Here is a 56,294-nt window from a genome sequence, read left to right as displayed (position 1 = left end):
GCGGTCCCACCCCGAGCGGCAGCACCGACCCGTCCACCGACCCGGACGGACCGTCCGACAGCGCCTCGTCGGACGGTCCCTCCAGCACCGGGCCGTCCTCGCCCCGGCCGACCGGGACGCAGAGCGGCACGAAGTCCTCCCCGCCGCCGAAGCCGACGAAGTCGCCGAAGCCGACCCCCACGGAGACGGAGTCCGACTCCCCGACCCCCTCCGACACGGCCACCGACCCCGGCCCCACCGAGCCGGACACCTCCGACTCGGCGAGCGGCCCCTCCGCCACGTCCACCTCGGCGTCGGCGGGCGGGGACGACGGACCGGAGATCGTCTAAGGAGTCCCGTCGTACCGGCGGAGGACCGTCAGCGCGTCCTCCTCCGCCGCGACCATGGCGAAGGGGAACCGGTCGAGCTCCAGGCAGAGGGCGACGTCGTCGGGGTGGCTGCCCCGGCGCATGCCCTCCGTCAGCTCGGCGGCGGCGCGCGAGGCGGCGGCGCGGTGGAGGTACCCGGCCGGGTCCGGCGAAGCCCCGGCGGCCCTTCCGGCGATGTACTGGGCGCAGGCGAGGTCCTCGTCGGCCCGTCCGTCCTCGCCGGTGACCACGTACGTGACCTCGTCGGGGGCGCGTTCGCGCAGTACCCGGGCGGTCGCCTCCGCGACCACGAAACCGGCGCACAGCACCAGCGAAGCGTCCCGCACGGCGAGGGCGCCGACCGTCCCGGCCGTGGTCCTCTGCACGACGGTCCGACCGCCGAGGTCGGCGGAGCGCAGCTGTCCGGGGGAGTTGACCAGGTCGAATCCGGGTGCGGGCGGGCCGTCCTTGAGCGCCGCCCAGTCCGGGTGGCGGGCCTTGAGCGCCAGCGCCTCGTCCAGCGTGCCGGTGAGCACGATCCTCTCGGCCCCCAGGGCGAAGGCCCAGGCGGCCACGGTGAAGGCCCGCATCACGTCGACGACGACCGCCACGGAGGGGGCTTCGGTCAGTTCGGGTATACCGAGGAAACGGGAGTCCATCCGGGCATGATGATCCACGCCCGCTCCGGAAGGGAACGGGCGTGGAGGGTCCGGCGGGTCCGGGAGGTCAGAACAGGCGCAGCTTGTCGTCCTCGATGCCGCGCAGGGCGTCGTAGTCGAGCACGACGCAGCCGATGCCGCGGTCCGTCGCCAGCACCCGCGCCTGCGGCTTGATCTCCTGCGCCGCGAAGATGCCGCGCACCGGGGCGAGATGGGGATCGCGGTTGAGCAGCTCCAGATAACGGGTCAGCTGCTCCACGCCGTCGATGTCGCCGCGGCGCTTCAGCTCCACGGCCACGGTCCCGCCGTCGGCGTCCCGGCACAGGATGTCGACCGGGCCGATGGCGGTGAAGTACTCACGGCGGATCAGGGTGTAGCCCTCGCCGAGGGTCTCGATCCGGTCGGCGAGCAGTTCCTGGAGGTGCGCCTCCACGCCGTCCTTGATGAGGCCGGGGTCCACGCCCAGTTCGTGGGACGAGTCGTGGAGGACTTCCTCCATCGTGATGATCAGTTTCTCGCCCGCCTTGTTCACCACGGTCCAGACACCCGCGCTGTCGCCGGTGCCTTCCTTGAGGGTGCAGGGCGGGGACATCCAGTTGAGTGGTTTGTACGCCCTGTCGTCGGCGTGGATCGAGACGCTCCCGTCCGCCTTCACCAGGATCAGACGGGGAGCGGAGGGCAGGTGGGCCGTGAGACGGCCGGCGTAGTCCACGGAACAGCGGGCGATGACGAGACGCATGGTCGGCAACGCTACTCGACGAGAGGGGCTCCACGCGATTCTCCCCCGTCACACCCGCATCTCCGGTCACTGCTGTGCGGCGCCCCTCGGGGTTGCCCCCCTTTGGGTGCCTTCGTTGATGGCCGGTTGTGTTCCCAATCTCCTGGTGCGGGCCGGACTGCACCCTTACCGTGGAAGCAGGAGGTCGTCGCGCGTGTACGGTGCGTCGCCGCTCTCCGTCCCAGCCCGTAAGGCCCCGGCCCGGCGCCGGGGTCGCGAGAGGAGAACCCCATGTCGCTCGACGTCTCACCGGCGCTGTTGGAACAGGCCGAGCGAGGCGAGGTCGACGAAGCCGACTTCGTCGACTGCGTCCGGACCTCCCTGCCCTACGCATGGGAGATGATCAGTTCGTTGGTGGCCCAACTGAAGGTGGACGGCGGGGAGTTCGCCGACAACCAGACGCCGCCGCCCAACGAGCAGGCGCGCGGCCAGCTGCTGCGCGCCCTTGCGAGCGACGCGATCCGGGGTGCGCTCCAGCGGCACTTCGGGGTGCGTCTGGCATTCCAGAACTGCCACCGAGTAGCGGTGTTCCCGCTGGACGCCTCGTCCGACGAGCGGCTGGCCCGGTTCACCTCGGTGCGCGGCCAACTGCTCAACCAGTCGCCGGAGCTGCGGGACTGCTGACGGCGGCTGCCGTTCCGGGCCGCGGTGGCGCGACCGGTTCCGGGGCGGCAGCTCCGTACCCGCGGTGGAACCCGACCTCCGAGGGAGGCGTGTCCTGTCTCCGGTGTGTCAGGTGAGCAGCGGGAGTACTTCGGTGCCCAGCCGCGCCACGTTCTCCTCCGTGCCCGCCAGCTCTCCCGAGCCCTCCGCCAGCAGCGCGAACCGGGTGATGCCGGTGCGCTCGGCGGTGGCGGCGAGCCGGTCGGCGGCGAGGCGCGGCGGGCCCACCGGATGCAGCCCGCACAGCAGCTCCGTGTACGCGACCGGATCACGCATCACCCGGTGCCGGCCGTCGACCGTCACATGCGCGGCCAGCCCCTGGCGCAGCCAGCCCGGCATCGCCTTCACCAGCGTCTCCACCGCCTCCTCGGGGCGGTCGGCGATCTGGGCCACCCCGGCGGAGACGTGCCCCGCCGACCGGACGTGCTCGGGCGGATGGCCCGCGTCGAGCGCGGTGGAGCGCCAGAGCGCGACCATGTCCGCCTTCTCCTGGTCCCCGCAGTGCATCCCGAGCAGCATCGGCAGACCCCGCTCGGCGGCGAGCCGCACCGTCCCCGGCGAGGTGCACGCGACGACCACCTCGGGGCCGTCGCAGGCCGCCGCTCCGTCGTCGACGAGGAGCTCGTCGGCGCGGGGGACCACGGCCACCTCGCGGAAGGCGTACCGCTCGCCGCGCCCCGCCACCCGGGGCTCGCGCAGCCAGTCCAGCAGCAGCCCCAGCGACTCCGGGAAGCCCTTCTCGTACGCCTCCAGCCCGCCGCCGAACACCTCCAGGTCCACCCAGGGGCCGCCCCGGCCGACGCCGAGGCTGAACCGGCCGCCGCTGGTGAGGTGGAGCAGCGCGGCCTGCTCGCCCAGTGCCACCGGGTGCTGGGTCGGCAGCACGCTCACCGCCGTGCCCACCCGGATCCTGCGGGTCCGGCCGAGCAGCAGCCCGGCCAGCGTCACGGCGGACGGGCAGGCCCCGTACGGCACGAAGTGGTGCTCCGCCAGCCAGACCGAATCGAGCCCGGACTCCTCCGCGACCTCGGCGGACCGGACCGCGCGGTGCAGCGCCTCCGCCGCCCCCTGGCCCGGAAACTGGGCCGCCAGTACGAACGTTCCCACGCGCATCGCCTATTGCCTCCTTGCGGCCGACGCGGCTCTCCCCTGTAGAGCAACAACGTCCGACACGTGCCAAGGGCACGGGCCTGGGGCAAGTTGTTGCGATTTTCCGGTAACTCACCCTCTTCGGTGGGTCCGGCCGGGCGGCGCGGGGCCCGGGGTCCGCCGAATGGCCCTACGCTGGACGGGACCCGTCCGGACTGCCCCGAGAGGTGTACACGTGTCCCCGCGCCGCAACCGCCCCCGAGGCGGCGAGAGTCCCCACGAGAGCACGCCGGAGCCGGGTGCCCGGTACGGCGGCGGCGGGCGGGCCGAGGAGTGGCGGGGAGAGCAGTGGTCGGTCCGCCCGGTCAGCGGGGCGAGCGCGGCCGGCAAGCGCTACCGCTGCCCCGGCTGCGACCAGGAGATCCCGCCCGGCACCCCGCATCTGGTGGCCTGGTCCGAGTACGGGGGGATCGACGACCGCCGGCACTGGCACAAGGCCTGCTGGAACGCGAAGGACCGCCGCACCACACAGGTGCAGCGGTCCCGGAACGCGCCTCGTCACTGAGGCCGGTTCACACGTCCCGGCGGTCCAGTGAGAGGAACGCGAAGAACAGCGCCACGGCCGTGACGCCGAGCATGATCCAGACCGGCTCCCAGCCGGACGGCCCGGACGTGGTGGGCGCGGTCTCGTAGAGGACGCTGAGCTGGCTGGGGATCGAGTACTCGAAGAGCCACATCCGCAGATCCTCCAGCGACTGCGAGAGCATGAACATGGCCAGCACCAGCGGCAGCAGCACCACACCGATCATGATCGTGATCGCCCCTGCGGAGTGCCGGACGAGGGCGCCGACCGCGAGCGAGAGCAGCCCCAGCGTCGCGATGTAGAGGCCGACCCCGACGGTCGCGCCCAGCCACTGGGAGCCGTCGGCGTCCGCACCGCCGATGATCGCGGTCTGCAGCATCGCGACCACCGCGGTGGTCACGGTCGTGACCACGAAGGTCAGCAGGAAGAAGACGATCGACTTCGCGGCGAGGACCCGGGCGCGGCTGGGGCAGGCCGTCAGTGTCGTACGGATCATGCCCGTGCCGTACTCCGACGCGATGGTCAGCACCCCGAGCGTGATCACGCAGAGCGAGCCCAGCAGCACCCCGAAGAAGCCGAAGCTGAGCACCGGGGTCGAGCCGAGGTCGGTGCCGGTCGCGTTCACGGCGATGGCCGCCAGCACCCCGATCCCGACGAGCAGCACGATCATCACGCCGAGCGTCCACATCGTGGAGCGCACCGAGCGGATCTTGGTCCACTCGGAGGCGAGCGCGTCACCGAGGGTGGCCGCGCGCACCGGGATCGGCGAGACGAAGACGGGCTGCGTGCCGTGGTGCGGGGACGGTGCCTGCGGGATCGGCGGCGTGCTCATCGGGCGTCCTCGCTGGTGTCGTGCGTGGTCAGGTCTGCGGTGGGCCGGGCCGGGGGCGCCGCGTACGGGTTCTGGCCGGGCGGCGGCGGGGCGTACCAGTTCTGCTGCGGCGCCTCGGGGACGGGCTGCTGCCCGTGCCCGGCCAGGTACTCGGGCTGTCCGTAGCCCGGCTGTCCGGGCTCCGGCGGGGGCACGAGACCGGCCTTCTGGTCGGCCGTCGAGCGGTAGTCGACGACCGACTGGGTCATCCGCATGTACGCCTCCTCCAGCGACGCCTGGTGCGGCGAGAGCTCCCACAGGCGGACGCCCGCCCCGTGCGCCACGTCGCTGATCCGGGGGAGCGGCAGCCCGGTGACCCGCAGCCCGCCGTCCGGCTCCGACAGCACCTGCCCGCCCGCCCCGGTCAGTGCGGCGATCAGCTTCTCGCGCTCCTCGGCGGGGCCGTCGGCGACCCGGACCCGGGCGAAGTCGGCCGAGTTCGCCGAGATGAACTCCTTGACGTCCATGTCGGCGAGCAGCTGGCCCCGGCCGATCACGATCAGATGGTCGGCGGTGAGCGCCATCTCGCTCATGAGGTGGCTGGAGACGAAGACCGTGCGGCCCTCGGACGCCAGCGTCCTCATCAGATTGCGGACCCAGAGGATGCCCTCGGGGTCCAGACCGTTGACGGGTTCGTCGAAGAGCAGCACCTGCGGGTCGCCGAGGAGCGCCGCCGCGATCCCGAGCCGCTGCCCCATACCGAGCGAGAAGCCGCTGGACCGCCTGCGCGCCACGTCCTGGAGCCCGACGACACCGAGCACCTCGTCGACCCGGGCGGCCGGGATCCCGGCGAGCTGGGCGAGCGACAGCAGGTGGTTACGGGCGCTGCGCCCGCCGTGCACCGCCTTCGCGTCCAGCAGCGCACCCACCTGACGCGGAGCGTTCGGCAGACTGCGGTACGGGTGGCCACCGATCGTCACGCTGCCCGACGTCGGCCGGTCCAGGCCGAGGATCATGCGCATCGTGGTGGACTTGCCGGACCCGTTGGGACCGAGGAACCCGGTGACGGCCCCGGGCCGCACCTGGAAGGAAAGGTTGTGCACGGCCGTCTTGGCGCCGTAGCGCTTCGTCAGGCCGACTGCCTCGATCATGCTTCAGCCCCATCGACTCAAACCCTGTCGTCGGGGCCCCGGCCACATGGCCGTACGCCCCCGTAAGAGTTAGGAGGATAACGAGCCGCTGACGGTTCCGGCCAAGCCGTTACATACGTGCGTCGATTCCAGGACGATCTCACGCATCCCGCTTCCGCAGCACCAGGTAGCCGCCGACCAGCGCGGCCGCGACCCAGGCGAGCAGGATGCCGAAACCGCCCCACGGCCCGTACGGGGCCGGGGCGCTGCCCATGGCGTCGGGCACCACCTGCATGATCTTGGACCCCGCCTGGTCCGGGAAGTAGCGGGCGACCTTCTTCGCCCCCGGGACCACCGAGAGGATCTGGGACACCAGGAAGAAGAAGGGCATCAGGATGCCGAGGGAGAGCATGGAGCTGCGGAGCATCGTCGCCACCCCCATGGAGAAGATCCCGATCAGCCCCATGTAGAGCCCGCCGCCGACCACCGCCCGCAGCACGTGCTCCGCGCCGATGTCCGTGCGGTGGTCGCCGAGCAGCGCCTGCCCGAGGAAGAACGAGACGAAGCTGGTCGCGAGCCCCACCAGCAGGGCCAGCACCCCGGCCACCGCGACCTTGCTGAACAGGAACGCGCCGCGCCTGGGCACCGCCGCCAGCGAGGTGCGGATCATGCCCGAGCTGTACTCCGTACCGACCACCAGCACCCCGAAGACGACCATGGCCAGCTGGCCGAGGGTCATGCCGGAGAAGCTGATCAGCGTCGGGTCGAACGTGCCCCGCTCCAGCTCCGGGAGCTCGTTGAACTGGGCGTTCATCAGGGCGCAGAGGGCCGCGCCCATCGCGACGGTGACGACGAACGCCGAGATCAGCGTCCAGACGGTCGACGAGACCGTACGGATCTTGGTCCACTCGGAGGTCAGGACCGCGGGTACCGATGCCATCGTCGTCACGCTTCCTTGCCGTCGGCGGCCGGGCTGTCACCGGTCCGCTCGTTCCACTGGTCGCCCCACTGCGGGCCCGCGGGCGGTGGCGCCGTCATGTGGTCCGCGTGCGCGTGGTACTCCACGGAGCCCGCCGTCATCTGCATGAACGCGTCCTCCAGCGAGGCCCGCTGGCCGCTCAGCTCGTGCAGCGTGATCCGGTGCTGTGCGGCCAGCTCACCGAGCGCCTCGGTGGTGGCACCGTCGACCTCCAGCATCCCGCCGGTGGTCTCGACCACGACCAGCCCCTCCGCGTGCAGCACGTCCCGCAGCCGCTCCGGCTGCGGCGAGCGCAGTCGTACGTAACTGCGGGAGTTCTGCTGGATGAAGTCGGCCATCGAGGTGTCGGCGAGCAGCTTCCCCTGGCCGATCACGATCAGATGGTCGGCGGTGAGCGCCATCTCGCTCATGAGGTGGCTGGAGACGAAGATCGTCCGGCCCTCCGCGGCGAGCGCCTTCATCAGATTGCGGATCCAGTGGATGCCCTCGGGGTCCAGGCCGTTGACGGGTTCGTCGAAGAGCAGCACCTGCGGGTCGCCGAGGAGCGCCGCCGCGATCCCGAGCCGCTGCCCCATGCCGAGCGAGAAGCCCTTCGACTTCTTCTTCGCCACCGCGGTCAGACCCACGGTGTCCAGCACCTGCGCGACCCGGGCCTCCGGGATGCGGTTGCTCTGCGCGAGACAGAGCAGGTTGTTGTACGCGCTGCGCCCGCCGTGCATCGACTTGGCGTCCAGCAGCGCCCCGATGTGCTTCAGGGGCTCGTCGAGCTGGTGGTAGGGCCTGCCGTCGATCCGTACCGAACCGCTGGTCGGATTGTCGAGGTCGAGCATCATCCGCATCGTCGTGGACTTGCCCGCCCCGTTGGGTCCCAGAAAACCCGTCACCATTCCGGGCTTCACCCGGAAGGAGAGCCGGTCGACGGCAACCTTGTTGCCGAAGCGTTTGGTGAGGCCATCGAGCTCGATCATGCGTTCACGCTAGAACGGCCGCGCGCCCGGCGCCACCACAAAGGCGGAACCGGGCGCGTTGAAGGCGTTCTGCCGAAGGGTCAGCGGCCCTGCTGGGCCGGGACACCACGGGTGACCGGCTCGTCGTCGGCGGGAGCACCGGCGGCGGCGACCGCGGCACCGGTCAGCGTGGCCAGCATCTCGCGGACGTTGGTCAGCTGGGCGTTGATCGAGTCGCGGCGGTTGGTGAGCGCCGCGAGCTCGCGCTCCGATTCGCTGCGGATGCGGTCGGCCTTGGCGTTCGCGTCGGCCACGATGTCCTCGGACTGGCGCTGCGCGGTCTCCACCGTCTGACGGGCCCGGCGCTCGGCGTCCGTACGGAGCTTCTCGGCCTCCAGGCGGAGCTGCTCGGCGCGGTGCTCGATCTCGGCGAGGCGCTTCTCGGCCTTGGCCTGACGGGACGCGAGGTCGCGCTCCGACTGGTCACGGCGCTTGGCCAGGTTGGTCTCGAAGTCCGCGGCGGCCTGGGCGGCCTTGGCGCGGGTCTCCTCGAAGAGGGCATCCGCCTCCTCGCGCTTCTGCGCCGCGTCCTTCTGCGCCTCGGCGCGCAGCGAGCCGGCCTCACCCTTGGCCTTCTCGACGATCCGGACGCCCTCGTCCTCGGCCTTCGCCTTGCGCTCGGAGGCGAAGGTCTCGGCGTCGTTGCGCACCTGCTGGGCGGCGGACTCGGCGAGCTCGCGGTGCTGCTCGGCACCGCGACGGGCCTCCTCACGCAGGTCCTTCGCCTCCTCCTCGGCCAGGCGGAGGATCTTCTCGACACGGGCACCGAGACCGGCGTACGACGGCTCCGCGTCGCTCACCTGGGCCTGGGCGTTCTGCGTTTCGAGGTGGAGCTCCTCGATGCGCTTTTCCAGAGACGTGATGCGGGTCAGGGCACTATCACGGTCGGCGACGAGCTTGGTAATGCGGTCATCCACCTGACCGCGGTCGTATCCACGTCGCACGAGTTCGAAGCCGAAGGGGGAGGAAGGGTCGCTCATGGGGTTCCTGTCGGATGAGACCGGTGAGGTGTTATAGGGGGAATCCTAGGGGCCGAAACGGCGTGTCATCGAGTGGATGCCTTTTTGATCTGGAGAATGACACCTCTTTTGAGTGGCCGACCCCGGCATCCCTTGCCACCCGGAGGGCGGAACGGTCCTGCCGGGGGCAGCTGAACATCCCTCAGCTCTCCGACGACTTTCCACTCGATCGAGTGGAGGAACCGGCTCCGGCCTTGACGCCGCCGGAGGAACCGCCCGCGCCCTTGCCGCCGCTGGCCGGGGTCTCGAAGGACTCCAGCGCCTCCAGCACGTCCTGGACACGGGAGATCTCGGTGTTGATGTCCTCGCGGCGGCGCACCAGCAGATCCAGCTCGCGCCGGCCCTCGTCGACGATCCGCTTCGCCTCGACCTCGGCGTCGGCGTGCAGCTTCTCGGCCTCGCGGACCAGCGTGGCCTTCTTCTGCTCGGCCTCCTTCAGCAGCGACTCGGCCCGCTTCACCGCGGCGATCCGGACCTTGCTCGCCTCCGAATTGGCGTCCGCCAGCAGCTCCTTGGCCTTGGCCGCCGCCTCGTCGCGCTGCTCCGTCGCCGCCTTCATCAGGTTGTCGACGCGCTCGCCCGCCGTCTTCATCTGCTCGGCGGTCTCCCGCCGGGCCCGGTCGTGCAGCTCCTCGATCTCGCCCTCCAGGCGGGCCCGCAGCTCCTCGGCCCGCTCGCGGATCGCCGTGGCGTCCCGCCGCGCGCCGACCAGCAGCTCGTCCGCGTCCGTACGGGCCCGCTCCACCAGGGAGTTGCCCTCGACGGTCGCCTCCGACGCGATCCGCGCGGCCTCCTTGCGGGCCGCGCCGACCATCGTGTCGGACTGCTCCTCGGCCTCGGTGGCGACGCGCAGCGCCTCCTCGCGGGCCTTCTCGATGAGCTGGTCGGCCTGCTCGGCTGCGTCGGCCCGGCGCTTCGCCGCGGCCTCCCGCGCCTCGTCGAGCAGCCGGTCGGCCTCCTCGCGGGCCCCGGTGCGCAGCTGCTCGGCCGCCGCCTCCGCGTCGGTACGGACCCGCTCGGCCTCCTCGCGGGTGCGGGCCGCGTGCTCCTGGGCCGTGCCGACGGTGGCCGCCGCCTCCGCCCGCAGCCGCTCCGCCTCGTCCGCCGCTTCGCCGGACAGCCGGGCCGCCTGCTGGGTGGCCTCCTCGACCAGACCGGCCGCCTGCTGGGTGGCCTCCTCGACGAGCCGGGTGGCCTCGCCGGTCGCCTCGCCGACCAGCCGGTCGGCCTGGGTCGCGGCGTCGGAACGCATCCGGTTGGCGTCCTCGCGGGCCTCGGCACGGCTCCGCGAGGCGTCCTGCTCGGCCGAGGCCAGCGCGTCGGACGCCTCCGTACGCATCCGCTGGCTGTACTCGGCGGTGTCCGCCCGCAGCCGCTCCGACTCGGTGACCGCGTCGGCGACGGTCCGCTCGGCCGTGGCCCTCGCGGCGTCGGACTGCTCCCGCGCCTCCTCGCGGACCCGGGCCGCGTCCTCACCGGCGCGGTCCCGCTCGGCGTGCGCGTCGGCGCGGACCCGGTCCGCCTCCTCCTGCGCCTCGGACTTCGTCCGCTCCGCGGCGTGCTCGGCGGCCGAGCGCAGCCCGGCGATCTCCGCCTCGGCCTGCTCCTGGAGCCCGCTGACCGAATCCCGTACCTGCTGGGCGGTCTGCTCCGCCGTCGAGACCAGCTCGGTCGCGCGGGCGTCCGCCTCCTCGACCAGGCGCTGCGCCTCGGCCTGCGCCTCCTCGACCCGCTTGCGGGCGGAGGCCAGCAGCTCCTCGCTCTGCTCGCGGGCGCGCTCGCGCTCCTGGTTCGCCTCGGCGCGCGCCGCGTCCAGGGTCTCCGTGGCCTCCCGGCGGCGCCGGTTCGCCTCCTCCTGCGCGGCGGCCAGCGCCTCGGCGGCCTCCGTGCCCACCCGCTCCGCCGCGGCCGCGGCCTCGGCGCGCAGCCGGTCCGCCGCCTCCTGGGCCTCGGACTTGAGCCGCTCGGCCTCCGTCGCGGCCTCCGAACGCAGCCGTACGGCGACGGCCTCGCCCTCCGCCCGCGCCTGCGAGGCGTCCGAAGCCGCCTCGTCGCGCAGCCGCTCGGCCTCCGCCTCGGCCTGCTCGCGCAGCGCGCGGGCACGCTCGGCGGCCTCCGTGCGCAGCCGCTCGGTCTCCTCGCCGGTCTCCCGCCGCAGCCCCTCGGCCTCGGTACGGGCGTCGGTGAGCGTCTGCTCGGCGGTGGCGACCTTGGTCTCCGCCTCGGTGTGCAGCCGGGTCAGCTCCTCGGCCGCCTCCGACTGCCGGGCCGCGACCGCGCGCTCGGTCTCCTCGCGCAGCCCGGCCGCCGCCGCCTCGGCCGCGGCGGTGGTCGAGGCGGCCAGCTCCTCGGCCTCCTTGCGCACCTCCTCGGCCTCGGTACGGGCCCGCTCCAGGGCCTCCTCGGCCTGCTTGCGCAGTGCCCCGGCACGCTCGGCCGCCTCGGCGCGGACCCGCTCGCCCTCGGTGCCCGCCGTCGAGCGCAGCTCCTCCGCGTCCGCCTTCGCCTTGGCCAGCAGCTCCTCGGCGGTCTTCGCGCCCTCCTCGATCTGCTGGAGGGCCTCGCGGCGCGCCTCGCCGCGGATCCGCTCGCCCTCGGCGACCGCCTCGGAGCGCAGCTGCTCGGCCTCACCGCGCAGCCGCCGCGCCTCCTCCTGGAGCTCGACCGTCTTGGCCCGGTACTCCTTGGTGTCGTCCTTGGCCGCGCCCTTGAGCTGGTCGGCCTGCTCGGCGGCCTCGCCGCGCAGCCGGTCCGCCTCGGCCTCGGCCTCGCGGCGGATCCGCTCGGCCTCCTCGCCGGCCGCGCGGGTGGTGGCCCGCGCGTCCTCGGACGCCTTGGTCAGCACCTCCTCGGCGCTCCGGGCTGCCTTGGCGAGCTGGGCCGCGGCATCCTCGGCGGCGGCGGTACGGGCCTTCTCGGCGGCCTCGGACTTCAGCCGGTCCGCCTCGCCCCGGGCGTCGGCGAGCGCCTGCTCGGCCTCCGCCTTCAGGGCCTCGGCCTCCTTGGTGGCCTCGCCGACCAGCCGGGCGATCTCCGACCGGGCGGTACGCGTGCGCTGGTCGTTCTCCGACTCGGCGGCGGCCAGCCGCTTGACGGCGGCCTCCTTCGCCTCGGCGGTGACCTTCTCGGCCGCCAGCCGGGCCTCGCGCAGCCGGGTCTCGGCCTCCTGCATGCGCTGCTCGGCCGCCCGGCCCAGCTCGGCGGTCCGCTGTCGGGTCTGCTCGGTCTCCGCCGTCGTCGACGTACGCAGCTGCTCCGCGTGGCTGGTGGCCTCGCGGGCCTGGGTGGAGGCGGTGTCGAGGAGCCGCTCGGCCTCCTTGCGGGCGCGCAGCAGGATCGTCTCGGCCTCGGCGCGGGCGGCCTGCGCCTCGGAGCCGACCCGCTGCCGGGTCTCCTCCGCGAGCCGGGCCGCCTCGGCGCGGGCCGACGCCACGGACTGCTCGGCCTCCGCCCGGGACTCCTCCATCAGCCGGCGGGCCTGGGACTCCGTACGGGCCCGCAGCTGCTCGGCCCAGGCGACGTTCTCGTTGACGTGCGACTCGACGGTCTGACGGCGCTCGGCCAGCTCCTGGTCGAGCTGCTGGCGCCGCTGCACGGCCTCGTTGTGCAGCTCGGCCTGGAGCCGTGCCTGGTGCTCGGCGTGCTCCTGGAGGATCCGCTGCGTCTGCGCCCGGGCCTCGCGCAGCTCCCGCTCCGCGTCGGTCCGCAGCTGGTCCGCCTGGACCTGCGCGTTGCGGAGCATCTGCTCGGCCTGGTAGCCGAGGTCCGCGCCGTCGTACGCGGGACGGCTCGCGAGATTGCGCCGAGCCTCGTGCAGCTTGGCGCGCAAGACCTCGACCTGGTAACCGAGGTCCTCGGCGTGCTGGACGGCCTTCTCCCGGTCGGTCTTCAGCCGGTCCATCTCGGCCTCGAACCGCGAGAGATGGTCGTCTTCAGCTCGGTGGCTCTCCTGGCGTTCGTAGCCCCGCACTGCGCGGTCCCATCCTTCCCCGAGCTCTCAACTTCTTCCCGAGCTCTCACCTTCGTTCGAGCAGGGGATGACCCATTGAGCAGGGAAGACCCCAACCCTGGTCGCAATGAGCACCGCTCGCCGGCGAGCGGTCCCCCGGGGAATGGTGACAGACAAACGACGAGGACGCGGCGCGGCCCCGATCCGGCCCCGGCCCGGAACCGCCCACTCTACCGGGCCAGGTATCCGGAGGTCAGTGCTCCGCTGCGGACGTGACCAGTTCGGTGAGGACCCCGTGGCAGTCCTTGGGGTGCAGGAAGGTGATCCTGGAGCCCATCGAGCCGGTCCGGGGCTCGTCGTACAGGACCCGGACGCCCTTGCCCCGGACCGCCTCGGCGTCCCCGTCGACGTCCGCGGTCCCGAAGGCGATGTGGTGGACGCCCTCGCCGTTCTTCGCCAGCCACTTGCCCACGGCCGAGTCCTCCCTGGTCGGCTCCAGGAGCTGGAGGTAGGAGGCGCCCCCGTCGGACGTATCGTTGATCTTGAGCATGGCTTCCCGTACGCCCTGCTCCTCGTTGACCTCGGAGTGGAAGACCTCGAAGCCGTACGTCGAGCGGTAGAACTCGACGGTCCGGTCCAGGTCGAAACAGGCGATTCCGATGTGATCGATGCGCGTCAGCATGGAACCAGTGCAGCGCCGCGGCGATGGTTACGCAACGTGCGCGCCGTCACACCCGCTGCCGGATGACGGGCGGGGGACCGCTCAGTACATTCGGGTAAACCCTCGTTCACTTCTCACCCAAGGGGCGCTCCTCATGTCTGGAACGACCGACACCACCTCTGTGATCGTCGCGGGCGCGCGTACGCCCATGGGCCGCCTCCTCGGCTCGCTGAAGAGCTTCTCCGGCGCCGACCTCGGCGGTATCGCCATCAAGGCGGCGCTGGACCGGGCCGGCATCGGCGGCGACCAGGTCGAGTACGTGATCATGGGCCAGGTGCTCCAGGCGGGCGCGGGCCAGATCCCGGCCCGCCAGGCCGCGGTCAAGGCCGGCATCCCGATGAGCGTCCCCGCCCTCACCGTGAACAAGGTCTGCCTCTCCGGGCTCGACGCCATCGCCCTGGCCGACCAGCTCATCCGCGCGGGTGAGTTCGACGTGGTCGTCGCGGGCGGGCAGGAGTCCATGACCAACGCCCCGCACCTGCTCCCGAAGTCCCGCGAGGGCCACAAGTACGGCGCGATCGAGATGCTCGACGCGATGGCGTACGACGGGCTGACCGACGCCTTCGAGAACATCGCGATGGGCGAGTCCACCGAGAAGCACAACACCCGCCTCGGGCTGACCCGCGCCGACCAGGACGAGATCGCCGCGCTCTCCCACCAGCGGGCCGCCGCCGCCCAGAAGAACGGTGTCTTCGAGGCCGAGATCACCCCGGTCGAGATCCCGCAGCGCAAGGGCGACCCGGTCCTCTTCGCCAAGGACGAGGGCATCCGGCCGGAGACCACCGTGGAGTCCCTGGGCCGGCTGCGCCCGGCCTTCGCCAAGGACGGCACGATCACCGCCGGCACCTCCTCGCAGATCTCCGACGGCGCCGCCGCGGTCGTCGTCATGAGCAGGGCCAAGGCCGAGGAGCTGGGCCTGGACTGGATCGCCGAGATCGGCGCCCACGGCAATGTGGCCGGTCCGGACAACTCGCTCCAGTCGCAGCCGTCCAACGCGATCCTGCACGCCCTGAAGAAGGAGGGCCTGGGCGTCGGGGACCTGGACCTGATCGAGATCAACGAGGCCTTCGCGGCGGTCGCCGTCCAGTCCATGAAGGACCTCGGCGTCACCCCGGAGAAGGTCAACGTCAACGGCGGCGCCATCGCGCTCGGCCACCCGATCGGCATGTCCGGTGCCCGGGTCGTCCTGCACCTGGCGCTGGAGCTGAAGCGGCGCGGCGGCGGGGTCGGCGCGGCGGCGCTGTGCGGCGGCGGCGGTCAGGGCGACGCGCTGATCGTCCGCGTCCCGGGCAAGTAGCACGTAGCACGCAACGAGCGAACGGAGCGGTGATGGTGGACGTCCCCACCCTGGTGGAGCAGGCGCGCGCGGGCCGGCCGCGGGCCGTGGCCCGGCTGATCTCCCTGGTGGAGGGGGCGTCCCCACAGCTGCGCGAGGTGATGGCGGCGCTGGCGCCGCTGACCGGCAACGCCTACGTGGTCGGGCTGACCGGCTCGCCGGGGGTCGGCAAGTCGACGTCGACGTCGGCGCTGGTCTCGGCGTACCGCCGGGCCGGGAAGCGGGTCGGCGTCCTCGCCGTCGACCCCTCCTCGCCGTTCTCCGGCGGGGCGCTGCTCGGCGACCGGGTCCGGATGTCGGAGCACGCCTCCGACCCGGGCGTCTACATCCGCTCCATGGCCACCCGCGGCCATCTCGGCGGGCTCGCCTGGTCGGCGCCGCAGGCGATCCGGGTGCTGGACGCGGCCGGGTGCGAGGTGATCCTGGTCGAGACGGTCGGGGTCGGCCAGTCCGAGGTGGAGATCGCCTCCCAGGCCGACACCTCCGTCGTCCTCCTGGCGCCCGGCATGGGCGACGGCATCCAGGCGGCGAAGGCCGGAATCCTGGAGATCGGCGACGTGTACGTGGTCAACAAGGCCGACCGGGACGGCGCGGACGCCACCGCCCGCGAGCTCAACCACATGCTGGGCCTCGGCGAGGCGCGCGGCCCCGGCGACTGGCGGCCGCCCATCGTCAAGACGGTCGCCGCCCGCGGCCAGGGCATCGACGAGGTCGTCGAGGCGCTGGAGAAGCACCGGGCCTGGATGGAGGAGCACGGCGTGCTCGCCGAGCGGCGCCGGGCCCGCGCCGCCCGCGAGGTCGAGACCATCGCCGTCACCCGGCTCCGCGAACGCATCGGCGACCTGCACGGCGACCGCCATCTCGGCGCGCTCGCCGAACGCATCGTGGCCGGCGGCCTCGACCCGTACGCGGCCGCCGACGAACTGGTGGCGGGGCTCACCGCAGGGTCCTGATCCCGGGGCGCTGTCCGGCGGTTCACGGCGGTACGCGGGTCTGACGTGTCCGTGGCAGGATGACCGCCGGACCGGACCGGCACCCGCGCGGTGCCCGCCGGTCCCCGCGCACGACGGGGGGAGAGGCGCATGCTGGGGCCGTTGCGGGAGGACTCGCCGAGACGGATCGGCCCGTACACGGTACGGGCCAGACTCGGCGCGGGCGGCATGGGCGAGGTCTTCCTCGGCACCCGGGACGGCGGCGGCGAACCGGCCGCGGTCAAGACCGTCCGCCGCGACGTGGCCAAGGACCCCGGTTTCCGCACCCGCTTCCGCCGCGAGATCGCCGTCGCCCGCTCCGTCACCGGCCCGCACCTCGCCCCGCTGCTCGACGGCGACGCCGACGCCGAGGTGCCCTGGCTCGCCGCCGGCTACGTCGCCGGGCCGACCCTCTCCGCCGCCGTCCGCCGGGCCGGGGCGATGGACGAGGCCGGGGTGCGGATGCTCGGCGCCGCCCTGGCCCGCGCCCTGGCCGCCGTCCACACGGCCGGGATCGTCCACCGCGACGTGAAGCCCGGCAACGTGATGCTCGCGGCGGACGGGCCGCGCCTCATCGACTTCGGGATCGCCCGCGACGCCGGGGCCGCCCCGCTCACCACCACCAGCCGCATGGTCGGCAGCCCGTCCTTCATGTCCCCGGAGCACGTGGCGGGCAGCGGGCGCGTGGTGCCCGCCTCGGACGTGTTCTGCCTCGCCTCGGTGCTCTGCTTCGCCGTCACCGGACGGGACCCCTTCGGGGACGGGCCGGTCGCCGCCGTGCTCTACCGGGTCAAGTACGTCGAGGCCGATCTCGACGGGGTGCCGGACGCGCTCCGCGCCGTGCTGGAGCGCTGCCTGACCGCCGACCCGGCCGCCCGCCCGGACGCCGCCGCGCTCGCCGGGCTGCTCGACCCCGGCGCGGCCGGGGCGTGGCCGGCCGGGGTGGCGGGCCACATCGCCGAGTACGGGCGCGAACTGGCCCGGGTCATCGCCCTGCCCGGCCCCCTGCTCCCCGGCTACACCCCGACCGAGGCGACCCCCGACAGCCGCCCCTCGTTCCACCGGCTCCCCACCGCCGGGGCCGCCGCCCCGGCCCCGTACCCGCCCGGCACCCCCGATGTGCACGGCGCCCCGACCCAGGGCCCCGGACCCGCCGCCGGCACCACCCGCCCCCCGGAGCCGCGCCGCGCCCGCCGCCTCGCCCTCGCGCTGGCCGCGCTGCTCGTGGCGGGCGCGGCCGGCGGGGGGTACCTGGTCTGGCGGGGCGGCCGGGGCGCCACCGAAGCGGCGGGCCCCGACAGGGCCCCGGCCGGGCACGGCCGGATCGTCGCGGGCATCGGCGTGACGGGCGGCCCGGACGCCTCGGGCACCGTCCCCTACGGCCGCGGCACCCGCCCCGACGGCTGGACGAAGCCGTGGCGGGGGAAGTTCACCGGCGCGCCGATCGGCTGCTCCGCCGGGCGCTCCGTACTGGTCTGCCGGAAGGCGGACGGCACGTACGAGGCCCTGTCGGCGGCGGACGGGCACCGGATGTGGACGCTGGACACGGGGGAGACCTCGAAGGTGGCGGGCTACGGGCCGACCGGGCAGTTCTTCATGCCCGCCCACTCCACCCTCCCCACCGTGTACGACGACACCGTGCTGCTCGCCGCGGGCGAACGGCTCCAGGCGCTGGACGCCCGGACCGGGAAGGTCCGCTGGGAGGTCCGCGGCGGCGGCGCGCACAACCTGGCCAGCGCCCCGATGGTCGTCGACGGCCTGGTCCTGGCCGCCACCACCTGGTCGGCCGAGGGTGCCGAGCTCGCCGCGTACGACCTGCGGACCGGCGAGCGGAAGTGGCACGAGCCGCTGGCCCCGCAGGTGGTCGCCAAGGGCGGGCAGGGCAACCTCTGGCCGGTCGCCACCGACGGCACGGTGGTCTACGCGATCAGCACGGCGGGGCCGAAGGCGTTCCGTGCCGAGGACGGCACGGAGCTGGGCACGGCGGGCGGCGACGGCACGTCCTGCGGGGAGCTGGGTCTGCGCGGCCGGTCCGCCTACTGCTCCGTCGCGCGCCCCGGCTCGGACGGCTCCGGCCTCGGCACCGACACCGTCGTGGTGCGGCTGGACGCGGCCACGCTGAAGGAGGAGGGCCGGATCCCGCTGGCCTCCGGGCTCGCCCTGGAGACCACCGTCACCGCGCTCGACGACCGGGTGGCGGTCCTGCGCCGGGGCAACCCGTATGTACCGGCCGCGCCCGACGAGATCGTCGTCGTCGGCCGCGACGACGGCCGGGTCCTGCACCGCTTCCCGCTCGCCCTGAAGGCGGACGGGGGCCGGAGCAACGCGGTCTCCGACCCGCTGATCGTCGCCGGCACGGTCGTCTGGGCGGACAGCACGACGCTGTACACCGTCCCGGTCAGCTCCGACGGGACCCTCGGCGACCTGGTCCGCACCCGCCTCGCGGGCGCCCCCGGACCGGTCCCGGCCCCCACGTACGACAAGGCCGACGGCGTCCAGCTCGACAAGGAACCGAACAACCCGCAGGTGCTGCCGGTCGGCGGCGTCGTCCAGATCGTGTACGGCGACGGCACCACGCTCTCCGTGCCGCTGCCCCGGTGAAGGCGTGAGGGGAACCACGAGTGATCGAGCCGCTTCCGCCCGGCAGGGCCCGGCTGATCGGCCCCTACCAGCTCCTCGGGCTGCTGGGCGCCGGAGGCATGGGCGAGGTGTACCTGGCCCGCCCGGCCGGTGCCCCGGACCCGTACGGGGGCCTGGTCGCGCTGAAGACCGTCCGGGCCGACCTCGATCTCGACGACGGCTTCCGGGCCCGGTTCCGGCGGGAGATCACGGCGGCGGGCGCGGTGCGCTCCCCGCACACCGCGGCGCTGGTCGGCGGTGACGCGAACGGGCGGCTGCCCTGGCTGGCGACCGAGTACGTCCCCGGCCCCTCCCTCGCGGAGGCGGTGGTCCGGGGCGGCCCGCTGCCCGAGTCGGTGGTCCGCGCGGTGGGCGCGGGGCTGGCCCGCGCCCTGGCCGACATGCACGCGGTCCGGGTACTCCACCGCGACCTGAAACCGGGCAACGTCCTGCTCGGTACCGCCGGGCCGAAGGTGATCGACTTCGGGATCGCCCAGGCCTTCGACGCCACCCGGCTGACCCGGACCGGCGTGGTCGTGGGCAGTCCCGGCTACATCTCGCCGGAGCACGTCAACGGCTCCCGGGCGCTCGTCCCCGCCTCGGACGTCTTCTGCCTGGGCGCGGTGCTGGCCTTCGCGGCGACCGGGCGCGGGCCGTTCGACGACCCCGACATGGCCGCCGTGATCTTCCGGATCGCCCAGGGCGAGGCCGAACTCTCCGGGGTGCCGCCCCGGCTGCGCGCGGTGGTCGAGGAGTGCCTGCGCGCCGACCCCGCGGCCCGGCCCGCCCCCGGGGAACTGGCCGAGCTGCTGCTGCCGGGGGGCGTGCCGGACGGGCGGTTCCCCTGGCCGGAGGCGGTACGGAACCAGCTCGACGCCCATGCGGCGGGGGCGCGCGACGCGGCCCGGACGGCGGCCCCGGCCGCCGCCGCACCTCCGGCCCCGGCCGCTGCTCCGGGCTTCGGCCCCGCCCTCGCGCCGACCCCGGTGCCGGACCCGGTGACGGTACGGGACGAGCCGGGGCGGCGGCGGGGAGCGCGGATCGCCTGGGCGGCCGCGGCCGCGGCCGTGGTGGTGTGCGGGGCACTGGGAGCGGTGCTGCTGCCGGGGCTCTTCGCCGACGACGGCGGGGACGCGGCGGCCGGGCCGAGCGCCTCCGCCTCCGCCCCGGGGGCGGTACGGACGGCGACCGGGCCCGTCGTCGTCCCCGGCGCCGACCCTGGGCACACCGGGGACTTCGGCGCGGCCGGTGCGGACATCGCCGGGAAACCGGCGGGGTGGCGGGCCTGGAGGACCCGGATCGGGGACGGCCCGGTGGCCTGCGTACAGGCGGGGGCCACGCTGGTCTGCGGCGGCCCGCAGCGGGTGACCGCGCTCGACGCGGCGACCGGCGGGCGGCGCTGGCGGACCGCCCCGGCCGGCGGCCCGGCCGCGGTGGGCGGCGTTCTCGGCACCACCGTCTACGCCTTCGAGGGCGGCGCCCTGGTGGCGCGCGGCCTCGCCGACGGCGCCGAGAAGTGGCGCGAGCCGCTGCCCTCCGGCACCCGGGCCACCGCCTCCGTCCTGTCGGACGGGGTGCTGTACTACGCGGTCCGGTCCACCGGCACGGGCGTCCCCCGCCTCCTCGCCCACCGCCTCACCGGCGGCCACCGGACCGTCTGGGACAAGCCGTGGAACGACCGGTCCAGCACGGCGGAACTCGCCCTCGCCGACGGCAGGCTCGTCGCTGCCGGCGCCGGGATCACCGTCCTGAAGAGCGCCGACGGCGCCCCGCTGGCCACGGTCGCCCCGGGTGCCGTCACCTGCCGGACCCCCGTCCTGACGGGCAAGGACCTCCTCTGCTCCGGCCCGGACGGGCTGACCGTCGTCGATGTCACCCACCCGGACAGCCGTCGGTCCTACGCCCCCGGCGTGGACATCGCCTACCGGCCCGCCGTGTCCCGGGACGGCACGGTCGTGATCGGCGACACGAAGCGGGTGCGCGCCCTCCGGCTCTCCGACGGCGGCCCGGTCTGGTCGACGGAGGACCTGGGCGAGGGGCTGGAGACCGCGGGCGCCCCGGCCCTGGCCGGCGACCGGGTCGTCGTCCTCGGCGGACAGGGGGCCGAGGCCCTCGACCTGGCGGCGCCCGCCACCGGGAACGCGGAGAGCCGGGGCTCCAAGCAGTACACGGGCTGGCCCGCGCCACCGGGCGACCGGGTCGACCCGGCCACGGTCTCGGTGATCGCCCAGGGCGACGTGCTGTTCCTGGGCTTCGCCGACGGCACGGTCCTCTCCGGCAACGCGCCCTGAGACGGCCCCGGGACGGACCACGGCCGGCCCACCGGCCGGCCGGGCCCGCCCCGGGCCGCACTCAGTCGTCGTCGTGGCCGTCGTGGTCGTCGTCCACCCGGTCGGCCGTCACCTTGCCGGTGGCTGCGTCGACCGTCAGCTCGTGCTCCTTGCCGTCCTTGGCCGTGACCTCGACCTCCCACTGCTGCGCCCGGCCGTCCCGGTCGTGGTCCAGGTCCACCGAGGTCACCGTCCCCGGGCGGGCCTCCAGCGCGGCGTCGACGGCCGCGTCCAGGGAGACCCGGGCCCGGCCGGACGCCTGCCCGCCGTGGTCGTCGTCCTCGTCCTTGTCGGTGTGCCGGTCGAGCACCTTGCCGTTGCCCGCGTCCACCGTCACGTCGTGCCGGACCTTGTCGGAGCCGTCCACGTCGACCTCCCAGACGAGCCCGCCGTCCTCGTCGTCCAGCTCCGCCTCGGTGGCCGTGCCCGGGACCGCCTTCAGGGCCGCCGCCACCGCCTCCTTCACGTCCACCCGGGCGGTGCCGTCGCCGGCCACGCTGCTGGTGACCTCGCGGTCGTGGCCGTCGTCGTCGGCGAAGGCGACCGCGGTGGCGGCTCCGCCGCCCGCCAGCACGGCGGCCGTGACGGCGGCGATGACGATCTTGCGCTTCATGGGTTTCCTCCCGATCGGGTGCGCCGGTTGCGACGGGAACCACCCTGCCGGGCCGATGCTGAACACAGCCTGAAGCCACCTGAAGCCGTCTTCAGCTCCGGTTTGCGAACCTGTGGGGCATGCGCCTGTTGATCGTGGAGGACGAGAAGCGGCTCGCGACGGCCCTGGCCGCGGGGCTCACCGCCGAGGGCTTCGCCGTGGACGTGGTCCACGACGGCCTCGAAGGACTGCACCGGGCCGCCGGGGGCGGCTACGACCTGCTGGTCCTCGACATCATGCTGCCCGGGATGAACGGCTACCGGGTATGCGCCGCCCTGCGTGCCGCCGGGGACGACACCCCGATCCTGATGCTGACCGCGAAGGACGGGGAGTACGACGAGGCCGAGGGGCTGGACACCGGCGCCGACGACTACCTGACCAAGCCCTTCTCGTACGTCGTGCTGCTGGCCAGGATCAGGGCGCTGCTGCGGCGCCGCGGGGGCGGCTCCGGCTCCCCGGTGCTCACCGTCGGCGCCCTGCGGATGGACACCGCCGCCCGCCGGGTCCACCTGGACGGTGCCGAGATCACCCTCACCGCCAAGGAGTTCGCCGTGCTGGAACAGCTCGCGCTGCGCCCCGGCGAGGTGGTGAGCAAGGCCGACATCCTGGAGCACGTCTGGGACTTCGCCTACGACGGGGACCCGAACATCGTCGAGGTCTACGTGAGCACCCTGCGCCGCAAGCTCGGCGCGGAGACCATCCGCACGGTGCGCGGCGCCGGGTACCGGCTGGAGGCGCGGTGAGGTCGGTACGGGCCAGGGCCGCGCTCGGCGCCACCGCCGTGGTGGCGCTGGCCCTGGTCGGCGCCGGGATCGCGGTGCTGCTCGTGCTGCGCGCCCACCTCACCGGCCAGGCCGGGCTCCAGGCCGAGGTGGTGGCCCGGGAGGTGGCCGGGCAGCTGGCCCTCGGCGTGCCGTACGACGGCCTGGAGACGCGCGACGAGGAGGACCACCCGGTCCAGGTCACCGACGACGAGGGCCGGGTGGTCGCCGTCTCCAAGGACCTCCAGGCGATCAGCGGCACCGGCACCGACCGGGTCGTCCCGGTCCGCCCGTCCGCCACCGCCGGCGGTTCCTCCGACTCCTCCGACGACTCCGACGACGGCGACGGAGACGACGACTCCGCCGCCCCCGGCCGGGGCGAGACCGACCCCGACGACGCGGACTTCTCCAACGGCACCGCCACCGTCGACGGCGAGCGCGCCGACTACCGCTTCGCCTCCGTCCGGGCCACCACCCCCGCCGGCGAGACCCTGACCGTCCACGCGGGCGCCCCGCTCGCCGCCGAGCAGCAGGCCGTGGGCACCGTGCGCGACTCGATGCTGACCGGGCTGCCGGTCCTGCTGCTGGTCGTCGCCGGGGTGACCTGGCTGGTGACCCGGCGGGCGCTGCGCCCGGTCGAGGGCATCCGGCGGGAGATGGCCGCGATCACCGCCTCCGAGGACCTGGGCAGGCGGGTGCCCGAGCCGGACTCGCGCGACGAGATCGCCCGGCTGGCCCGCACCACCAACGAGACCCTGGCGGCCCTGGAGTCCTCGGTGGAGCGGCAGCGGCGGTTCGTCGCCGACGCCTCGCACGAACTGCGCAGCCCGATCGCCTCGCTGCGCACCCAGCTGGAAGTGGCCGCCGCCCATCCGGAGCTGCTGGACCTGCCGGGCGCGGTCGCCGACACCGTACGGCTCCAGACGCTCGCCGCCGATCTGCTGCTGCTGGCCCGGCTGGACGCGGGGGAGCGGCCCGGCGGTACGCGGGTGGACCTGGGGCGGCTGGTGCGCGAGGAGGTGGCCCGGCGGGCCGGGGACCGGATCGCGGTGACGGTGTCGGTGCCCGAGGGGGAGCGGTTCGAAGTGACCGGTTCGCGCGGGCAGTTGGCGCGGGTGCTCGGCAATCTGCTGGACAACGCGGAGCGTCACGCGCGCGGCGCGGTGGTGGTCGGGGTGCGGGCGGCGGACCGGGGCGGGGTGGTCGTCCGCGTCGACGACGACGGCGCCGGGGTCCCGCCCGAGCAGCGGGAACGGATCTTCGAGCGGTTCGTACGGCTCGACGACGCCCGCAGCCGGGACGACGGCGGTGCGGGGCTGGGCCTGGCCATCGCCCGGGACGTCGCCGTCCGGCACGGCGGCACCCTGACGGTCGGCGAGGCGCGGGAGGGCGGCGCCTGCTTCGAGCTCCGGCTGCCCGGAGCCGGCTGAGGCCGCCGCCCGCCGGGCGTCAGATCCGGCCGCGCCGTCCCCTCAGGTGATCGGCGACCGGGGCCAGCGCCGCGTGCAGGTTCTCCAGCGCCTCGGGCGTCAGCAGGTCCATGAAGTGCTTGCGCACCGAGGCGACGTGGTGCGGCGCCACCCGGCGCATGGTCTCGGCGCCCTCCTCGGTGAGGACCGCGTACAGTCCGCGCCGGTCGGACTCGCAGTTCTCCCGGCGGACCAGCCCGGCGTTCTCCATGCGGGTGATCTGGTGCGAGAGCCTGCTCTTGGACTGGAGCGTCGCGGCGGCGAGATCGCTCATCCGCAGGCGCTGGTCGTCCGACTCCGAGAGGTTGACCAGGATCTCGTAGTCGTTGTTGGTCAGGCCGAAGGGCTGGAGGTCCTTCTCCAACTGGTGCATCAGCAGTCTGCTGACGTCCAGATGGGTGCGCCAGGCGCACTGCTCCGCGTCGTTCAGCCAGCGAGTGGCCGTCTCGGTCTCCATATATGGATTCTACCTAAGAAGTTGAAAGCTGGACGAAGTGGGAGTGTGACGGTCGGCACCGCCCGGGAACGGATCCGGACGCGGGGCTCGGACGCGCGGCGTCACACTCCGCAGAGTACCGTTCACAGTCGGAAACGACGCTGGAGGTCCCCGAGCTGACCGGGCATTCGGGGGTTGGCGCCAGGTTGACCCCCATGCCCCGGCACCCCGGCCTGATCCGGCACCGTGCCCGTCGGCTGCTCGGCGATCAGCTGCTCCGTCGACTGGAGCAGCACCGTGCCCGCGCCGACGAACTCGAACTGGTGCTCCTCGCCCGAGGTGCCCCCGATTCCCGTCAGCTGGCGCAGCCCGCCCAGCACCCCGGTCAGATACCCGTGGTCGTAGTGGTGGCACGGCGAGGGGCAGTCCGCCCAGCCCACCAGGGCCTGCGGGTCCACCCGCAGCGGCGGCTCCATGAAGACCACCGGACCGTTCGAGGCGGCCACGAACTTCCCCGTGCCGATCAGGGTCAGGAAGCCCGGCACGATCGACTGCTTCAGCGCCAGCGACGGCTCGAAGGCGAGCAGGTTGCCGGACCGGATGGTCAGGTTCCCCTCGTCCAGGTCGTAGGAGTTCACGTCGAAGGCGCGGTCGGCCAGGAGCATCTTGCCGCTGCCCTCGGCCACCACCCAGTCGCTCGCGTGCAGCGGCGAGTGGAAGCTCGAACGCAGCAGCCGCTCGAAGCGGCCGTGGCCGACGCCGTCGAACCCGATCCGCCCGTAGTAGGCGATCATCTTGCCCTTCTGCAGGAACCACTGGCTCCCCTTGAGCTCCACGCAGAAGGTGTACGCGTTGACGTTGTCGTCGGACGGCAGCGTCATCGGGTCGAGGACCACGGGCGTGCTCACAGCTTCTCCTCCGAGGCCTGGACGTACACCGTGCCGCTCCCGCTCAGTTCCAGCTGGAACGCCTCGCCGGAGCCGCGCCCCACCATCTCGCGCCAGCCGAGCGCGGTCGACAGCTTGTTCCGTACCTCGCCGTGGTGCGCGACGTACGCCTGCGGGTCCACGTGGACCTCGCGGCCGGGCGTGATCGGCAGCTCGATCACCCCGCCGTGCGCCATCACCGCGACCGCGCCGTGCCCCGACAGGGTGGTGGTGAACAGGCCCTGGCCGGTCACCTGGCCGCGCACCATGCCCATCACGCCGCCCTGCGACCCCATGAACATCGTCCCCTGCTGGAGCGTCCCGTCGAAGGCGAGCAGCCGGTCGGCCTCCACGTACAGGGTGTCGCCGGACAGGTTGATCACCTGGATGTGGTGGCCGCCGTGGCCGAACATCACCGTGCCGCTGCCCTCGACCGTCATCAGCGGGGTCGCCTCGCCCGCCACCCGCCGGCCGATCATCGACATCACGCCGCCCTGGCCGCCCTGGACGCTGGGGGTGAACGACACCTCGCCCCGGTACGCGAGCATCGCGCCCCGCTGGCTGAACAGCCGCTGGCCGGGCACCACCGTCGCCTCGACCATCTTCGAGTTGATCTCGCGGAACGGCATCAGACGTCGCCCCCGACCGTGTTCCGCTCGCTGGGCTGGACGTAGACGACGCCCTCGCCCTCGAACCGCATCTGGAACGCCTCCCCGGAGCCCTCGCCGATCAGCGTCCGGAAGTTCACCCCGGCCTGGAGGTGCTGCTGGAGCCGGCCCTGGTGGGCGATGTACGCGCCGGGGTCGACGAAGAGCGGGTACTGCGCCGAGACCCGCAGCGCCACCGCCGCGCCGTCCGACATGATCGCCACCTGCCCGGTGCCCTCGACGGTGGTGGTGAACAGTCCGTTGCCGCTCGCCCCGCCGCGCAGCCCGGTGAAGGAGGTACCGGTGCGCAGCCCGGCGTCGGTGCACAGCAGATTGCTGGCCTCGACGAACAGCTTGTCGCCGTGGAGCGCGACCAGGTTGATCTCGCTCGCCCGGTCCGCGAAGTAGCAGGTGCCCTGGCCGGTCACCTGCATCACGGTCATCTGCTCGCCGGTCAGCCTGCGCGTCACCATGCCGCGCAGCCCGTCGCCGCCGCCGGTCATCTTCTTGAAGGTCATCCGGCCGTCGTAGGCGACCATCGAGCCGTTCTTCGCCTTGACGGAGTCGCCGGCCAGGTCGACGGCGAGCGTCCTGCTGCCTTGGAGTCGGAACATTGCCACGGGCCGACGTTAACGGCAGGCCCCCGGCCGGAACAGGGCCCGTCCCCGTGACATCCGCCGCGAACCGCCCCTGATACGCACCCGGTACGGGATCCGTACGCAATCGGGACGTACGGTCCGACGGCACGTGAGCCGGTACACACCGCCCCGGGGGCGGCCGGCCGTCGTACCGATGCCACAATGGGGCGAGCTTGTGCCCTGATTCACAAGCCTGCTTTCGCCAGCCGTCACCGTTCTCCCACCGAAGGTGCCCCCGTGGACGTCAAGACCGCTACCGCCCTGCACCGGCTGCGCCTCATCTCGGTTCCCGAGGCGCTCTCCTTCCCGGCCCTGATCCTCTTCGGCTCGGTCCTCAGCCGGATCTCGGACATCGACTACCTGATGATGCCGCTCGGCATGCTGCACGGTGTGCTCTTCGTGATCTACGCCGTCCTGCTGATCGACGTCTGGTCGAAGACCAAGTGGCCGCTGAAGCGCATCGCGTTCTTCTTCCTGCTCGCGGTCCTGCCGTTCGGCGGGCTCTACGGCGACAAGGTACTCAAGCGGTACGAGGCCGACGGCGTCATCGCGGCCCGCGCCCGCCGCGAGGGTGTGGTCGGCGCATGATCGTCGCCTTCTCGGTCAGCCCGCTGGGTGTGGGCGAGGACGTCGGCGAGTACGTCGCCGACGCCGTCCGGGTCGTCCGGGAGTCCGGTCTGCCCAACCGCACGGACGCGATGTTCACCTCGGTCGAGGGGGAGTGGGACGAGGTCATGGACGTCGTCAAGCGCGCCGTCGCCGCCGTCGAGGCCCGTGCCGGGCGCGTCTCGCTGGTGCTGAAGGCCGACATCCGTCCCGGTGTCACCGACGGTCTGACCTCGAAGGTCGAGACGGTCGAGCGCCACCTCGCGAACTGACGTCCGCGCACCGGCATTCCGCGCCCGAACCCCCGGACGAGCCCCCTTCGGCGGGGCTCGTCCGCTTTTGCGGCGTTGCCGTTCCGGTGCGGCCCGGGTGATCCCGCAATATTCGGACCGAAGTTCGAGACGAAGCTGACCAGCATATGACCAGTGGGTAAGGTCGATGCCGTGCCGAAGCCGCTCAGCCTCCCCTTCGACCCCATCGCCCGCGCCGACGAGATCTGGCGGCAGCGCTGGGGTCCCGTCCCCTCGATGGGGGCGATCACCTCGATCATGCGCGCCCAGCAGATCCTGCTCGCCGAGGTCGACGCGGTCGTCAAGCCGTACGGGCTGACCTTCGCCCGCTACGAGGCGCTGGTGCTGCTCGCCTTCTCCAAGGCCGGCGAACTGCCGATGTCCAAGATCGGCGAGCGGCTGATGGTGCACCCCACCTCCGTCACCAACACCGTGGACCGGCTGGTCCGCTCCGGCCTGGTCGACAAGCGCCCCAACCCCAACGACGGCCGCGGCACCCTCGCCTCCATCACCGACAAGGGCCGCGAGGTCGTCGAGGCGGCGACCGAGGACCTGGTCGCCATGGAGTTCGGGCTCGGGGTGTACGACGCCGAGGAGTGCGCGGAGATCTTCGCGCTGCTGCGCCCGCTGCGGGTGGCGGCGCACGATTTCGAGGAGTCGTAGCCCCCGGGGAGGGGCGGGCGTAGCCGGGGGGACACGGGGCGTAGAACGGCGCTTCGAGGGACCGGCCCGCCGCAAGATCGCCCCGGGTGTCCGGTTAGGCTCGATGCCATGAAACGCAGTGTGCTGACCCGGTACCGGGTGATGGCCTACGTCACCGCCGTCATGTTGCTGGTGCTCTGCACCTGCATGGTCTTCAAGTACGGCTTCGACACCGGTGAGAGCCTGACGCTCGTCGTCTCCCAGATCCACGGTGTCCTCTACATCATCTACCTGATCTTCGCCTTCGACCTCGGCTCCAAGGCGAAGTGGCCGATGGGCAAGCTGCTCTGGGTGCTGATCTCCGGCACGATCCCGACGGCCGCGTTCTTCGTCGAGCGCAAGGTCGTCCGCGAGGTCGAGCCGCTGATCGCCGACGCCGCCCCGGTGACCGCCAAGGCCTGAGAGCCGGGCTCCAGAGCCGGCCGGGCCACCCGAAACCGCCCCGCGCGAAGCGCCGGGCGGTTTCCCATCGACATTTAGTAGGACGTCCTAGTAAATTCGATCGTATGGACGCTGACGCGATCGAGGAAGGCCGCCTCCGCTGGCAGGCCCGTTACGACAAGGCCCGCAAGCGTGACGCGGACTTCACCACGCTCTCCGGCGATCCGGTCGAGCCCGTCTACGGCCCCCGCCCCGGGGACGCGTACGAGGGCTTCGAGCGGATCGGCTGGCCCGGTGAGTACCCCTTCACGCGAGGGCTCCACGCCACCGGCTACCGGGGCCGTACCTGGACCATCCGCCAGTTCGCCGGCTTCGGCAACGCCGAGCAGACCAACGAGCGGTACAAGATGATCCTCGCCGCGGGCGGCGGCGGCCTCAGCGTCGCCTTCGACATGCCGACGCTGATGGGGCGCGACTCCGACGACCCCCGCTCGCTCGGGGAGGTCGGCCACTGCGGCGTGGCCATCGACTCCGCCGCCGACATGGAGGTCCTCTTCAAGGACATCCCGCTCGGCGACGTCACCACGTCGATGACGATCAGCGGACCGGCCGTCCCGGCCTTCTGCATGTACCTGGTCGCGGCCGAGCGCCAGGGCGTCGACCCGGCGGTGCTCAACGGCACGCTCCAGACCGACATCTTCAAGGAGTACATCGCGCAGAAGGAGTGGCTCTTCCAGCCCGAGCCGCATCTGCGCCTCATCGGCGACCTGATGGAGCACTGCGCCCGGGGCATCCCCGCGTACAAGCCGCTCTCGGTCTCCGGCTACCACATCCGCGAGGCCGGGGCGACGGCCGCGCAGGAGCTCGCGTACACCCTCGCCGACGGCTTCGGCTACGTGGAGCTCGGCCTCTCCCGCGGGCTCGACGTCGACACCTTCGCGCCCGGCCTCTCCTTCTTCTTCGACGCGCACCTCGACTTCTTCGAGGAGATCGCCAAGTTCCGCGCCGCCCGCCGGATCTGGGCCCGCTGGATGAAGGAGACCTACGGGGCGAAGACCGACAAGGCCCAGTGGCTCCGCTTCCACACCCAGACCGCCGGGGTCTCGCTCACCGCCCAGCAGCCGTACAACAACGTCGTGCGCACGGCCGTGGAAGCCCTCTCCGCCGTCCTCGGCGGCACCAACTCGCTGCACACCAACGCCCTCGACGAGACCCTCGCCCTCCCCTCCGAGCAGGCCGCCGAGATCGCGCTGCGCACCCAGCAGGTGCTGATGGAGGAGACCGGCGTCGCCAACGTGGCCGACCCGCTGGGCGGCTCCTGGTACGTCGAGCAGCTCACCGACCGCATCGAGGCCGACGCCGAGAAGATCTTCGACCAGATCAAGGAGCGCGGCACCCGGGCCCACCCGGACGGGCAGCACCCCATCGGCCCGATCACCTCCGGCATCCTGCGCGGCATCGAGGACGGCTGGTTCACCGGCGAGATCGCCGAGTCCGCCTTCCGCTACCAGCAGGCGCTGGAGAAGGGCGACAAGCGCGTCGTCGGCGTCAACGTCCACCACGGCTCGGTCACCGGCGACCTGGAGATCCTGCGGGTCAGCCACGAGGTCGAGCGCGAGCAGGTCCGGACCCTCGCCGCCCGCAAGGAGGCCCGCGACGACGCCCGGGTGAAGGCCGCCCTGGACGCGATGCTGGCCGCCGCCCGGGACGGCTCCAACATGATCGCCCCGATGCTCGACGCGGTCCGTGCCGAGGCCACCCTCGGGGAGATCTGCGGTGTGCTGCGCGACGAGTGGGGCACCTACACGGAGCCGCCCGGCTTCTGATCCGTACCGGGCCCGCGGCCCGGGGTGCCCGGCCGGTTCAGCCGGCCGGGCACCTCTCGTACACCGTCACCCGCCGGCCGCGGACCTGTGCGTCGGCGACGGCCCGGAAGTGCCTGCGCAGCACGGAGCTCTTCGTCCGGTCCCGCTCGGTGGCCGGCGGACGCGCCACCCGGGGCGTGTCCGTCACGAGCAGCACGCGGCAGCGGGCCAGCATCGCCGCACGGATCCGGTCCGGCTTCTTCTCCACGCCCCCGAGCGTCCCGGACTCCTCCGGGCTCCGCTCCAGGGCGATGTCCCGCAGACCGGAGAAGGCCTCCGGGGAGACCGCCCTGGTGTCCCGGCGGAACGCGGGCACGAAGACCACCGCGTCCCCCGCCCTCTTCAGCCGGCGCACCTCCGCGGACACCGCCAGGACGTCGTCCACCCGGCTCGACGGGGACCGCTTGGCCAGGGACTGGGGGAGCAGGGCCACCATCGCCACCGCGAGCGTCACGGGCAGGACCGCCCGCGCCGCCCCCGGGCGCCGGGTCCGCACCGCCCCGGCCGCCGCCGCGACCGCCGTGCCGATCAGCAGGGCCAGCCCCAGCAGACTGAAGAGGACGTACCGGTCCAGGAACAGCGGCCGGACCAGCGAGACGGCGACGAGGCCGAGCTGCGGGACCGCCAGCAGGGGCAGGGCGACGGCCGCCACCGACAGCCGGCCCTCCCGGGGCCGTTCCAGCAGCGCGCAGATCCCGCCGATCGCCAGCACGACCGCCGGAGCGATGAGCATGTGCCAGGTCAGCGGCGGTATCCAGGAGACCTGTGAGGACTGGGTCCGGCTGAAGAGGATCAACGGCAGCACACAGACCGTCGCGCACCCGGCCGCGACGGCCCAGCGCCCGAGCACCGGACGGGGGGCCCGGCTCCGGGCCAGGGTCGCCAGATGCGCCGGGAGGATCATGAGCGAGAGCCAGTTCAGAAGCCCGCACAGCGCGACGACGGCGCCGTAGGCCACCCAGCGCGGGGTACGGCCGTCGCCCTGGAGCAGCGTCACGAGCAGCAGGGTGGAGATCCCGGCCCCGGCCGCGACCAGCGCGTACGGCCGGCCCTCCTGGAGGTGGAACTGCACGGCCGGGAGCAGCCCGAGGACCATCCCTGCGGCCGGGCCCGCCCACGGACCGGCCAGTCGGCGGCCGATGACCGCCACGCAGCCCGCCGCCACCGCCATGGCCAGGACCGAGGGCAGCCGCAGTGTGGTGGTGCCGGGGCCGAACCACTCGAACAGCGCGTGCATCAGCAGGTAGTAGCAGCCGTGCACGACGTCGATGTTCCCCAGCATGTGCCAGATCTCGGCCGTGGAGCGCTGGGCGACCTGCCAGGTCGCGGCCTCGTCCCGCCACACGCTGTCCTGCCGCGACAGCCCCCACAGCCCGAGGGCGACGGTCCACAGCACCGGTACCGCCCAGACGGGTCCCCGGCGGAGCGGTCCGCCCGCCGGGGACCGGGCGGCCGGTGTCGTGGTTCCCGTGGAGCGGGAGGACGGGCGAGGGGCGCGGGGCGTGGGTATCAAGACGGGCTTCCGGGGCGGCGGGCGGGCAGGGGCCACCCCACCGGACACGAGGTGCGGGGACGGGGTGCGGCTCTCATGGGGGCGGACGTGATCGGGGCCCTCGCGGTTGCCCCGGACGGCCGCCCGCCTTCCGCGGGAACGGCGCCGGTCTACCGGGCCGCCGCTCCCAGCCCCGCCAGCAGCAGCACGGTGAAGCGCCGGGCCCAGTCCTCGTCGACGGGCGCGGCACTGACCAGCGTCCGGTGCACCACCGCGCCCGCGATCACGTCGAAGATCAGGTCGGCGGTGGCCGCGGCGGTCTCCACGTCCTTCTCGACGGGCAACTCACCGCGCCGCTGCGCCCGTTGCCGCCCCTGGAGCACCAGCCGCTTCTGCCGGTCGACGATCGAGCCGCGGATCCGGTGGCGCAGCGCCTCGTCGCGGGTCGACTCCGCGACCACCGCCATCAGCGCCGTCCGGGTCTCCGGCCGGTCCAGCAGCGCGGCGAACTGGAGGACCACCGCCTGCACATCGGCCGACAGGCTGCCCAGGTCCGGCAGCTCCAGTTGGTCGAAGAGGACCGCGACGGCATCCACGACCAGCTCGTTCTTGCCCGCCCACCGCCGGTACAGGGTCGTCTTGGCGACCCCGGCCCGCGCCGCCACATCGCCCATCGTCAGCTTCGACCAGCCGAGATCGACCAGGGAGGCCCGGGTCGCCTCCAGGATCGCCTCGTCGGCGGCGGCACTGCGCGGGCGTCCCGTTCGAGGGGGTTCGGGGCGGTCGGGGCTCGGCATGCCGCGACCATACCGGTGAGTAAGTACAACGGACCGGCCCCGGGAGGCGTGAGACAGATCACCGATCGCACCTGTGCGCGAAGGGGGTGGGGCAGTTACGCTACGGGTCGTAGCGTAAGGACGACGGCCGTGCCGTCGTGAAACGCCGCAACCGAACGACAGCCACAGGCTCCGGGTGGGGACCCGGTGCCGCACAGGGCCTTTCAGGGGCCCCGGGCCGTGTCTGTCCGCGCGTCCCGCACACCGGCGGGGCGGCCGGACGGGCCCGGTTCCGGTATCGCTTTCCGGATCGGCGCACCGAGGGGGGAGGATGTACGCATGCAGCCTAGGAACATGTCCATGAGCGGCGTCGTCGACCTCGCCGCGGTGAAGGCGGCCGGCGAGGCCAAGGTGAAGGCGGAGCAGGCCCGTGCCGAGGCCGCCCGGCAGGGTGGCGGCGGTGCCGTACCGCCCTCCGCCCTGGTGATCGATGTCGACGAGGCGGGCTTCGAGCGCGATGTCCTCCAGCGCTCCGCCGAGGTGCCGGTCGTCATCGACTTCTGGGCCGAGTGGTGCGAGCCGTGCAAACAGCTGGGCCCGCTCCTGGAGCGGCTGGCCCATGAGTACAACGGCCGCTTCGTGCTGGCCAAGGTCGATGTCGACGCCAACCAGATGCTGATGCAGCAGTTCGGCATCCAGGGCATTCCGGCGGTCTTCGCCGTCGTCGCCGGACAGGCCCTCCCGCTCTTCCAGGGCGTGGCCCCCGAGGCCCAGATCCGGCAGACCCTGGACCAGCTGATCCAGGTCGGCGAGGAGCGCTTCGGCCTCACCGGTATCGCGGTCGACCAGGAGGCCGCCACGGCCCCGGAGCCCGCCGAGGTGCCGGCCGGTCCGTACGACGCCCTGCTGGCCTCGGCCGTGCAGGCGCTGGACGCGGACGACTTCGCCGGTGCCGTCCAGGCGTACAAGAACGTTCTGTCCGACGACCCGGCCAACATGGAGGCCAAGCTCGGCCTGGCCCAGGCCGAACTCCTCTCCCGGGTCAAGGAGATGGACGCGCAGCGGGTCCGCGAGTCCGCCGCCGCGGATCCGGCCGATGTGGAGGCCCAACTCGCCGCGGCCGACCTGGATCTGGTCGGCGGTCATGTCGAGGACGCCTTCGGCCGGCTCGTCGAGACGGTGCGGCGCACCTTCGGGGACGACCGGGATGCGGCGCGGGTGCGGCTGCTGGAACTGTTCGAGGTGATCGGCCCGGAGGACCCGCGGGTGATGGCCGCGCGGACGGCGCTGGCGCGCGTCTTGTTCTGATGTGACAAGCGGCCGCGGTACCCGCCAGGGAATCGCGGCCGTTTTCGCGTACGGGCGACAAGGGACGCCGTCGCTTTACCAAATCTTGATAAAGCGGCGGCCTGTTACTCGTAGTAAATCGCGTGCGGACGTCTGTCCGCATCCACCCACCCTTGCCCCCTTTTATTCCTCGAATCGGTGCCACCCTGTGTGGCCGGGCGGTATCAGGCGGTCGAGCGAGGGTTATCGGGCCGTTACTAGCGAGTAACGAACCCCCTTGTGCCACGGGCGTGAATGGACCACGATCGGCCACGCTCGGTCCAATGACGCCAGCCCGACCGCCAGTCGGCGCGGGCGGTTCCGTTGGTCCCCACCGGGTGGGCCGGTGGCATTGGCGCCGGCTCCGGACAGGGGGGTTCCTGTCGTCCGGCAGGGCCTGTCCGAAACAGGCCGCGCACACGCGCGGCCGGTGGTTGTCGCTCGGGGGTGATCGCCGGTGATTCGGACGCGGTTTCCTGCCTCCGTCCGCGGGCGCTCTCCTTTCCGAGGACGTAGCACTTCTCCCATCCCAGGACGGGCCCAGGCCCGGACCGGAGATGTACGTCCGAGAAGGAGGAAAACAATGAGTTCCCAGGTTCGTGGCGGCACCAGATGGAAGCGTTTCGCTCTGGTCATGGTGCCGAGCGTCGTCGCGACCGCGGCGGTGGGTGTCGGTCTCGCGCAGGGTGCCCTCGCGGCGTCCTTCAGCGTGTCCGGCCAGAGCTTCAAGGTGCGTGCGGACAAGCTCGTCGGTGAGGACTTCGTCCAGTACGGCTCGGTCGCCACCGGTATGGACCCCGAGGGCAAGAACGGGGCCCACGCCGTTGCCGTGTCCGGCTTCAGCAAGGCCACGATCACCAACATGTGCCAGTCGGTGGTCACGCCGAACCTGCCGTTCGGCCTCGGCACCGTCACGCTCCAGCTGAACGCGGGTACGGACCCGAAGAAGCCGGTCAAGGCGACCAACCTGTACCTCGATGTCGCCGAGCTCGACGCCGACGCGTCGTTCAAGAACATCGACATCGGCGTCGCCGCGGGTGCCCTCAAGGACCCGAACAAGCCCGGTTCGATCGGCATCCAGCCCCGCACCCAGGCGAATGCGAACGGTTTCGCGCAGCGCGCCGAGAAGGCCACGCTGACCAACGTGAAGCAGACGGCATGGGCGACCACGGCCGGCACGTTCAAGCTCAGCAACCTGAGCCTGCGGCTGCACAGTGGCGTCAAGGAGTGCTACTAGGCACCCGCCGGGTGGCCGGGGCGTTCCCGAACGGACTCCGGCCACCCACCCTTTCACTTCTCACAGCAGTACCGGTTCCAGGGAGCTGTCTTTCATGAGCCCCGAGTCCACAGGGCAGAACGAGCATTACCTCCGCGTGTTCTGGCGCGCATTCCGCACCTGGCGGGGTAATCGGCCGTTCTGGGCAGGCCTGTTCACCATGGCGGGTGGCCTTCCCATCGCGTACTTCCCGTACGCCAACATGCACCTCGGCAACGTCACGCTGGCGATGTCCACGACCGCCGGTGCCGGGTCCCTGATCATCGGGGTCCTGTTGATAACGCTGGGGCTCACCATGTGGTTCCACCACATCGTGAGAGTGTTCGCGGGCGTCGCCGCGATCCTGCTGGCGCTGATCTCGATCCCGGTCGCCAACATCGGCGGCTTCCTGGTCGGTTTCCTCTTCTCCCTGCTGGGCGGCGCGCTCTCCATCTCGTGGGCCCCGGGCGAGCCCGTGGCCGAGGACACGGCGGTGGAGAAGGACGGGGTGACCGGCGCCGGGACGCAAGCGCCCGGACCCGAGTTCCACACCACGGCGGCGGTGCCACAGCAGCCGGAGCAGTACGACACGACGGTCGAGGCCGATGGCGGGAGGCACCGTGCGGGGTGACGAGACGCAACTGAACTCGGCCGGGGACCGCCCCGGCGCCAGGAGCGGACCGCGCCACGCGGCCCCCCGGAAGTCGCTGCTGACGAAGCTGCACATTCCGGCGGGCAAGGCGTTCGCGCTCGCCGCCATGCCGACGGCCGTCTTCGTGGGCATGGGGCTCACCCCCAAGCTCGCGCTGGCCGACGACAACCCGGACATCCCGTTCGCGCCCGGCCCCTGCGTCACCCGCTCCGACGAGCCGGCCGAGTCGCCCTCGCCGTCCGCCTCGAAGACGACGTCGCCGTCCCCGTCCGCCACCGACGCCGTCCCGTCCGGTGCCGGTGCCGGTGCCGGGAAGAAGGACGACGCGACGGCCCCGGAGCCCGCCACGACCCCGGCCGCCGGGGACGCGGTGAAGCCCGCGGCCAAGTCCGTCGAGGCCGAAGCCCCCGGGCCGAGCGCCTCGCCCACCCCGACGAAGTCGAAGAACCCGCTCGACCCGCTGGGTGTCGGCGACGCGCTGCGGGACCTGTTCGGCATCCCGGACAAGGACGCGGAGACCCCGTCCCCCGACGCGAGCACCGAGGCCCCCGAGCCGGAGGCGTCCAGGAGCGCGGAGAAGCCGGCCGACAAGCAGGCCCCGAAGCCCTCGGACGCCGCGAAGCGGACGGCCGACGGCACCGCCGACGCCATCCGCGAGGCGGCCGGCAAGGCCGGGAAGGCGGTCGAGGAGCTCGACGACAGCGTCAAGGGCCTCGACGCGAAGAAGGACACGGACATCCCGGACGGGGCCAAGGAGCCCTTCCCCTGCCCGACCCTCGACGCCGAGGCGCTGGCCGCGGCGAAGCAGGACACGGGCGTCCCGCTCCTCCCGGACGACCCGTGGATCCTGGAGAGTTCGGCGCTCACCCTCAGCGGGCTCGACTACAAGGGCATCGTCGAGGTGAAGACGTACGGCGGCACCGTCAAGAAGGTGCTGAAGTTCACCGCCAGCTCGATCGACATCGACAACCTCCACCAGAAGACCGTCGGCCCGTCCGGGACGACGGCCCATGTGGAGGCGCGGAAGGGCTCCAAGTCCACCATCCGCGACGGCGAGGTGACGATGTACACCGAGGAGCTGAAGGGCAATCTCTTCGGCCTCATCCCGGTGACGTTCAGCCCGCAGTCGCCGCCCCCGCTGAACGTGCCCTTCGCCATCTTCACCAAGGTCAAGGTCACGCAGGCCGGCCAGTTCGGCGGCACCCTCACGGTCCCCGGGCTGCACAACTACTTCACCGGCGGGAACTGACCGTACGGAGAACGGCGGGCCGCACTCCCCCTCGGGAGTGCGGCCCGCCGTCGTTCTCCGGGGGTGTCAGTCGCGGGCGCCGCCGCCGACGTGGTGCACCCGCACCATGTTGGTGGTGCCCGGGATGCCGGGGGGCGAACCGGCCGTGATGACCATGGTGTCGCCGTCGTTGTAGCGGCCGAGCTTCAGCAGCTCGCCGTCGACCAGGTCGACCATCGCGTCGGTGGTGTCCACGTGCGGGACGATGTGGGCCTCGACGCCCCAGCTCAGCGCGAGCTGGTTGCGGGTGGACTCGTCCGTGGTGAACGCCAGGATGGGCTGGGCCGCGCGGTAGCGGGAGAGCCGGCGGGCGGTGTCACCGGACTTGGTGAAGGCGACCAGTGCCCGGCCGTCCAGGAAGTCCGCGATCTCACAGGCGGCACGGGCCACCGAACCGCCCTGGGTGCGCGGCTTCTTGCCCGGCACCAGCGGCTGGAGCCCCTTGGAGAGCAGCTCCTCCTCGGCGGCGGCGACGATCTTCGCCATCGTCTTGACCGTCTCGATCGGGTACGCGCCCACGCTGGACTCGGCCGACAGCATGACCGCGTCCGCGCCGTCCAGGATCGCGTTGGCGACGTCGGACGCCTCGGCACGGGTCGGCCGCGAGTTGGTGATCATCGACTCCATCATCTGGGTCGCCACGATCACCGGCTTGGCGTTGCGCCGGCACAGCTCCACCAGGCGCTTCTGCACCATCGGGACCTTCTCCAGCGGGTACTCCACGGCCAGGTCGCCACGGGCCACCATCACACCGTCGAAGGCCATGACGACCTCCTGCATGTGCTCGACCGCCTGCGGCTTCTCCACCTTGGCGATGACCGGGACCCGGCGGCCCGCCTCGTCCATCACCTTGTGGACGTCCTTGATGTCGTCGGCGTCCCGGACGAAGGAGAGCGCCACCAGGTCGCAGCCCATCCGCAGGGCGAACCGCAGGTCGTCGACGTCCTTCTCGGACAGGGCCGGGACGTTGACGGCCGCACCGGGCAGGTTGATGCCCTTGTGGTCGGAGATGACACCGCCCTCGATGACGATCGTCCGCACCCGGGGGCCCTCGACCGCGACGACCTTCAGCTCGACGTTGCCGTCGTTGATCAGGATCGGGTCGCCCTTGGCGACGTCGCCGGGCAGACCCTTGTAGGTCGTGCCGCAGATCGACTTGTCGCCGGGCACGTCCTCGGCGGTGATGGTGAACTCGTCACCGCGGACCAGCTCGACGGGGCCCTCGGCGAACTTCGCCAGCCGGATCTTCGGGCCCTGGAGGTCGGCGAGGACACCGACCGCCCGGCCCGTCTCGGCGGCGGCCCGGCGGACCAGGTCGTACCGGGCCTGGTGCTCCTCGTGGCTGCCGTGACTGAAGTTGAAGCGGGCCACGCTCATGCCGGCCTCGATCAGAGCGACGAGCTGCTCGTGGGAGTCGACGGCGGGACCGAGTGTGCAGACGATTTTGGAACGGCGCATGAGGCGGATCCTATCGGTTTGTTTCGCTACGGAATATTCCGTCTGGTGGAAGATACAAAGGGGCGCGGGGGTGCTCAGTTGTGGACCTCTCCGACGCCCCCGCCCGGCCCTCCGACGGCCTCCCCGCCCGGCCCGACGAGGGCGAAGGTCTGGACCGCTATCTCCAGCTCCTCGTCCGTCGGCACCACGGCGACCGCGACCCGCGCGTACTCCGGCGAGATCAGCCGGGGCTCGGCGGACCGCGCGTTGTTCAGACCGGCGTCCACCGCCAGGCCCAGCTCCTCCAGGCCGGCGACGGCGGCCTCCCGCACCGGTGCCGAGTTCTCCCCGACCCCCGCGGTGAACACCACGGCGTCCACCCGGCCCAGCACCGCCGAGTAGGCGCCGATGTACTTCTTCAGCCGGTGCACGTAGACGTCGAAGGCCAGCGCCGCCCGCTCGTCCCCCGCGTCGACCCGGCGCCGGATCTCCCGCATGTCGTTGTCGCCGCAGAGGCCGACCAGACCGCTCCGCTTGTTGAGCAGCACGTCGACCTCGTCCGCCGACATCCCCGCGACCCGCATCAGATGGAAGGTGACGGCCGGATCGACGTCCCCGGAGCGGGTGCCCATCACCAGCCCCTCCAGCGGCGTCAGCCCCATCGAGGTCTCCACGCACCGGCCGCCCGCCACCGCCGAGGCCGAGGCGCCGTTGCCCAGGTGGAGCACGATGACATTGACCTCCTCGGGGGTACGGCCCAGCAGCTCGGCGGCCTTGCGGGAGACGTACGCGTGCGAGGTGCCGTGGAAGCCGTAGCGCCGGATGCGGTGCGCGTCGGCGGTCTCCGTGTCGATCGCGTACCGGGCCGCGTACTCCGGCATCGTCGTGTGGAAGGCCGTGTCGAAGACCGCCACCTGCGGCAGGTCCGGCCGCAGGGCCCGCGCGGTGCGGATCCCGGTGATGTTCGCCGGGTTGTGCAGCGGGGCCACCGGGACCAGCCGCTCGATCTCCTCCAGCACCTCGTCGTCGATCACCACCGGCTCGGTGAACCGCAGCCCGCCGTGGACCACCCGGTGGCCGATCGCCGCGAGCCGCGGCGAGTCCAGGCCGAGCCCGTCGGCGGCCAGTTCCTCGGCCGCCGCCCGCAGCGCCTCCTCGTGGTCGGCGATCCGGCCGGTCCGCTCGCGGGTCTCGGCGCCGCCGCCCAGCAGCGGGGTGTGCACCAGCCGCGAGGTCTCCTCGCCGATCCGCTCCACCAGCCCCACCGCGAGCCGGGTCCGGTCGCTCATGTCCAGCAGTTGGTACTTCACCGACGAGGAGCCGGAGTTGAGCACCAGCACGCGGTACGCGCCCGCCCCGGCGGGGTCCGCGGCGGTGCCCTCCTCGGTGTTCCCGGTGCCCGGGTTCTCGGTGGTCGGGGCGGTCATCCGTTCCTCACTGCTCCTTGCCCTGCGCCTGGATCGCCGTGATGGCCACGGTGTTGACGATGTCCTGGACGAGCGCGCCGCGCGACAGGTCGTTGACCGGTTTGCGCAGGCCCTGGAGCACCGGCCCGACCGCCACCGCGCCCGCCGAGCGCTGCACCGCCTTGTACGTGTTGTTGCCGGTGTTCAGGTCCGGGAAGACCAGCACCGTCGCCCGGCCCGCCACCTCCGAGCCCGGCAGCTTCGTCGCGGCGACGCTCGGCTCCACCGCTGCGTCGTACTGGATGGGGCCCTCGATCCGCAGGTCCGGCCGGCTCGCCCGGACCCGCTCCGTCGCCTCGCGCACCTTGTCGACGTCGGCTCCCGAGCCCGAGGTGCCCGTCGAGTACGAGAGCATCGCGATCCGGGGATCCACCCCGAACCGGGCGGCGGTGGCGGCCGACTGCACCGCGATGTCGGCGAGCTGCTCCGCGTCCGGGTCCGGGTTGACCGCGCAGTCCCCGTACACCAGCACCTTGTCGGCCAGGCACATGAAGAAGACCGAGGAGACGATCGACGCCTCCTCCTTCGTCTTGATGATCTCGAACGCCGGGCGGATCGTCGCCGCCGTGGAGTGCACGGCCCCGGAGACCATGCCGTCGGCCAGCCCCTCCTGGACCATCAGGGTGCCGAAGTAGTTGACGTCCGCGACGACGTCGTACGCCAGCTCCACCGTGACCCCGCGGTGCGCGCGCAGCTCGGCGTACCGCTCGGCGAACGTACGGCGCAGCTCGGAGCGCTGGGGGTCGAGGATCTGGGTGCCGGCCAGGTCGATGCCGAGGTCGGCGGCCTTCTTGCGGATGAGGTCGGGCTCGCCGAGGAGGGTCAGCTCGCAGACGTCGCGCCGCAGCAGTACGTCGGCGGCGCGCAGCACCCGTTCCTCGGTGCCCTCCGGCAGGACCACCCGGCGGCGGTCGGCGCGGGCCTGCTCCAGCAGCTCGTGCTCGAACATCATCGGGGTGACCCGGCCGCTGCGGGCCACCGAGATCCGCTCCAGCAGCGCCGAGGTGTCCACATGGCGCTCGAAGAGGCCGAGCGCGGTCTCCGCCTTGCGGGGCGTCGCGGCGTTCAGCTTGCCCTCCAGGGCGAAGAGCCGGCCCGCCGTGGGGAAGGATCCGCCGGCCACCGACACGACCGGGGTGCCCGGTGCGAGTCGCGCGGCCAGCGTGAGTATCTCCTCGCCGGGGCGCTCGTCCAGCGTCAGCAGCACCCCCGCTATGGGCGGGGTGCCCGCGCTGTGCGCGGCGAGCGAGCCGACGACCAGGTCCGCCCGGTCCCCGGGCGCCACGACCAGGCAGCCCGGCGTCAGCGCCTTCAGCAGGTTGGGCAGCATCGCGCCGCCGAAGACGAAGTCCAGCGCGTCCCGGGCGAGCCCCGAGTCGTCGCCGAGCAGCACCGTACCGTCGAGCGCCGCGGTGATCTGGGCGACGGTCGGGGCGGAGAGCGCCGCGTCGTCGGGCAGCACCGAGCAGAGGACGGGCAGGGTGGCGGTCAGCCGGTCCGCGATGGCGTCGCGGTCCTCCGCCGCCACCCGGTTCACCACCATCGCGATGACGTCGCAGCCCAGCCCGGCGTACGCCCGGAAGGCGTTGCGGGTCTCGGCCCGCACCGACTCGGCGGTCTGGCCCTTCCCGCCCACCACCGCGATCACCGAGGCGCCGAACTCGTTGGCCAGGCGGGCGTTGAGCGCCAGCTCGTCGGGGAGCTGGGTGGCGGCGAAGTCGGTGCCGAGGACCAGCACCACCTCGTACTTCTGGGCCACCTGGTGGAACCGGTCGACGAGCTGGGAGACCAGCTCGTCGGTGCCCTGCTCGGCCTGGAGGGCGGACGCCTCGTGGTAGTCGAGCCCGTAGGCCGAATCGGGGTCCTGGGGGAGGCGGTAGCGGGAACGCAGCAGCTCGAAGAGCCGGTCGGGTCCGTCGTGCACGAGCGGGCGGAAGACGCCGACCCGGTCCACCTGACGCGTCAGGAGCTCCATGACACCCAGATCGACGACCTGCCGGCCGTCTCCCCGGTCGATCCCGGTCACGTACACGCTGCGCGTCACGCGTGCTCTCCCGTCGGTCCGTGGTTTGGGATGGTATTGCCATGTTGACGATACCCGCGGGCCCCGATCCGCCGCCCGCCGGGAGAACCGGTCCCGGAGCGGCCGGGGAAGCGGCCCGGGAGTCCCCGGGGAGCGGCCCCGGGGGAGCCGCCGGGCAGCCGGGGACGCAAGGTCCAGACCTCTCGTGGGACAATCGTCGTGGCTCAGGGCAAGGGGGGCGGCTTGGACGGCCCCTCCGCGCGGCACGGCCCTAGGGGGTGTCTGACAAATGCCTGCGGCGTCGCGGGGTCCGGCACGCACGCTCGCGGCGTTGCCGAACCGCCCACGTGGCTCCGCCACGCAGACGCCCCGGCGCCTTGCGATCGCACGCACCGGACCCCGCTCCTTCACCCGCACTCATTTATCAGACACCCCCTAGTGAGCAGGAGACACAGCACGATGCGCATCGGAATTCTCACCGCAGGCGGCGACTGCCCGGGCCTGAACGCAGTGATCCGCTCGGTCGTGCACCGTGCCGTGGTGGGCCACGGGGACGAGGTCATCGGCTTCGAGGACGGGTTCAAGGGGCTTCTCGACGGCCACTTCCGCCCCCTCGACCTCAACGCCGTGAGCGGCATCCTGGCCCGTGGCGGCACCATCCTCGGCTCGGCCCGCCTGGAGCGCGACCGGCTCCGCGAGGCCGCCGAGAACTGCGCCGAGCTGAGCCGCCGTTACGGCATGGACGCGCTGATCCCGATCGGCGGCGAGGGCACCCTGACCGCCGCCCGGATGCTGTCGGACGCCGGGATGCCCGTCGTGGGCGTCCCCAAGACCATCGACAACGACATCTCCGCCACCGACCGCACCTTCGGCTTCGACACCGCGGTGGGCGTCGCCACCGACGCCATAGACCGCCTCAAGACCACCGCCGAGTCGCACCAGCGGGTCATGGTCGTCGAGGTGATGGGCCGCCACGCGGGCTGGATCGCGCTGGAGTCCGGCATGGCCGGCGGCGCCCACGGCATCTGTCTGCCCGAGCGCCGCTTCGAGGTCGACGACCTGGTGAAGATGGTCGAGGAGCGCTTCGCGCGCGGCAAGAAGTTCGCGGTCATCTGCGTGGCCGAGGGCGCCCACCCGGCCGAGGGCTCCATGCCGTACGCCAAGGGCGAGATCGACCAGTACGGCCACGAGCGGTTCCAGGGCATCGGCAACCGGCTGGCCATCGAGCTGGAGAAGCGGCTCGGCAAGGAGGCCCGGCCGGTCATTCTCGGCCATGTGCAGCGGGGCGGCACGCCGACCGCGTACGACCGGGTGCTCGCCACCCGCTTCGGCTGGCACGCGGTCGAGGCCGCCCACCGGGGCGACTTCGGCCGGATGACGGCGCTGCGCGGCACGGACATCGTGATGGTGCCGCTCGCCGACGCGATCACGCAGCTCAAGACCGTTCCGCTGAACCGGATGGAGGAGGCCGAGTCGGTCTTCTGACCCCACCCGTACGCCGGCGCGCCGCCCCGTACCGGCCGAGCGGCTCCGACCGTCCCCCCGTGGACGGTCGGAGCCGCTCGGCGTTCCCCCGGCAGCGGCGCCCGCCGTGGACGGCCGGTCCGGAGCGGGGCGCGGTGCCGGAAACACTCTTGAGCAGCCGGGTCCGGTCGACAAGGCTTGCCCTTGTCCCGGACATGTCCCAGTCCTGTCCGGGCACGAAACCCGGGGGAAGGGCGCGGCGGATGGCGGTCGAGGAGCGGGGGCCGGACCCTCGGCGAGCGCGCGACGCTTCCGAGTTCGCCGCCCTGCTGCGGGCGCTCAAGGACGCCTCCGGGCTGACCTTCCGAGAACTGGCCCAGCGTGCCGAGGCGGCCGGTGACGTGCTGCCGCGCTCCACGATCGCCAACATGCTGGCCCGTAACTCCGTCCCGCGCGAGGAGCTGCTCGCCGCCTTCGTCCGCGCCTGCGGCCCCGGCCCCGACGGGGTACGGGACTGGCTCGCGGTACGCGCGGAGCTCGCCGCGCACGGGCATCGCACCGCAACGGGGGACGCACCGGCGGCCCCCGCCGGGGAGCCGCCCGCCGGGGCGCTCTCCGGCGAGCCGCCGACCGTGCCGCTCCCCGTCCCGGCCGCGCCCCGGCGCCGTACCCGTGTCCTGGCGGCGGTCGTCCTCGCGGCCGCGGTGCTCGCCGCCGGAGTCACCGCCGCCGTGCTCGTACCGGACGGCGGCCGGGGTGGTGACCGGGACGGCGACCGGGTGAAGGGCCCCGCGAACGGTCCGGTCGCCGGGCGGGAGGTGCGGCTGCGCTCCGTCCACTCCGGGTTCTGCTTCTCCGAGGAACGGGGAACGGACCGGGGGTGGCTGTACCAGGTGCCGTGCGGGCGGGAGACGGCCCCCGTCTTCTCGCTCCGGCCGCTCGGCGATGAGACCTGGCGGATCGCGACCGACCATCCGGACTACGGGAAGGGCTGCACCGGCGTCATCGACGGGGCACCCGACGCCGGGGCCCCGCTCCAGGACCAGGAGTGCGGTCTGCGGGGCAGGGCGGAGGAGTTCCTGATCCGGCCCGCGGGCACCCCGGCCGAGGGCTACCGCATCGTTCCCGCCCACACCCGGCTCTGCGTCGGCACGGAGGACCGGAGCGCGGAGCGCGGCGCCAAGCTGGTACAGATGAGCTGCGAGGGGCCGGACCGGGGCACGGTGTTCTCCTTCGACCCGGTGTGACCCTCCGGGCGGGTCCGGCGGACGCGGTCTCACCCCTTCGGGCCGGGTGCCTCCGCCGCCCGCCAGAACCGCTCCAGCACCGTCGCCAGGAACTCCCGCCCCGCGTCGCCCGACGCCCCGGACCGCTCCTCGCCGGTACTGCTCCAGCTCAGCGTCGACACCATCAGCGACTGGTAGTCGGAGTGCAGCTCCTCCAGCACGTCCTGGAGGAAGCCGCGCTCCAGCGGCACCAGCTTCGCCACCGCCCGCAGCTGCGCCTGCCACCGCGTGGTCACCGCGGCCCGCAGCGCCTGGGCCAGCTCCTCGTCCCGGCCGCACACCGACACGAAACCGGCCGGTGTCAGCCCCAGCGCCTCGGTGAGCGCCGCCGACTGGCGCTCGTTGCCGCGCCAGCGCCCGGCCTCCTCCATCCGCAGATACGCGGAGGTGCCCATTCCCACCAGCCGGGCCAGCTCCTCCGCGCTCAGCCGCCGCGCCGTCCGGTGCTCCCGCAGAGTGCGGGCGGCGGTGAGGAGTTCGTCCGGGGAGCACCACAACACCCCGGCCAGCGCCGTGAGTTCGTACGCGCTCGGCACGGCCTGGCCGCGTTCCCAGGCGACCACCGTCCCGGTGTCGATCCGGAGCCCGTACTGGGCCGCGAGACCGTACGCGACATGGCCGGGAAGCATCCCCAGGGCCTCGCGCAGCCGGCGCGCGGCGGGGGCGTCGAAGGGGGGTGAGGGGAGCACGGTCCCACCGTAGGAGTCAAGGAACGGCATGACTACGGTGTGTTCCACCGATATCCAGGAATCATAGGATCCTCCTAGAGGATTCCTTCCCGGGAGAACCTCGGCCGGAATACGCCTCTTCGCGGTTTCACCGGCCGGGCGAGACTGGGGGCATGCGGGGGATCGGTACGAGTTCCGACGCGTCGGCGCACGGCACGGTGCGGGTGCGCGACGTGGTGCGTGACGTGGTGGCCGAGGTGGCTCCGGAGGAGTCGCCCGTCGTCGAGGGGCTGGCCCGGTTCGACGACGCGGCCGTCGTGCGGCTGCTCGCAAGACGCGGAGGCCGCCGCGAGCCGCTCGGTTTCGGCCTCGGCGAGATCGCGGTGATCGCCACGCCGGTGGTGTGGCTGGTGGTGGACCAGACGGCACAGCAGCTCGGGAGCGTCGTCGCGGGCGGGGTGACCGCCGGGATCCGCTCGCTGCTGGGCAGGATGCGGCGACGGCCGGGCGCCGAGGCGACCGTTCCGCCGCTGACGTCCGATCAGCTCGCCGAGGTCCACCGGCAGGTACGGGAAGCGGCCACCGGGCGGGGCTTCGAGCGGGAGCGTGCCGAGATCCTCGCGGACGCGGTGCTGGCCCGGCTGACGCTCCGCCCGGCACGACCGGAACCGGAGACGGACGGGGACGGTCCGGCGGACGGCGGGGCCGACGGCGCCCCGCCCGACGGCGGCGACCGCCCGCGGGAGTAGCGGGTGACGGGCGCACCGGCCCGGCCGGTGGGGCAACCGGTCGGCGCGGGCACGACCATGCGGTTCGTGCTGCTGGCCGTGCTGGTGCTGGTGACCAGCGGCCTGATGCTGCTGTACATGGCCTTCTGGTGGTTCTCGGGGGCCGAGTCGTACAAGTGCGACCTCGCGGCAGGCGTGGACGCCGAGCACATGTCCGACTTGGAGCTGCTGATCACGCGCTCCAGCCAGTGGGTCGCGTACCGGAACTGCCAGCTCGCGCACGCCCGGCCGCCGTCGTGGTGGATCCCCCTGCTGTGGCTGGGAATCCTGGCCCTGGTGGCCGTCGCGCTCTTCCTCTGGCTGCCGGTGTGGAAGGCGCGGCGCGGGCGGGTGGTGGAGCTGGCGGAGATCGACGGGAGTCGTGCGGTCCGCGACGACCTGGCGGAGGTCGCCGCGCGGGCCGGGCTGGAGCGACTGCCGCGCGTCGTGGTCGACCCGTCGGTGCTCTCCGTCGGCGCCGTGGTCTTCGGCCGCAACCGCCGTCCGGTGCTCTGCCTGTACGGGGGGCTCCTCGCCCTCAGGGCCCGGGATCCCGGGGCGTTCAAGGCGGTGCTGCTGCACGAGTTCGCCCACATCCGCAACGGGGACGTGACCCTCACCTACGCGACGGTCGCGCTGTGGCGGGTCTTCCTGTTCCTGGTCGCGCCGCCCTACCTGGTGGGCATCGGCATGTACCTGTACCTCCAGAACCGCTCGGGCGGCTCCCTGTGGGCCGTGCCGGTGCGCAGCGTCATCCAGTTCCTCGCTCTGGTGGCGCTGATGTACCTGGCGCGCTCGGACGTCCTGCGCAGCCGGGAGATCCATGCCGACCGCGCCGCGGTGCGCTGGGGCGCGGACTTCGGCGGCTGGCACGTCACGGAGGCGCCCGCCCCCGGCGGCGCGCTGCGCCGCCGGCTCGCCTCCTTCGCCGTGCTGTGGCGCTCCCACCCGCGGTGGGAACTCCGCCGGGGCGCGCTGACCGACTCCGGCCCGGTGTACGCGGTCCCGGCGCTGCCCATGTTCCTCACCGGGGCCGCGACCGTCCTGATCAACTCCCAGCTGTCGCTGGCCCTTCGGCCGTACCTGGAGCTGTCCGCCGCGCCGATCGCGCAGGCGGTGGCCCTGGCCGCGGCGGGCCTGGTCGCCGGGGTGGTCGGCGTCACGCTCTGGCGGGCGGTGATCCACGCGGTGCTGACCGGCCGCCGCCCGCCCTCCGGGCTCCGGGCCGGGCTGTGGCTGGGGGCCGGGATGGCGGTGGGCACGCTGCTCTCCGGGCAGGGCACGATCGAGCAGTTCTTCCCCAGCCGGAACGCGCTGCTCCTGCTCTTCCTGCTCGGCGGGCCCGCGTTCACCTGGTGGACCGCGCAGGTGGCCCGGCTCTGGGTCACGGCCTGGCGGGGACGAACGATCCGGGTCGCCCTGGTGGTGAGCCTGGCGGCGGGCGGACTGGCGCTGGCCCAGTGGTTCGGGTGGTGGTACGGGAGCGGCGCACCGCTCGCGACCGGCTGGTGGTACGAGGCCGAGGGGATGCGGCAGCGGCTGGAGCAGCTGTACCCCGGACCTGCCGCGGACCACGCCACGATGCTCTCCGGGATCGGCGTCGTCTTCCCCCTGGTCCTCAACACCAACGCGCTGCCGCTCTCCGCCGTCGCCGTCGCCGGGCTGTGGCTCGTGCCGCTGGCGGCCTGGATACCGGGGCGCACCGCCGCCACGCCGTGGACGCGTACCGCCGCCGCCGACATCGAGGGCGCGACGGAGCCGCCCGCGTGCCGCCCGCCCCGGCTGCGCGGCGCGCTGCTGACCGGACTGTCCTGCGGCCTGGCCGCCTGCGCCGCAGTGGTGACCGTGCTGGTGCTGCCCGGCACGGGGGCGTCGGGGGCGGCCACCGAGGGAGGCAGCCTTCCGGCGCTGCTCTTCCTCGCGTGGACGTACCTCGCCCTGGTCGCGGCGGCGGCGACGGCCGCCGCGATCGTCTCCGTACGCGCCCGCCAGTACCGCCTGCCCGTCGCGCTGATCGCGGCCCACACCGCGGCCCTGGTGGGGGCGGCCGGGGTGCTGGTGCTGCTCCTCTCCGACGGCTGCGTCGACGGGCTGCGCCTCCTGGAGCCCTCCTCCTGCGCCTGGCAGCCCGCTCGGCTGACGTTCTGGCTCGATCTGCACATCACACTGGACTTCGCGCTGATGACCGTCACCGTCGCCGCCGTCGCGGTGGCCGCGGCGGTGTCGGCGGTGCGCCGCGTTCCCGCGCTCCGGCGGCGACCGCGCCGGGCCGCCGGTCCGGGGCGCGACGGCCCGTCCGCCGTCCGCCGGGGGCCGCTCGTGGCGCTGTGCGTGGTGGCGCTGGCCGCCTCCGGGGCCGAGGCGGCGTACCGGCAGGACCGGATGCCGAGGAAGGTCACCGACTACCGCGCCGTCCAGGACGAGTTCCGGCAGGTGTCGCCCCGGGCCGGCACCGGGGCCGTCACCCCGTCGACCAGGGCGCGGCAGGTCGACGCCTGGAACGAGATCGGAGGCAAGGACCTCCTGGACCGGTTCCGCCGCGACCGGGGCAGGCTCCTCGCGATCGGACGGACCTTCGCCCGGGGCAAGGAACCGCCCTCCTACCTGTTCCGTCTCCGCCCGGTCTGCGAGAGCATCGGGCGCACCGCCGTCGACGCCAGCAGGTACTTCGGCTTTCCGGAGGCACGCGGACAGCTCGTCTGGCAGCGGTTCGTCCTCGACGCGGCCAACTCCACCCTCGACTGCCGTACGGCCATGGACCACCTGGGGGCCGCCCGCTACAAGCAGGCGGGCGCCGCGATCGGCACCACGTTCCAGAAGGCCGGTACGGCCTACCGGAGTGCCGACGCGATCGACGCCCGCACCGCGGAGATCCGGCGCGCGGCCGGCCGGTGACCGCCGCCGGTGCCGCCGTCAGCGGTTCTCGGCCACCCAGCGGTACTGCAGCTCCGGGCGCCCGATCTGGCCGTACTGGGGGCTGCGCACCGCCCGTCCCGCCGTCACCAGGTGTTCCAGGTAGCGGCGCGCGGTGATCCGTGAGATCCCCAGCGCCTCCCCGGTCGCCCCCGCCGTCACGCCGTCCGGCGCGGACCGCAGGGCGCGGGTCACCGCCTCCAGGGTGGGGCCGCTCAGCCCCTTCGGCAGCCGGGCCGGTTCGGGGGAGCGCAGGACGCCGAGCGCCCGGTCCACCTCGTCCTGGCCGCTCGCCTCCCCGGCCGCCGCCCGGAACTCCGCGTACCGCACCAGCCGGTCGCGCAGGGTCGCGAAGGTGAACGGCTTCAGCACGTACTGGACGACCCCCAGCGACACCCCCTCCCGGACCACCGCCAGATCCCGTGCCGAGGTCACCGCGATGACGTCCGCCGCGTGCCCGGCCGCCCGCAGCGCGCGCAGCAGCTGGAGGCCGTGCCCGTCGGGCAGGTACAGATCGAGCAGCAGCAGGTCCACCGGGGTGCGCTCCAGCGCCCGTACCGCCTCCGCCCGCGAACGCGCGACGGCTGCCACCGCGAAGCCGGGGACCCGCTCCACGTACATCCGGTGGGCGTCCGCCGCCACCGGATCGTCCTCGACGACCAGTACCCGGATCATGCCGTGGCCTCCTTCGCGTCCGGTGCGGGTGCGGGGCGGGCCGCGCCGGTCAGCGGCAGCCGTACGGTGAACCGCGCCCCGCCGTCCGGTCCCGCGTCCAGCACCACCGTCCCGCCGTTGCGGTGCACCGCCTGCCGGACGAGCGCGAGGCCGATGCCCCGGCCGGTGCCGTGCGTCGACCAGCCCCGGTCGAACACCTCGGCGGCGTCCTCGGGGGCGATCCCGGCCCCGGTGTCGGCGACCCGCAGCAGCAGTTCGCCCTCCTCGGTGAGCGCGGTGACGGTGACCCGGGCGCGCCCGGCCCGGCCGCCACCGCCGTCCGGCCCGCGCTGGGCGGGTACGGCGCCGGGCGCACCGGTCGCCGCTTCCGAGGCCGCGTCCACCGCGTTGTCGATCAGGTTGCCGAGGACCGTCACCAGGTCCCGCTGCGGGAGCGTCGCGGGCAGCGCGCCGTCGTCGATCAGGCTGTCGTCGGCGAGCACCAGCTCCACCCCGCGCTCGTTCGCCTGGGCCGCCTTGCCGAGCAGCAGCGCGGCCAGCACCGGTTCACCGACCGCGCCCACCACCCGGTCGGTGAGCGCCTGGGCCAGCTCCAGTTCGGCGGTGGCGAAGCCCACCGCCTCCTCGGCCCGGCCCAGTTCGATCAGCGAGACGACGGTGTGCAGCCGGTTCGCCGCCTCGTGGGCCTGCGAGCGCAGCGCCTGGGTGAACCCCCGCTCGGAGTCCAACTCTCCGGACAGCGCCTGGAGTTCGGTGTGGTCGCGCAGGGTCACGACGGTGCCGCGCCGCTCCCCGCCGACCACCGGGCGGGTGTTGACCACGATCACCCGGTCCGCCGTGAGATGCAGTTCGTCGACCCGCTCCCCGTCCGCCAGCAGCGCCCCGGTCAGCGGGGCGGGCAGCGCCAGTTCGTCGACCCGCCGCCCCACCGCCCCCGGCGCCAGCCCCAGCAGCTCCCGGCCCGCGTCGTTGATCAGCGCGATCCGGCGCCGCCCGTCGAGCATCAGCAGCCCCTCACGGACCGCGTGCAGGGTGGCCTGGTGGTAGTCGTGCAGCCGGCTCAGCTCGGCGGCGTTCATCCCATGGGTGTGGCGCCGCAGCCGGGCGTTGATCACGTACGTGCCGATCCCGCCGAGGGCGAGCGCCCCGCCCGCCGCCAGTGCCAGCGCCCCGAGCTGTTCCCGTACCTGCGAGGAGACCCGGTCCACGGTGATGCCCGCGCTGACCAGGCCGACGACCCGGCCACCGTCCCGGACCGGGGTGACGACCCGGATCGACGGGCCGAGCGTGCCGGTGTACGTCTCGGTGAACGTCTCCCCGCGCAGCGCCCGCGCGGTGTGCCCGAGGAACTTCTCGCCGATCCGGCCGGTGTCCGGGTGCGTCCAGCGGACCCGGTCCGGGGACATGATCGTGACGAACGCGATCCCGGTGTCCGCACGGACCCGCTCCGCGTAGGGCTGGAGCACGGCGGACGGGTCCGGGGTGCGGATCGCCTCCCGTACGGACGGCGAGTCGGCGACCGACAGCGCGGCCGCCCGCACCTGCTTGGCCGCCGTCTCCTTCGCCTGCCCGCTGCCGGAGGCGTACGCGAAGAACGCGCACCCCGCCACCACCGCCGTCATCAGCACCACCTGCATGGCGAAGAGCTGGCCGGCGAGGCTGCGCGGACGGGTACGGGGGAGACGCATGGCCCCAGTGTGCCTGGCCGAAAACCGGTGAACTAAATGCACGCAACGGTGACCGGCGTCACAGGGAGCGAGATATTCGCCGGGGGTTTTTCCGGCCCGGACCGTCGGAGCAGCCCTTGCGCCCCCAGGGACGGGGGAGTGACCCGGACGAGCCGAGGAGAATTCCCGTGGGAGTGGCAGCCGCCAGGCGGGACCGCACGCACTATCTGTATCTGGCCGTGATCGCGGCCGTGGCGCTCGGCATCCTGGTGGGCTTCGCGGCCCCGGGTGTCGCCGTCGAACTGAAGCCGATCGGTACCGGCTTCGTGAACCTGATCAAGATGATGATCTCGCCGATCATCTTCTGCACGATCGTGCTGGGCGTCGGCTCGGTCCGCAAGGCCGCCAAGGTCGGCGCGGTCGGCGGCCTCGCCCTCGGCTACTTCCTGGTGATGTCGACCGTCGCGCTCGGCATCGGCCTGCTCGTCGGCAACCTCCTGGAGCCCGGCCAGGGCCTCCACCTCACCGATGCCGTGCGTGCCGCGGGCGAGAAGCAGGCGGCCGGGGCGAGCGAGTCCACCGCGGACTTCCTGCTCGGCATCATCCCGACCACGATCGTCTCCGCCTTCACCCAGGGCGAGGTCCTCCAGACCCTGCTGGTCGCCCTGCTCGCGGGCTTCGCGCTCCAGGCCATGGGCGCGGCCGGTGAGCCGGTGCTGCGCGGCATCGGCCACATCCAGCGGCTCGTCTTCCGCATCCTCGCCATGATCATGTGGGCAGCCCCGGTCGGCGCCTTCGGCGCGATGGCCGCGGTGGTCGGCGAGACCGGTGTCGACGCGCTGAAGTCCCTCGCCATCATCATGGTGGGCTTCTACCTCACCTGCGCGATCTTCGTCTTCGTGGTGCTCGGCACCATCCTGCGGCTGGTCGCCGGGGTCAACCTGATCTCCCTGCTGAAGTACCTGGGCCGCGAGTTCCTGCTGATCCTCTCCACGTCCTCCTCCGAGTCCGCCCTGCCGCGGCTCATCGCGAAGATGGAGCACCTGGGCGTCAGCCGCCCGGTCGTCGGCATCACCGTGCCGACCGGCTACTCCTTCAACCTCGACGGCACCGCGATCTACCTCACGATGTCCTCGCTCTTCATCGCCAACGCGATGGGCGACCCGCTGAGCGCCGGCGAGCAGATCTCGCTGCTGCTCTTCATGATCGTCGCCTCGAAGGGGGCCGCCGGGGTCACCGGCGCGGGCCTGGCCACCCTCGCGGGCGGCCTCCAGTCGCACCGCCCCGGCCTGGTCGACGGCGTCGGCCTGATCGTCGGCATCGACCGCTTCATGAGCGAGGCCCGCGCCCTGACGAACTTCGCGGGCAACGCCGTGGCCACCGTCCTGGTCGGCACCTGGACCAAGGAGATCGACAAGGAGCGGGTGGACCAGGTCCTCTCCGGGGCCCTCCCCTGGAACGAGCAGATGCTCGCCCAGGAGGGCGAGGCCGACGCCGCCGACGTACCGGCGCCCCGCGAGGCCGAGGCCGCCACGACCAAGGCGTAGCCGCCTTCCGGACCACGACGGCCGGGGCCGGCACGGACGATTCCGTGCCGGCCCCGGCCGCTGCCGTTTGCCTTGACGCCGACGTCAAGGTCTACCGTCAAGGACATGCGAATCGGGGAACTCGCCGAACGGGCCGGTACGACCACGCGGACGCTGCGCTACTACGAGTCGCGCGGACTGCTGCCCGCGCGCCGCACCGGCAACGGCTACCGCGACTACGACGAGGACGACCTCAGGCTCGTCCAGCAGATCCGGACCCTCCAGGACTTCGGGTTCGGGCTGGAGGAGACCCGGCCGTTCGTCGAGTGCCTGCGCGCCGGCCACCCGGCCGGTGACGCCTGCCCCGCCTCGCTCGCGGTCTACCGCAGCAAGCTCGGCGAACTCGACGCGCTGATCGAGCAGCTCCGCACCGTACGCGACCAGGTCGGCGCCCAGCTCGCCCGCGCCGAGCTGGAAGCGTCCGCCGAGCTGCCCGGCGGACCGGAACCCCGTTGTGAACTTGGAGGATGACAGATGATCCACACCGCACAGGGCGTCGCGGAAGTCACCGACGCCACATTCGAGGAGCGGGTGCTCGCGGCCGGGCTCCCCGTCCTGGTCGAGTTCACCGCCGACTGGTGCGGCCCGTGCCGCCAGCTGGCCCCGGTGCTCTCGGCCGTCGCCGCCGAACTGGCCGGACGGATGGAGATCGTCCAGCTCGACATCGACACCAGCACCGCCACCGCCGCCCGCTACGCCGTTCTGTCGGCGCCCACCCTGATCGTCTTCCGCGACGGCGAACCCGTACGGCAGATGGTCGGCGCCCGGCCCCGGCGCAAGCTCCTGGCGGAACTGGAGGAGGTGCTGGCCGGGGAGGGCTGAGCGGGACCGACTCCGTCCGTCGCCTTCCCCACGTGCTCGCGGCCGTCAACCGCCCTCCTCCCCGTCGGCGAGACGGCGACGCCACCACAGGTCGGGGCGCCACTGCCGATGACGGGCGAAGGGATCGGGCAGGGTGCGCCGGAGGTAGACGGCGTCCAGGGAGGCCACGCGGTGTCCCAGCTCCACGCGGGGGCGGTCAGGCAGTCTCCGCAGGACCAGTTCGAGCACGTCGCGTGCGTGGCGCACATCGTCGAAGGAACACCCGGCGCATGGGCACCGCGCGTATCGCGGGTAGAGAGCGCCATGTCCCGGCCGTGCCAGGAACGCCCGGTACCGTCGCAACGCGTGTTCCGTGGCACCGGGGTAGACGTAGTACTCGTCGGAAGCCCACTCCACCCGGTGAATCGCGAGGCTGGTGCGGGCGGAGAGCCCGGGAACCCGGTCCGGGGACAGCTCCTCCCAGACACGAGGGCCACATCGTTGGGCACGCAACGTGCCCGGCCGGCTACGCGGCATCGGCCTTTCGGTATACGGTCATGGACGTCATCATGCCAGCCTCCCTGTCCCTGCCGGAACGGTGCGTCAGGAGTTGCTGACGACGTCGGAACGAGAGCCTGAAATCGCGCGCGGGGGCGGCGCCCGGTGGTGTCACGGAGCGCCTTCTCCGCGCGGCCGTCCGCTCGGCGGACCTTCGACCGAGGAGCACCTTGTCGAGTTCGAGCTTCCCGCCGGTACGGGCACTGGGGCGCGGCGCGGGCTGGTACCGCGGGGACTGCCATGTCCACTCCGTCCACTCGGACGGAGAGCTCACTCCTGAAGAGTTGGTACTGCGGGCCCGGACCGCCGGGCTCGACTTCATTGCGACGACGGAGCACAACGCTGCCGCGGCCCCCGATATCTGGGCGCACCTGGCTGCCGACGACTTCCTGATCGTGCTGGGCGAAGAGGTGACCACGAGGACCGGGCACTGGCTTGCGCTCGGTACCGGCCCCGGTCACGTCGTCGACTGGAACCACCAGGTCAGGGACGGGCGGATCGACCGGTGCCTGGATCAGGTCCATCGGATGGGGGGCCTGTGCGTGGCCGCGCATCCCCACGCGCCCTACCCGTCGGGCGACTTCATGTTCTCCTTCCGGGGTTTCGACGTGGTGGAGGTGTGGAACGGCCTGTGGACTTCGGACCGGCCCTGGAACGCCGACAACGAGGCCGCCCTGGCCGAGTGGGGGCGGAGCCTCGCCGCCGATGTCCGGACGGGCTCCTGGCGGCCGGCGATGGGCAACAGCGACACACACCTGGAGGGGCAGATGGGCACCCCGCACACCGTGGTCTTCTCCGAGGAGCTGAGTACCCGGGCGATCCTCGCGGGGATCGGCTCGGGCCGCAGCTGGATCGCCGAGTCGGCGGAGGTGGACGTGTCGTTCACCGCCGGTACCGGTGACCGCGTCGCCGGGGTGGGCGAACAGCTCGCGACTCACGGCGGGCGCGTCGAAGTACGGGCGGAAGTACGTGGCGTACCGGCGGCGGACATCAGCTTCCACACCGATGGCGGGAAGGTCCACCGCGCGTCGCTTCCCGGTGACGGGGCAGGCGCGGTGCGGTGGCACACGACGGCGGAGGAATCGATGTTCGTCCGCATCGAGGTCCGCCATTCCCACGGCCACATCGCCGCACTCACCAACCCGATCATCTTGATCTGACCGATCGCCCGCACGGGATGTGCGCGGACGGCAACGGTGGTCAGCGAAGACTGCCCGCTTCCGGCAGTGCATTTTGCAGCGTTCACCGGCGAGAATCCTGACGTTCTCAACAAGACCATGGAGGCTCACTCGTGAGACAGCACCGCGCAGGCCTGCTCGTCGTAGCCGCAGCTCTGACACCGGCCCTTCTCTTCACCACCCCGGCGTTCGCCGCCAGTTCGACGGCCGCGTCGGCGGCCACGCCGACGACCTCGGCGGCGACGTTCGACAAGCCGGTGGACGAGATGTCGGAGGACGAACTGCGTGCCGCGATCGCCGCCATCCTGGCGGACGAGAAGAGCGGCAGGGGAGTCGTCCGAGAAGCCAATGAGGCCCTCAACGGCACCGTGGACGACATGCGTGCCTTCTTGAAGACGGGTTACCGGCTGGCGCAGGCCGAGGACGACCGGGTTGCCATCGTCACGATTCTTGTCGGTGCGCAGAAGAATGGTGACAAGCGGGTCATCGCGGAGATCAATGGCCTTCTGGACCTCAACTCCCCCGAGGAGATGCGCGCTTGGTTGGAGACGGGTTATCGGCTGGCGCAGGCCGAGGACGACCGGGTTGCCATCGTCACGATTCTTGTCGGTGCGCAGAAGAATGGTGACAAGCGGGTCATCGCGGAGATCAA

Annotated in this window: 51 protein-coding genes (1 of these 51 cut by a window edge); 27 read left to right on the top strand and 24 right to left on the bottom strand. The window is 72.9% G+C overall.

Going from position 1 to position 56,294, the window contains the following annotated elements:
• On the top strand, positions 1-329 hold the 3' end of the coding sequence (locus ACIQGQ_RS30810; RefSeq protein WP_402401894.1) for an ATP-binding protein. The gene continues 2,182 nt to the left of window position 1, outside the view; only the last 329 of its 2,511 coding nucleotides appear in the window; its start codon lies off the left edge, out of view; its stop codon occupies positions 327-329.
• Here the strand turns inward: ACIQGQ_RS30810 and ACIQGQ_RS30805 are convergent.
• The gene (locus ACIQGQ_RS30805) at positions 326-1,006 is read right to left on the bottom strand and encodes a 2-phosphosulfolactate phosphatase (protein ID WP_402401892.1); all 681 of its coding nucleotides are present in this window, start codon (positions 1,004-1,006) and stop codon (positions 326-328) included. The two genes, ACIQGQ_RS30810 and ACIQGQ_RS30805, sit on opposite strands and share 4 nt — an antisense overlap.
• Positions 1,007-1,073: 67 nt before the next feature.
• Positions 1,074-1,745: an endonuclease NucS gene (nucS, locus tag ACIQGQ_RS30800; RefSeq protein ID WP_366297412.1), complete on the bottom strand. Its 672-nt coding sequence runs from the start codon at positions 1,743-1,745 to the stop codon at positions 1,074-1,076.
• Positions 1,746-2,015: 270 nt separating this feature from the next.
• Here nucS and ACIQGQ_RS30795 point away from each other — a divergent pair, with 270 nt between their 5' ends.
• On the top strand, positions 2,016-2,408 hold the full coding sequence (locus tag ACIQGQ_RS30795; RefSeq protein ID WP_352277212.1) for an SCO5389 family protein: 393 nt from the start codon (positions 2,016-2,018) through the stop codon (positions 2,406-2,408).
• A 108-nt stretch (positions 2,409-2,516) separates the two neighbouring features.
• On the opposite strand, the gene ACIQGQ_RS30790 is transcribed toward ACIQGQ_RS30795, so the two are convergent.
• Positions 2,517-3,560 (bottom strand): LLM class flavin-dependent oxidoreductase, encoded by a 1,044-nt coding sequence (locus ACIQGQ_RS30790; RefSeq protein ID WP_402401887.1) that lies wholly within the window; start codon positions 3,558-3,560, stop codon positions 2,517-2,519.
• A 211-nt stretch (positions 3,561-3,771) separates the two neighbouring features.
• Here ACIQGQ_RS30790 and ACIQGQ_RS30785 point away from each other — a divergent pair, with 211 nt between their 5' ends.
• A complete protein-coding gene (locus ACIQGQ_RS30785; protein WP_402401884.1) occupies positions 3,772-4,101 on the top strand; it encodes an ATP/GTP-binding protein in 330 nt (109 codons plus the stop codon).
• Between the two features lie 7 nt (positions 4,102-4,108).
• On the opposite strand, the gene ACIQGQ_RS30780 is transcribed toward ACIQGQ_RS30785, so the two are convergent.
• The 7 genes from ACIQGQ_RS30780 to mce form a co-directional block, all read right to left on the bottom strand.
• On the bottom strand, positions 4,109-4,951 hold the full coding sequence (locus ACIQGQ_RS30780; protein ID WP_402401880.1) for an ABC transporter permease subunit: 843 nt from the start codon (positions 4,949-4,951) through the stop codon (positions 4,109-4,111).
• The gene (locus tag ACIQGQ_RS30775) at positions 4,948-6,081 is read right to left on the bottom strand and encodes an ATP-binding cassette domain-containing protein (protein WP_402401877.1); all 1,134 of its coding nucleotides are present in this window, start codon (positions 6,079-6,081) and stop codon (positions 4,948-4,950) included. Before ACIQGQ_RS30775 ends, ACIQGQ_RS30780 begins: the two co-directional genes overlap by 4 nt.
• Before the next feature lie 139 nt (positions 6,082-6,220).
• On the bottom strand, positions 6,221-7,000 hold the full coding sequence (locus ACIQGQ_RS30770) for an ABC transporter permease (RefSeq protein ID WP_385215141.1): 780 nt from the start codon (positions 6,998-7,000) through the stop codon (positions 6,221-6,223).
• 5 nt (positions 7,001-7,005) lie between these two features.
• Positions 7,006-8,007 (bottom strand): ABC transporter ATP-binding protein, encoded by a 1,002-nt coding sequence (locus ACIQGQ_RS30765; protein ID WP_402401873.1) that lies wholly within the window; start codon positions 8,005-8,007, stop codon positions 7,006-7,008.
• 80 nt (positions 8,008-8,087) lie between these two features.
• Positions 8,088-9,026, bottom strand: coding sequence for a cellulose-binding protein (locus ACIQGQ_RS30760; protein WP_366297405.1), 939 nt, complete (start codon positions 9,024-9,026; stop codon positions 8,088-8,090).
• Between the two features lie 181 nt (positions 9,027-9,207).
• Positions 9,208-13,035, bottom strand: a complete 3,828-nt coding sequence (scy, locus tag ACIQGQ_RS30755) for a polarized growth protein Scy (RefSeq protein WP_402401869.1) — start codon at positions 13,033-13,035, stop codon at positions 9,208-9,210.
• Positions 13,036-13,267: 232 nt separating this feature from the next.
• Entirely contained in the window at positions 13,268-13,696 is a 429-nt protein-coding gene (gene mce / locus ACIQGQ_RS30750) for a methylmalonyl-CoA epimerase (RefSeq protein ID WP_402401866.1), read from the bottom strand.
• Positions 13,697-13,829: 133 nt separating this feature from the next.
• On the opposite strand from mce, the gene ACIQGQ_RS30745 reads away from it, so the two are divergent.
• From ACIQGQ_RS30745 to ACIQGQ_RS30730, 4 genes are all read left to right on the top strand, one after another.
• Positions 13,830-15,032: an acetyl-CoA C-acetyltransferase gene (locus tag ACIQGQ_RS30745; RefSeq protein WP_402401864.1), complete on the top strand. Its 1,203-nt coding sequence runs from the start codon at positions 13,830-13,832 to the stop codon at positions 15,030-15,032.
• A gap of 32 nt (positions 15,033-15,064) precedes the next feature.
• Positions 15,065-16,024 carry a methylmalonyl Co-A mutase-associated GTPase MeaB gene (meaB, locus tag ACIQGQ_RS30740; protein WP_376684919.1) on the top strand — a complete coding sequence of 320 codons (960 nt, stop codon included), beginning with the start codon at positions 15,065-15,067 and terminating at the stop codon, positions 16,022-16,024.
• Between the two features lie 129 nt (positions 16,025-16,153).
• On the top strand, positions 16,154-18,643 hold the full coding sequence (locus ACIQGQ_RS30735) for a protein kinase (protein WP_402401860.1): 2,490 nt from the start codon (positions 16,154-16,156) through the stop codon (positions 18,641-18,643).
• A gap of 20 nt (positions 18,644-18,663) precedes the next feature.
• A complete protein-coding gene (locus tag ACIQGQ_RS30730) occupies positions 18,664-20,952 on the top strand; it encodes a protein kinase (RefSeq protein ID WP_402401857.1) in 2,289 nt (762 codons plus the stop codon).
• A gap of 61 nt (positions 20,953-21,013) precedes the next feature.
• On the opposite strand, the gene ACIQGQ_RS30725 is transcribed toward ACIQGQ_RS30730, so the two are convergent.
• Positions 21,014-21,604, bottom strand: a complete 591-nt coding sequence (locus ACIQGQ_RS30725; RefSeq protein ID WP_402401855.1) for a PepSY domain-containing protein — start codon at positions 21,602-21,604, stop codon at positions 21,014-21,016.
• 119 nt (positions 21,605-21,723) lie between these two features.
• On the opposite strand from ACIQGQ_RS30725, the gene ACIQGQ_RS30720 reads away from it, so the two are divergent.
• Complete coding sequence (locus tag ACIQGQ_RS30720) at positions 21,724-22,386, top strand: response regulator transcription factor (RefSeq protein ID WP_402401852.1); 663 nt, start codon at positions 21,724-21,726, stop codon at positions 22,384-22,386.
• The gene (locus ACIQGQ_RS30715) at positions 22,383-23,834 is read left to right on the top strand and encodes a sensor histidine kinase (RefSeq protein ID WP_402401850.1); all 1,452 of its coding nucleotides are present in this window, start codon (positions 22,383-22,385) and stop codon (positions 23,832-23,834) included. The genes ACIQGQ_RS30720 and ACIQGQ_RS30715 overlap by 4 nt, the downstream gene beginning before the upstream one ends.
• Positions 23,835-23,853: 19 nt before the next feature.
• On the opposite strand, the gene ACIQGQ_RS30710 is transcribed toward ACIQGQ_RS30715, so the two are convergent.
• The 4 genes from ACIQGQ_RS30710 to ACIQGQ_RS30695 all read right to left on the bottom strand — a co-directional run bounded on the left by ACIQGQ_RS30710 (position 23,854) and on the right by ACIQGQ_RS30695 (position 26,496).
• Positions 23,854-24,330: a MarR family winged helix-turn-helix transcriptional regulator gene (locus ACIQGQ_RS30710; RefSeq protein ID WP_402401848.1), complete on the bottom strand. Its 477-nt coding sequence runs from the start codon at positions 24,328-24,330 to the stop codon at positions 23,854-23,856.
• 122 nt (positions 24,331-24,452) lie between these two features.
• Entirely contained in the window at positions 24,453-25,217 is a 765-nt protein-coding gene (locus ACIQGQ_RS30705; protein ID WP_402401845.1) for an AIM24 family protein, read from the bottom strand.
• Positions 25,214-25,864, bottom strand: a complete 651-nt coding sequence (locus ACIQGQ_RS30700; protein WP_402401842.1) for an AIM24 family protein — start codon at positions 25,862-25,864, stop codon at positions 25,214-25,216. The genes ACIQGQ_RS30705 and ACIQGQ_RS30700 overlap by 4 nt, the downstream gene beginning before the upstream one ends.
• Positions 25,864-26,496: an AIM24 family protein gene (locus tag ACIQGQ_RS30695; RefSeq protein WP_366297427.1), complete on the bottom strand. Its 633-nt coding sequence runs from the start codon at positions 26,494-26,496 to the stop codon at positions 25,864-25,866. Before ACIQGQ_RS30695 ends, ACIQGQ_RS30700 begins: the two co-directional genes overlap by 1 nt.
• A 261-nt stretch (positions 26,497-26,757) precedes the next feature.
• Between ACIQGQ_RS30695 and ACIQGQ_RS30690 the strand changes: the two genes are divergently transcribed.
• From ACIQGQ_RS30690 to ACIQGQ_RS30670, 5 genes are all read left to right on the top strand, one after another.
• The gene (locus ACIQGQ_RS30690) at positions 26,758-27,108 is read left to right on the top strand and encodes a DUF3817 domain-containing protein (RefSeq protein WP_366297391.1); all 351 of its coding nucleotides are present in this window, start codon (positions 26,758-26,760) and stop codon (positions 27,106-27,108) included.
• Positions 27,105-27,398: an MTH1187 family thiamine-binding protein gene (locus tag ACIQGQ_RS30685; RefSeq protein WP_402401838.1), complete on the top strand. Its 294-nt coding sequence runs from the start codon at positions 27,105-27,107 to the stop codon at positions 27,396-27,398. Before ACIQGQ_RS30690 ends, ACIQGQ_RS30685 begins: the two co-directional genes overlap by 4 nt.
• 171 nt (positions 27,399-27,569) lie before the next feature.
• The gene (locus ACIQGQ_RS30680; protein WP_352277349.1) at positions 27,570-28,079 is read left to right on the top strand and encodes a MarR family transcriptional regulator; all 510 of its coding nucleotides are present in this window, start codon (positions 27,570-27,572) and stop codon (positions 28,077-28,079) included.
• Between the two features lie 108 nt (positions 28,080-28,187).
• The gene (locus tag ACIQGQ_RS30675; protein WP_402401835.1) at positions 28,188-28,520 is read left to right on the top strand and encodes a DUF3817 domain-containing protein; all 333 of its coding nucleotides are present in this window, start codon (positions 28,188-28,190) and stop codon (positions 28,518-28,520) included.
• A gap of 104 nt (positions 28,521-28,624) precedes the next feature.
• Positions 28,625-30,325: a methylmalonyl-CoA mutase gene (locus ACIQGQ_RS30670; RefSeq protein ID WP_402401832.1), complete on the top strand. Its 1,701-nt coding sequence runs from the start codon at positions 28,625-28,627 to the stop codon at positions 30,323-30,325.
• A gap of 37 nt (positions 30,326-30,362) precedes the next feature.
• Here the strand turns inward: ACIQGQ_RS30670 and ACIQGQ_RS30665 are convergent, their stop codons facing one another.
• A complete protein-coding gene (locus tag ACIQGQ_RS30665; protein ID WP_402401829.1) occupies positions 30,363-31,760 on the bottom strand; it encodes a glycosyltransferase family 39 protein in 1,398 nt (465 codons plus the stop codon).
• 266 nt (positions 31,761-32,026) lie between these two features.
• Positions 32,027-32,653: a TetR/AcrR family transcriptional regulator gene (locus ACIQGQ_RS30660; protein ID WP_402401826.1), complete on the bottom strand. Its 627-nt coding sequence runs from the start codon at positions 32,651-32,653 to the stop codon at positions 32,027-32,029.
• 318 nt (positions 32,654-32,971) lie between these two features.
• Between ACIQGQ_RS30660 and ACIQGQ_RS30655 the strand changes: the two genes are divergently transcribed.
• The 4 genes from ACIQGQ_RS30655 to ACIQGQ_RS30640 all read left to right on the top strand — a co-directional run bounded on the left by ACIQGQ_RS30655 (position 32,972) and on the right by ACIQGQ_RS30640 (position 37,114).
• Positions 32,972-33,940 carry a tetratricopeptide repeat protein gene (locus tag ACIQGQ_RS30655; protein WP_402401823.1) on the top strand — a complete coding sequence of 323 codons (969 nt, stop codon included), beginning with the start codon at positions 32,972-32,974 and terminating at the stop codon, positions 33,938-33,940.
• Positions 33,941-34,541: 601 nt separating this feature from the next.
• Positions 34,542-35,195, top strand: coding sequence for a DUF6230 family protein (locus tag ACIQGQ_RS30650; RefSeq protein WP_402401820.1), 654 nt, complete (start codon positions 34,542-34,544; stop codon positions 35,193-35,195).
• 94 nt (positions 35,196-35,289) lie between these two features.
• On the top strand, positions 35,290-35,844 hold the full coding sequence (locus tag ACIQGQ_RS30645; RefSeq protein ID WP_402401817.1) for a DUF6114 domain-containing protein: 555 nt from the start codon (positions 35,290-35,292) through the stop codon (positions 35,842-35,844).
• On the top strand, positions 35,834-37,114 hold the full coding sequence (locus tag ACIQGQ_RS30640; protein WP_402401916.1) for a hypothetical protein: 1,281 nt from the start codon (positions 35,834-35,836) through the stop codon (positions 37,112-37,114). The genes ACIQGQ_RS30645 and ACIQGQ_RS30640 overlap by 11 nt, the downstream gene beginning before the upstream one ends.
• A gap of 66 nt (positions 37,115-37,180) precedes the next feature.
• Here the strand turns inward: ACIQGQ_RS30640 and pyk are convergent, their stop codons facing one another.
• The 3 genes from pyk to pta form a co-directional block, all read right to left on the bottom strand.
• A complete protein-coding gene (gene pyk, locus ACIQGQ_RS30635) occupies positions 37,181-38,611 on the bottom strand; it encodes a pyruvate kinase (RefSeq protein WP_402401815.1) in 1,431 nt (476 codons plus the stop codon).
• A 74-nt stretch (positions 38,612-38,685) separates the two neighbouring features.
• Entirely contained in the window at positions 38,686-40,017 is a 1,332-nt protein-coding gene (locus ACIQGQ_RS30630) for an acetate kinase (RefSeq protein ID WP_402401812.1), read from the bottom strand.
• 7 nt (positions 40,018-40,024) lie between these two features.
• A complete protein-coding gene (pta, locus tag ACIQGQ_RS30625) occupies positions 40,025-42,100 on the bottom strand; it encodes a phosphate acetyltransferase (protein WP_402401810.1) in 2,076 nt (691 codons plus the stop codon).
• A gap of 438 nt (positions 42,101-42,538) precedes the next feature.
• On the opposite strand from pta, the gene ACIQGQ_RS30620 reads away from it, so the two are divergent.
• Positions 42,539-43,564, top strand: coding sequence for an ATP-dependent 6-phosphofructokinase (locus ACIQGQ_RS30620; RefSeq protein ID WP_366297381.1), 1,026 nt, complete (start codon positions 42,539-42,541; stop codon positions 43,562-43,564).
• Between the two features lie 242 nt (positions 43,565-43,806).
• Positions 43,807-44,790: a helix-turn-helix domain-containing protein gene (locus ACIQGQ_RS30615; protein ID WP_402401807.1), complete on the top strand. Its 984-nt coding sequence runs from the start codon at positions 43,807-43,809 to the stop codon at positions 44,788-44,790.
• Between the two features lie 29 nt (positions 44,791-44,819).
• Here ACIQGQ_RS30615 and ACIQGQ_RS30610 read toward each other — a convergent pair whose 3' ends face one another.
• Positions 44,820-45,458 carry a helix-turn-helix domain-containing protein gene (locus ACIQGQ_RS30610; protein ID WP_402401913.1) on the bottom strand — a complete coding sequence of 213 codons (639 nt, stop codon included), beginning with the start codon at positions 45,456-45,458 and terminating at the stop codon, positions 44,820-44,822.
• Positions 45,459-45,670: 212 nt separating this feature from the next.
• Here ACIQGQ_RS30610 and ACIQGQ_RS30605 point away from each other — a divergent pair, with 212 nt between their 5' ends.
• Together ACIQGQ_RS30605 and ACIQGQ_RS30600 are read left to right on the top strand one after the other, a co-directional pair.
• The gene (locus ACIQGQ_RS30605; RefSeq protein ID WP_402401804.1) at positions 45,671-46,246 is read left to right on the top strand and encodes a hypothetical protein; all 576 of its coding nucleotides are present in this window, start codon (positions 45,671-45,673) and stop codon (positions 46,244-46,246) included.
• A 3-nt stretch (positions 46,247-46,249) separates the two neighbouring features.
• Positions 46,250-49,159 (top strand): M48 family metalloprotease, encoded by a 2,910-nt coding sequence (locus tag ACIQGQ_RS30600; RefSeq protein ID WP_402401801.1) that lies wholly within the window; start codon positions 46,250-46,252, stop codon positions 49,157-49,159.
• 18 nt (positions 49,160-49,177) lie between these two features.
• On the opposite strand, the gene ACIQGQ_RS30595 is transcribed toward ACIQGQ_RS30600, so the two are convergent.
• Positions 49,178-49,852, bottom strand: coding sequence for a response regulator (locus ACIQGQ_RS30595; RefSeq protein ID WP_366297378.1), 675 nt, complete (start codon positions 49,850-49,852; stop codon positions 49,178-49,180).
• Positions 49,849-51,540: an ATP-binding protein gene (locus tag ACIQGQ_RS30590; protein ID WP_402401798.1), complete on the bottom strand. Its 1,692-nt coding sequence runs from the start codon at positions 51,538-51,540 to the stop codon at positions 49,849-49,851. The genes ACIQGQ_RS30595 and ACIQGQ_RS30590 overlap by 4 nt, the downstream gene beginning before the upstream one ends.
• Positions 51,541-51,707: 167 nt before the next feature.
• Here ACIQGQ_RS30590 and ACIQGQ_RS30585 point away from each other — a divergent pair, with 167 nt between their 5' ends.
• From ACIQGQ_RS30585 to trxA, 3 genes are all read left to right on the top strand, one after another.
• Entirely contained in the window at positions 51,708-53,066 is a 1,359-nt protein-coding gene (locus ACIQGQ_RS30585) for a cation:dicarboxylate symporter family transporter (protein WP_402401795.1), read from the top strand.
• A 105-nt stretch (positions 53,067-53,171) separates the two neighbouring features.
• On the top strand, positions 53,172-53,576 hold the full coding sequence (locus ACIQGQ_RS30580; RefSeq protein WP_402401792.1) for a MerR family transcriptional regulator: 405 nt from the start codon (positions 53,172-53,174) through the stop codon (positions 53,574-53,576).
• Between the two features lie 3 nt (positions 53,577-53,579).
• Positions 53,580-53,927, top strand: a complete 348-nt coding sequence (gene trxA, locus ACIQGQ_RS30575) for a thioredoxin (protein ID WP_402401789.1) — start codon at positions 53,580-53,582, stop codon at positions 53,925-53,927.
• Positions 53,928-53,972: 45 nt separating this feature from the next.
• Here the strand turns inward: trxA and ACIQGQ_RS30570 are convergent, their stop codons facing one another.
• Positions 53,973-54,173: a hypothetical protein gene (locus ACIQGQ_RS30570; RefSeq protein WP_402401786.1), complete on the bottom strand. Its 201-nt coding sequence runs from the start codon at positions 54,171-54,173 to the stop codon at positions 53,973-53,975.
• A gap of 461 nt (positions 54,174-54,634) precedes the next feature.
• On the opposite strand from ACIQGQ_RS30570, the gene ACIQGQ_RS30565 reads away from it, so the two are divergent.
• Together ACIQGQ_RS30565 and ACIQGQ_RS30560 are read left to right on the top strand one after the other, a co-directional pair.
• Positions 54,635-55,624 carry a CehA/McbA family metallohydrolase gene (locus ACIQGQ_RS30565; RefSeq protein WP_402401784.1) on the top strand — a complete coding sequence of 330 codons (990 nt, stop codon included), beginning with the start codon at positions 54,635-54,637 and terminating at the stop codon, positions 55,622-55,624.
• A 131-nt stretch (positions 55,625-55,755) separates the two neighbouring features.
• Positions 55,756-56,294, top strand: a 539-nt coding sequence (locus ACIQGQ_RS30560) for an ALF repeat-containing protein (protein ID WP_402401780.1), incomplete at its 3' end; no start/stop codon positions are given.

Origin of the sequence: Streptomyces sp. NPDC092952, assembly GCF_044754785.1 — a bacterium.
Taxonomy (GTDB): Bacteria; Actinomycetota; Actinomycetes; order Streptomycetales; family Streptomycetaceae; genus Streptomyces.
This window is presented reverse-complemented; position numbering and strand designations above follow the sequence as displayed.

Bases quoted from the DNA above. Each gene is read 5' to 3' on its own strand.
- ACIQGQ_RS30805 (WP_402401892.1), bottom strand. From the start codon at position 1,006: ATGGACTCCCGTTTCCTCGGTATACCCGAACTGACCGAAGCCCCCTCC.
- nucS (WP_366297412.1), bottom strand. From the start codon at position 1,745: ATGCGTCTCGTCATCGCCCGCTGTTCCGTGGACTACGCCGGCCGTCTC.
- ACIQGQ_RS30795 (WP_352277212.1), top strand. From the start codon at position 2,016: ATGTCGCTCGACGTCTCACCGGCGCTGTTGGAACAGGCCGAGCGAGGC.
- ACIQGQ_RS30790 (WP_402401887.1), bottom strand. From the start codon at position 3,560: ATGCGCGTGGGAACGTTCGTACTGGCGGCCCAGTTTCCGGGCCAGGGG.
- ACIQGQ_RS30780 (WP_402401880.1), bottom strand. From the start codon at position 4,951: ATGAGCACGCCGCCGATCCCGCAGGCACCGTCCCCGCACCACGGCACG.
- ACIQGQ_RS30775 (WP_402401877.1), bottom strand. From the start codon at position 6,081: ATGATCGAGGCAGTCGGCCTGACGAAGCGCTACGGCGCCAAGACGGCC.
- ACIQGQ_RS30770 (WP_385215141.1), bottom strand. From the start codon at position 7,000: ATGGCATCGGTACCCGCGGTCCTGACCTCCGAGTGGACCAAGATCCGT.
- ACIQGQ_RS30765 (WP_402401873.1), bottom strand. From the start codon at position 8,007: ATGATCGAGCTCGATGGCCTCACCAAACGCTTCGGCAACAAGGTTGCC.
- ACIQGQ_RS30760 (WP_366297405.1), bottom strand. From the start codon at position 9,026: ATGAGCGACCCTTCCTCCCCCTTCGGCTTCGAACTCGTGCGACGTGGA.
- mce (WP_402401866.1), bottom strand. From the start codon at position 13,696: ATGCTGACGCGCATCGATCACATCGGAATCGCCTGTTTCGACCTGGAC.
- ACIQGQ_RS30745 (WP_402401864.1), top strand. From the start codon at position 13,830: ATGTCTGGAACGACCGACACCACCTCTGTGATCGTCGCGGGCGCGCGT.
- meaB (WP_376684919.1), top strand. From the start codon at position 15,065: ATGGTGGACGTCCCCACCCTGGTGGAGCAGGCGCGCGCGGGCCGGCCG.
- ACIQGQ_RS30735 (WP_402401860.1), top strand. From the start codon at position 16,154: ATGCTGGGGCCGTTGCGGGAGGACTCGCCGAGACGGATCGGCCCGTAC.
- ACIQGQ_RS30725 (WP_402401855.1), bottom strand. From the start codon at position 21,604: ATGAAGCGCAAGATCGTCATCGCCGCCGTCACGGCCGCCGTGCTGGCG.
- ACIQGQ_RS30720 (WP_402401852.1), top strand. From the start codon at position 21,724: ATGCGCCTGTTGATCGTGGAGGACGAGAAGCGGCTCGCGACGGCCCTG.
- ACIQGQ_RS30710 (WP_402401848.1), bottom strand. From the start codon at position 24,330: ATGGAGACCGAGACGGCCACTCGCTGGCTGAACGACGCGGAGCAGTGC.
- ACIQGQ_RS30700 (WP_402401842.1), bottom strand. From the start codon at position 25,864: ATGCCGTTCCGCGAGATCAACTCGAAGATGGTCGAGGCGACGGTGGTG.
- ACIQGQ_RS30695 (WP_366297427.1), bottom strand. From the start codon at position 26,496: ATGTTCCGACTCCAAGGCAGCAGGACGCTCGCCGTCGACCTGGCCGGC.
- ACIQGQ_RS30685 (WP_402401838.1), top strand. From the start codon at position 27,105: ATGATCGTCGCCTTCTCGGTCAGCCCGCTGGGTGTGGGCGAGGACGTC.
- ACIQGQ_RS30675 (WP_402401835.1), top strand. From the start codon at position 28,188: ATGAAACGCAGTGTGCTGACCCGGTACCGGGTGATGGCCTACGTCACC.
- ACIQGQ_RS30670 (WP_402401832.1), top strand. From the start codon at position 28,625: ATGGACGCTGACGCGATCGAGGAAGGCCGCCTCCGCTGGCAGGCCCGT.
- ACIQGQ_RS30660 (WP_402401826.1), bottom strand. From the start codon at position 32,653: ATGCCGAGCCCCGACCGCCCCGAACCCCCTCGAACGGGACGCCCGCGC.
- ACIQGQ_RS30655 (WP_402401823.1), top strand. From the start codon at position 32,972: ATGCAGCCTAGGAACATGTCCATGAGCGGCGTCGTCGACCTCGCCGCG.
- ACIQGQ_RS30650 (WP_402401820.1), top strand. From the start codon at position 34,542: ATGAGTTCCCAGGTTCGTGGCGGCACCAGATGGAAGCGTTTCGCTCTG.
- ACIQGQ_RS30645 (WP_402401817.1), top strand. From the start codon at position 35,290: ATGAGCCCCGAGTCCACAGGGCAGAACGAGCATTACCTCCGCGTGTTC.
- pyk (WP_402401815.1), bottom strand. From the start codon at position 38,611: ATGCGCCGTTCCAAAATCGTCTGCACACTCGGTCCCGCCGTCGACTCC.
- ACIQGQ_RS30630 (WP_402401812.1), bottom strand. From the start codon at position 40,017: ATGACCGCCCCGACCACCGAGAACCCGGGCACCGGGAACACCGAGGAG.
- ACIQGQ_RS30620 (WP_366297381.1), top strand. From the start codon at position 42,539: ATGCGCATCGGAATTCTCACCGCAGGCGGCGACTGCCCGGGCCTGAAC.
- ACIQGQ_RS30615 (WP_402401807.1), top strand. From the start codon at position 43,807: ATGGCGGTCGAGGAGCGGGGGCCGGACCCTCGGCGAGCGCGCGACGCT.
- ACIQGQ_RS30610 (WP_402401913.1), bottom strand. From the start codon at position 45,458: ATGCTTCCCGGCCATGTCGCGTACGGTCTCGCGGCCCAGTACGGGCTC.
- ACIQGQ_RS30605 (WP_402401804.1), top strand. From the start codon at position 45,671: ATGCGGGGGATCGGTACGAGTTCCGACGCGTCGGCGCACGGCACGGTG.
- ACIQGQ_RS30595 (WP_366297378.1), bottom strand. From the start codon at position 49,852: ATGATCCGGGTACTGGTCGTCGAGGACGATCCGGTGGCGGCGGACGCC.
- ACIQGQ_RS30590 (WP_402401798.1), bottom strand. From the start codon at position 51,540: ATGCGTCTCCCCCGTACCCGTCCGCGCAGCCTCGCCGGCCAGCTCTTC.
- ACIQGQ_RS30580 (WP_402401792.1), top strand. From the start codon at position 53,172: ATGCGAATCGGGGAACTCGCCGAACGGGCCGGTACGACCACGCGGACG.
- trxA (WP_402401789.1), top strand. From the start codon at position 53,580: ATGATCCACACCGCACAGGGCGTCGCGGAAGTCACCGACGCCACATTC.